The sequence below is a fragment of the Pseudomonas sp. R3-57 genome (genome assembly GCF_051132065.1).
Classification (GTDB): domain Bacteria; phylum Pseudomonadota; class Gammaproteobacteria; order Pseudomonadales; family Pseudomonadaceae; genus Aquipseudomonas.
Map to the genome: position 1 here is coordinate 2,059,275 of NZ_CP071655.1, position 56,966 is coordinate 2,116,240.

Here is a 56,966-nt window from a genome sequence, read left to right on the forward strand (position 1 = left end):
TGAACATGCTGCCGGAAAGCCCGTGGAGCATTGACGAGTTTCAGTTTGCCCACCAGATCATCCCGTCGTTGTACCTGTCGGGGGATTTTGTCGACTATTTTCGCGTCGACGAGCGCCGCGTGGCGTTTTATCTGGCGGACGTTTCCGGGCATGGCGCGTCTTCGGCGTTCGTCACCGTGCTGTTGAAGTTCATGACCACGCGCTTGTTGTTCGAATCCAAGCGCAACGGCACATTGCCAGAATTCAAGCCTTCGGAAGTGCTCGGTCATATCAACCGGGGGCTGATCAGTTGTAAGCTGGGTAAACACGTCACAATGGTCGGTGGAGTCATCGACGAGGAGACCGGTTTGTTGACCTATAGCATCGGCGGCCATCTGCCGTTGCCTGTGTTGTACACGCCTGACAGTGTTCGTTATCTCGAAGGCCGTGGTCTGCCGGTGGGGCTGTTCAATGAAGCCACCTACGAAGACCACGTACTTGAGCTGCCGCCGACGTTCAGCCTGACGCTGATGTCGGATGGCATTCTGGACCTTTTGCCAGAACCGACGCTCAAAGAAAAAGAAGCCGCTTTGCCTCAACGGGTGAAGTCGGCGGGCGGCAGCCTGGATGGTCTGCGGCAAGTGTTTGGATTGGCCACGCTAGGGGAGATGCCGGATGATATCGCCCTGTTGGTGTTGAGCAGGAATCTTTAATGAGTACCGGTAGAATCCAGTTCGCCGAGCAGGACGGCACCTTCGTCCTGAAATTCGTCGGTGAAGTTCGCCTGACCCTGTGTTCGGCGTTGGATGCGACTATTGAGAAAATCTTCACCGCGCTGAATTTCAACGCGATCGTGATCGATTTGACCGAAACCCGCAGCATCGACAGCACGACGCTTGGCCTGCTGGCCAAACTGTCGATCCTCTCGCGGCAAAAGGTTGGCCTGTTGCCGACTGTCGTCACCACCCACGAAGACATCACCCGGCTGCTGCAGTCGATGGGTTTCGAGCAGGTGTTCAACATCGTCAATCACCCGGTGCCATGCCCGGAGTGCCTGGACGACCTGCCGGATCAGGACCAGTCCGAAGAAGTGGTGCGGATCAAGGTGCTCGAAGCGCACAAGATCCTCATGGGCCTGAACGATTCCAATCGCGAAGCGTTCCATGACCTGGTGAATGCCCTCGAGCGGCATTGATAGCTTGAGATGAGGGTAGGGCCTGATGGCCCTATCGCGAGCAGGCTCACTCCTACAGGTTCTTCACTCGACACATATTCTGCGATAAGGCCACAGATCCCCTGTAGGAGTGAGCCTGCTCGCGATAGCTCTCTCCAGAACACTGAAATTTCCCGACAGACAAAAAAAGGGCGAACCCTCACAGGTTCGCCCTTTTTGCGTTACGCCAACTCAGTTCACAGCTTGGCCTGCAACAGCGCCTCGAGCTTTTCCTGGTCACGGGCAAACTGACGAATGCCCTCAGCCAGTTTCTCGGTGGCCATCGCGTCTTCGTTGGACAACCAGCGGAACTGCGCCTCGTTGAGGCTCAGACGGGCTTCGCCGGCATTGCCCGGCGCCAGTTTGCGCTCCAGCTTGCCGGTATCGGCGGCCAGCTTGTCGATCAGGTCCGGGCTGATAGTCAGGCGGTCGCAACCGGCCAATTGTTCGATCTGGCTGAGGTTGCGGAAGCTCGCGCCCATGACCACGGTCTTGTAGTCATTGGCCTTGTAGTAGTTGTAGATGCGGGTGACCGACTGCACGCCCGGATCATCGGCGCCAGTGTAGTCGTTGCCGTTGGCTTTCTTGTACCAGTCGTAGATGCGGCCCACGAACGGCGAAATCAGGAATACCCCAGCGTCGGCGCAGGCGGCGGCCTGGGCGAAGGAGAACAGCAGGGTCAGGTTGGTCTGAATGCCTTCTTTTTCCAGCACTTCAGCAGCGCGGATGCCTTCCCAGGTCGAAGCGATCTTGATCAGTACACGGTCGCGGCCAATGCCGGCCTTGTCGTACAGCTCGATCAGGCGATGGGCGCGTTTGAGCACGGCATCCTTGTCGAACGACAAGCGCGCATCCACTTCGGTGGAGATACGGCCCGGAATGACCTTGAGGATTTCCTGGCCGACCGCAACGCCGAAGCGGTCGCTGGCCAGGCCGACATCGCCCTTGCAGTCGCTGACGCAGGCGTTGAGCAGCTCGGCGTAGGCCGGAATGGCCGCCGCCTTGAGCAGCAGGGAAGGGTTGGTGGTGGCGTCGACCGGTTTGACCCGGGCGATCGCTTCGAAGTCGCCGGTGTCGGCAACAACGGTGGTGAATTGTTTGAGTTGTTCCAGCTTGGAAGTCATGGGCGTGCTCTGTCCTGTGGGTCTGGTGACATTACCCGAGCGCTGACAGCCACTCAAGGGCGGTTGCGTGTCTCGATGGCCCCTGCGGCAACAACCTGAAAACGATTGTTTGAATGGCGGGGCGTGGTACCGATGAATACGATGCCAAAACCGCGCACAGGTTCAAAGCAACCGACCTGCGAACAGAGCGGTCGCCCAAGACTCACTCGGCATTCAACAGTGCTTCGACCGACAGTCGCGCCGGTTTCGGCTGGCCGTCAGAGGTCAGCAAGCCAAAGTTCTGCTCGCGTTCGTTGCTGCCTGACGCGCTGTTGCGCCATTCGTAGATCGAGGTCAGCGGGATGTTCAGCCGTTTAACGTCGGCGATGAATGCGTTGATCTTGCTGGCCTGCCCCTCGACACCGCCGTTCGAGGCGAGCGCCGACACTCCCCACTCACTGATCACACCCGGCAGATTGAAATTCTGTTGAATGAACGTTTGCGCATTGCTGATCTGCGTCGCCGTCATGCCGTAAGGGTGATAGGACACCGCGTCGAGGCACTGCGGGTAATCGCTGACGATGCGGCTCAGCGCCGCGGTCGACGCCGAGCCGGCGCTCGGTGGCCGGGCGAAGCCGAAACCGACCACCGGGGTCAGTTGCGGCTGTGCCTGCAGGGTTTTGCACACGCCGCTCATGAACGGCACAAAGGTCGTGGAGAAATTGCGCGTCGGCCAATAGGTTTCCAGGTCCGGCTCGTTCCACAGTTCGATTGCTACCAACTGGGTGCTGTACGACTGTTGCAGGCCGTTGACGGCTTTGGCGAAGGTCTCACCGGCGCTCGTCAGCTCGGCGGGCGTGGTGGCCGGCAGCGCCTTGATCGCGCGCACGGTCAGCAGCACCGGCAGCCCGGCTGATTTGGCGGCGGCGAAGGCGTTGCTGACTTGTTGCTGATAAGTCCTGGCGCTGAGGCTGTCGCTCCACACGCCGAAGCGCACGAAGCTGAAACCGGCGGCTTTGATCTGCTCCGCGTCGTCGGCGGTGAAGCTCTGGATTTTTACCTGAACACCAATGGTCCTCGTGGGCAGGTTGGGAAACAGTTCGCTGGCCTGGGCCTGAGTGGTCGCGCCCAGCAGCATCAGGGTCAAGGCGCCGGCGCGTTGCAAATGGGTCGGTTTCATGTCTGCTCTCCCGAAGAGAAATGACAACTGCGAATTAATCATCGTGTAACTGAATTTTCGAACGGGGTACTGGCACTTAGTGCACGAATGTTATTTTTTGTCGGAAAACAAACGCTCGAAAATCACAGTTATTTTTAGTCCGCTAATTGTGGTTGGGGCGCTTTTAAACGCTGTGGTACTTAATACTTCGGGACTAACAGGGCGAATCTATTTCCGAGTGCAGAAAGATCTTGAGGGTTCAATCGAATGCTCTCGGGATATTGGCCGTTTGACATTACACAGGAAAGTAAAACCTTGTTCAAAAAGATCCTTGTTGTCTGCGTGGGCAATATTTGCCGGAGTCCGACGGCAGAACTGTTGTTGCGCAATGCGCTGGGTTCCTCGGCCATCAGTGTGGCCTCCGCCGGCCTCTCGGCACGGGTTGGCGAGGGCGTCGAGGCGTCTGCGCGGCAGGTTCTCGAAGAACACGGGCACAGCGCCGAGAGTTTCAAGGCGCGGCAACTGACTGCGGATATCGTCAATGACTCGGACCTGATCCTGGTCATGGAAAAACAGCACGTCAATCAAGTACTGAAGATTGCCTCGCACGCCCGAGGCAAAGTGTTTTTGCTTGGCAAGTGGCAGAGCGAGCGCGAAATACAGGATCCGTATCGTCAAGGCAAGGCCGCTTTTATTCATGCCCACGCATTGATTGAAGACGCAGTTAGTTCATGGGCAAAGCGCCTCGGGCAATGACCCATATTCTTCAGAACAGTCAATGGTAAGAACAGACTTATGCAGTTACCGTCAGTAATCGGCACCCGTGACAATGATCAAGACAGTATTGATCTGCTCGGCATATTCGGCAGCCTGATCGATCAGAAGTGGTTGATCGGCGCATTGACCGGCGCCTTTATGGTCGCCGGCGTGGCTTATGCAGTGTTGGCCACGCCTGTGTACCTGGCGAATGCGCTGGTGCAGGTCGAGCCGAAAAAGAACGACATGCTCGGTTTCTCCGACCTCAACAGCATGCTCGGCGGGCAATCGCCGTCGGTGACCGAAATCGGCATCATCAAATCCCGCGCGGTGATCGGCAAAACCGTCGACGACCTGCGTCTGGACATCGACGTCACGCCGAAAACCTTCCCGATGATTGGCGGTTTTCTCGCCCGCCGTTATCGCGGCGAAACCGAGTCCAGCGTCGCCGCGCCGCGCTTCGGCCTGAACAGTTACGCCTGGGGCGGCGAGCGCCTGGAATTCGCCCGGCTCAATCTGCCCAAGGAATTGCTCGGCAAGAAACTCACGTTGATTGCCGGCGAGCAACAACGCTTTCAGCTGTTCGATGACAACGACAACCTGTTGGTCGAAGGTCGCGCCGGTGAAGCGTTCGCCCAGGATGACGTCGAAGGCCTGATCACGCAGCTGTCGGCCAACCCCGGTACGAACTTCGAAGTGGTGCGCAATCCGCGGATCGTGACCATTCAGGGTTATCAGGACGCGCTGGATATTTCCGAGCAGGGCAAGGAGTCGGGGATCATCCGTCTGGCGCTGGCCAGTTCCGATGCGGCTGAGGCGGTGAAGATCCTCAACAAGATCGCCGCGCTCTACGTCGAGCAGAACGTGCGTCGTACTTCGGCGGAAGCGGCGCAGAGCCTGGCGTTTCTGCAGAGTCAGTTGCCGCAGGTCAAGCGTGATCTGGCCAAGGCCAGCGATGCGCTGAACGCCTATCAGACCCACGGCAAGACCGTGAACATCTCGCTGGAAACCCAGTCGGTGCTGGGCCAGTCGGTGGCGCTGGAAACGCGCATCTCCGAGCTGAAGATGCAGCAGGCGGAGCTGGACCGCAAGTTCACCAAACAGCATCCGGCCTATCGCGCCTTGATGAGCCAGATCGGTGAGTTGACCCAGCAACAGAAGTCGCTGGAAGGCAAAGTCCAGGACTTGCCGGCGACCCAGCAGGAACTGCTCAACCTGACCCGCGACGTCGAAGTCGCCTCGCAGATCTACACGCAGTTGCTCAATAAATCCCAGGAACTGGACATCGTCCGCGCCGGTGCGGTGGGCAACGTGCGCCTGGTCGACACCGCCGACGTCGACCTGACCAGCCCGGTCAAGCCGAAGAAGCCGCTGATCGTGCTGATCGCCACGTTCCTTGGCGCCTTTGTTGGCGTGGCGCTGGTGCTGCTGCGCAAATCGCTCAGCCGCGGGCTGGAAGGTCCGGAGGCGATCGAGCAACTGGGTTTGCCGGTGTACGCGTCGATTCCTTATAGCGCGCTGCAAGAGGAAGAAGACGGCCGAAAAGGGCGCGCCCGCGACGGCGTCGACAAACCGGCGTACTTGCTGGCCCTGCGCAACCCTACTGACCTGTCGATCGAGTCGATTCGCAGCCTGCGCACCTGCCTGCACTTCGCCGGGCTCGATTCGACCAACAACCGCATCATGATTTCCGGGCCGAGCCCGCAGGTCGGCAAGACCTTCGTCTCGTCCAACCTCGCGGCGGTCATGGCCTTGAGCGGCCAGCGCGTGGTGCTGATCGACGCCGACATGCGCAAAGGTCACCTGCACAAAACCCTCAACACGCCGATCAGCAACGGCTTGTCCGACCTGCTGGTCAAGCGTTGCAGCATTGATGAGGCGATCCACACCGTCGAAGTCGACAACCTGCATTTCATCAGTCGCGGCCAAGTGCCGCCGAATCCTTCCGAGCTGCTGATGCACGCGAATTTCCGCGACCTGCTGGCCGAGCTGAGCGAGCGCTACGACCTGGTGATCATCGATACGCCGCCGCTGCTGGCGGTCACCGACGCGGCGATTGTCGGCCGTGAAGCCGGGATCAGCCTGATCGTCACGCGCTTTGGGGTGAACCCGGCGAAGGAAATCGAACTGACCATCCGCCGTTTCGCGCAGAACGGCATCGAGCTCAAAGGGGCGGTGTTCAACGGCGTCGAGAAGCGTGCCGCCAGCTACTACGGCAACGGTGGCTACGGCTATTACAACTACGAATACGCGTCCGACAAATCCTGAAATCTGGCGATTGTCCTTTCCTGTTTGAAGTGGGTGAGTTGTGAAGAAAATACTGCACGTGGCAGAGACGATCAAAGGTGGCGTCGCGACGGTGATCCGCACGATTTCGGCTTCCCCCGAAGGCGACGCGGCAAACTACGAGCTGGTGTATCTGGTCCCCGAGGATCAGGAAAAAGAACTGCACGGCATCGCGCCGCCGCAGATTCGCACCTTCGCCCGCACCGGCCGCAACGTGCCGTCGTTGTTGCGTTTCGCCTGGCGGCTGAGCCAGGTGCTGATCAAGGAAAAACCCGATGTGGTGCATTTGCACAGCACCTTTTCCGGAGTGATCGGGCGCTGTGTCTGCGTGCTGTTGCGACCGTGGCGCAAGCCGCAGATCGTCTATTGCCCCCACGCGTTTTCGTTCCTGATGGAAAGCTCGCCGACCAAGCAGAAGGTCTATGCGTGGATCGAGCGGGTGCTGCAAAAAGTCACCGATGTGATCATCTGCGTCAGCCAGTACGAGCTCGACAAAGCCGCGCGGTTCGGCATCGAGCGCAAGCGCATGAAACTGATCTACAACGGCATCCACCACAAGGATGACGCGCCGAAAGCTGCGGGAACCGAGCCGATTCATCTGTTGTTCGTCGGCCGTCTCGATTATCAAAAAGGCTTCGACGTGTTGCTCAAGGCCTTCGCCAAAGTCCAGCGCAAGGACCTCAAACTGACGGTGGTCGGCAGTGCGGTGAACGAGGATTCGGTGGATTGCCCGCCGATGGACTCGGTCGAATACCTGCCGTGGGTAACGCCCAGTGAAGTGCAGGCGCTGTATCAGAAAGCCGATGCGCTGATCGTGCCCAGTCGCTGGGAAGGTTTCGCCATGGTGCCGCTGGAAGGCATGGCCATGGGCTTGCCGGTGATTGCCAGCAACTGCACCTCGCTGCCGGAACTGGTCACCAACGAAGTGTCCGGCTACGTCTTCCCCAGCGGCGACCACCAGGCACTCGCCGATGTGCTGACGATCATCCAGAAACCGCGCCTGCTCGACCTCGGCAACGAAGGCCGGAGCATCGTCCGCGAGCGGTTCAGCGCCGCGTTGATGATTCGCCAGACCTACGACCTGTATCGCGCTCCCACTTATTAAGTAGAACTCACGCTATGAACGTAACGATTTTGCACGGCTACAGCGCCTCCAATTCCGGTGACGGTTTGCTCGTCGACCTGGCGATTGCCCTGGTGCAGCGCAACTTTGGTGAAGACACTGCGATCAGCGTCGTCGCCTCCGATCCGGACTCCTTCAACTACCTGCCGCACCCGCGCTTCGACGCGCCGGTGATGGCCGCCAAAGGCCTGGGCCGGGTCAAGCAGGCGGTGTTCCTCAACCAGTCCTACGCCGGGCTCGCGGATCTGTTGAAAAAGACCGACCTGATCGTTGGCGTCGGCGGCGGTTACATGCGCTCGAAAAGCGCCTTCGAACACATCAAGTTGAAAATCGGCCACGCCAAACAACTGGAGACCGCGATTCTCAGCAAGGTGCCGTCGGTGTACCTGCCGCAGAGCATCGGCCCGTTCCACGGCGAGAGCAGCAAGATCGTCGAGCACTACGCCAGCGCTGACGCGGTGTTCGTCCGCGACAACCGCTCCTCGGCGATTTTCGACGCTTGCGAAAACGTCTACCGTGCGCCGGATCTGGCGGTGCAGTCGCTGGCCAGCAAGATTCTTCAGCAGCCCAAGTTCACCCGTTGCGCCGCATCGCCGGCCACGGTGTGCGTGGTGCTGCGCAAGCCGCCGGAGTGGAGCAAAGAGAAGAAGGTCGCTTACGTCGCCAACCTGAAATTGCTCCTGCAACGCCTGAAGAACAAAAGCAAAGTGGTCTGTGCCGTGCAAAGCGCGGTGCGAGGCAATGACGACGGCGCGTTTTATCGCGAACTGGGCATCACTGAAGACCTGCTGTCGCTGAAAGCCACGATTGCCAAATATCAACCGGACCTGGTGATTTCCGTACGTCTGCACGGTGCCATCGAATCGCTGCTGTCCGGCGTGCCGGCCTACCACATCAGCTACGAGCGCAAAGGTTTTGGCGCCTATCAGGACATGGGTGTCGAAGACTGGGTGATCAACGGCGGTGACATTGACGTCGACACCATCATCAACACCGTTTACGCGCCGAATGCCTTGGCGGATTTCGGCAAGCGCCTGACCGACACCTGCCGCGAGATCGAGGCAAAAACCGTGGCCATGGACGAGATCATCAAGGGTGTCGTTCGATGATATTTCGCCTGTTGCTTCGCGGCGGGGCATTGGGCGCGAAGTTTTTGCTGGTGCTCGCGATCACCCATTACCTGGGCTATGAGGCGCTGGGTTTCTACGGCGTTGTTGTGGCGGCATCGCTGATTGCGTCGAAGTTCTACAGTGTCGGGTTCAGTTCCGAGATCAATCGCTTGATCAGTGTTGGCGGCAGTTCGCGCCGGGTGGTCGACAAAGTCCTGCTGCTGTATCTGGCAGTAGGGCTGCTGTTGTCGGTGGTCACGGTGCTGATCTATTCGTTGTTCCAGCAGGTCGAAGCGACCGCTGCGCTGGTGCTGTGCGTGACGTTGGTACTGCTCACCGAACACCTGTCGTTCGAGATCAACTCCTTCGTCTTTTCTGCACAGAAAGCCACCGCCGGGGCCTTGCTGTTTTTCATCAAGACCGGTCTGTGGGCGGTGTTGGCGGTGGCCGGGATGATGCTCGGCTGGGTCGCGGGCATCGCCAGCGTGTTGTGGCTGTGGGTCGCCGCCAACGTGCTGGTGATTATCGCCGGTTATCTGATCGTGGCGCGGGTACACAAGGGCCGGGAAGCAGCGTTGCTGGACACCGCCACCGTGTGGAAGGCCGGGCTGCCGTTCTACCTCGGCACCGGATTGATCGCGCTGAGTCAGTACGCCGAGCGCTTTCTGATTATCGATCTGGAGCCCTACGCCAGCCTTGGCAAATATGTGTACGCGTGGTCGGCGGCGAACACCTTGCAAGCGTTGTCGTATGCGGTGGTGGCGGTGGTCGGGATTCCAGTGTTGGCCAAGCGTTTTCAGGCCGATCAACAGGCGTTCACGGTCAAGCAACTGTTCGTGAACAAGTGGGTGATGCGCTCACTGCTGGTCTCCGCTGTTGTCGCCGTGGCGATCTATGTGTTTTTCAACCTTGTGCTCGATTACGTCGCCACCAGCGTGCCGCGTCCGGATAACGCCATCCTCGGCGTGCTGATTTTTTCCTTCGCGCTGCGGGCCATCGGCGACATCGTCTGGGGCGGTTTGATCGCTTCGAAAAACAGCCGGGTGTCGCTGGCCAGCGCGGCGATCTGCCTGCTGATTTCGGTACCGGTCAGCTACGTGCTGATCAAGCATTACTCGATTTACGGCGCGGCGTGGGGCAACGTTTTCGCCGTCGTTGTGCAACTCGCAGTGATTGCGCTGTTGACCCGCGTCACTGCGGCGAAGAAGGCTGCGTTGTCATGGGCCTGAAGTTGCCGTGCATCGAGTTTCGCGGCAAGCGACTCGATTCTTCGATTTCGTTTCTGATCCTGTTTACCGGGCTGTTTCTCTCGGTGGCGATGCCGCTGTTGGTCCCGCGTGATCCGGGCCCGGATGCGATGACCTTGTGGTCATCCTATGCGCGCGCCGACAACTGCAATTTCTGGAACCCGTTCTCGCCCGATCGCTCGTCCTACGAGTGCTCGGCGTTCCTGCTGCGGCCCACCGGGATCAACCTGACCAACGCCTGGGCCTACGGCATATTCTGCAATTTTTTCCTCACGGCGATTCCGGTCGTGGTGTTCCGGCGCATGCCGCTGACGATCTTCGGCACCTTGTGTCTGTGGGGCATCGTCCGTTCATTTTTCCTCGAAAACCTGACCAAGGAAATCATCGTCTCGGTGGCGGTGTTGAGCATTCTGCTCAGCTCGTTGACACGCAAATATCGCGGCGGTTTTTTCTTGTCGGCGGTGATCTACGGCGTGCTGATCCGACCGTACTGGATTCTGTTTTCGCTGTCGTGGGTCGGCGTCTGCGTGATGAAGAAGTACGTGTCGCGCACGACGTTCTTCCTGATGTTGTTCCTGTTTTACCTCGCGGTGGCCATGTCGATTCAGATCGCCCTGGGTTTTCCGGTGTCGTCGATTCGCGCCAGCAACAACGAACTGCGCACGGCGGGGGAGGAGGGCTCGAAGTCGTTGATCGTGTCGTGGCTCAGCGGCAGCGATTTCGTCTCGCAGGCGCTGGACTCAATGATCATTTTCTTCCGCCTGTCGTTCCCGGTGGAGCTGATCCTGCTGTCCGGGCCCGGTCAGGTGATCTTCGTTGCGCTGATGATCATGACCGCGCTGCTGCTGTTCAAAGTCATCACCTCGACCGATTACAAGGGCGCGCCGATCCAGACCAAACCCAAGGAACTGATCGCGATCCCGTTGGCGTTCCTGCTGGTGCAAGGCTTGTTCGAACCGGACTTCGGTTCCTTTGCCCGGCATTTTTCGATGGTGGTGCCGGTGTTGTTCGTCGGCCTCGGCTTGATGCTGCGAGCGAACAAACCGGTGCAGGTTGAATCCAGAATTCTGAATTGAGGCAGGTGCTGTATGTCGAGCAAGAAAAAGTCCCTGGAGATCGAAACCCTGCGTGGCCTGGCATGCCTGCTGCTGGTGCTGTACCACGTCATCGGGCCGCTGGGCGGCGGGTTGAAGATCGATATCGGCTCGCCGTTACGGGTCATCGCCGACTCGATGGTGTACGTGCGCATGCCGCTGTTCACGTTCATTTCCGGGTACATCTATTCGATCTACAAGATCCGTGGCAATGACTTCAGTGCGTTCTGCAGCGGCAAGGTGCGCCGTTTGATCGTGCCGCTGTTTTGCGTCGGCGTGCCGTTCTCGGTGCTGCAAGCGGTGGGGCCGGGGGTGAACAAGGATGTCGGGGTGATCGACGCGTTGCTGTCGTTCTGGGTGCCGATCAACCACTTCTGGTTTTTGCAGGCGGTGTTCATCATTTTCATCTTCGTCGGCCTGCTGGAGTGGCGCGGTCTGCTGCGTTCGGCGACGCGCCTGTATGGGCTGTTTGCCTTTGCTGCGCTGTTGTTTCTGCTGCCGCCGCTGCCGCTCGATGCGTTCGGCATCAACGGCGCGATTTATCTCCTGCCGTTTTTTGTCGCAGGGATGATCGGCCAGGAAAATGTCGAGGTGTTGAAACAGCGGTTCAAGGTGTTTGGGCCGCTACTGTTTGTGCTGATCTCGTTGACGTTGCTGTATGTCGCGGCAATTGATCGCGAGTTGATCGTCGACCGTCGCAGCCTGATCGGCCTGGCGGTGGGGTGTGTATCGTGCATTGCGTTGTTGTCCAGTGACATGCGCTCGAAAGCGCTGACCTGGCTAGGCGGATATTCCTATGCGATTTTTCTGTTTCATGTGCTGTTCGCGGCGACGTCACGGTTTGTGCTGGGGCGCCTCGGCGTGAAGGATGAGAGCCTGCTGGTACTGGGTGGCTTGAGTGTCGGCTTGCTCGGGCCGGTGGTGTTGGCGATGATTTTCAGCCGGTTCAATTTCACCTCGGTGTTGTTCCTTGGTGAAAAGGCGAGCAGGAAGAAACCAGCGGCGGTCATCACCCCCGTGGTGCAAACCCAGAGCAGCTAAAAGCTTCGCGAGCAGGCTCGCTCCCACAATGGATTTGTGCACGACGCAGAACCCCTGTGGGAGCTGGCTTGCCAGCGATAGCGACCTGTCAGACATAGATTTACTAACTGACCCACCGCCATCGCTGGCAAGCCAGCTCCCACAGGTTTCGTGACATGAATACATGTTGTGGATGACTGAGAACCCTGTGGGAGCGAGCTTGCTCGCGAAGGGGCCATTTCAGACTGGAGGAAATTTTTGCATGGTGGCAGTCGATGACGCCCAACCCGTGTCTCCCACGATGGATTTGTGCACGACACAGAGCCCCTGTGGGAGCTGGCTTGCCAGCGATAGCGACCTGTCAGACAAAGATTTACTAACTGACCCACCGCCATCGCTGGCAAGCCAGCTCCCACAGGTTTCGTGACATGAATACATGTTGTGGATGACTCAGAACCCTGTGGGAGCGAGCCTGCTCGCGAAGGGGCCATTCCGGACTGGAGGAAGTTTTTGCATGGTGGCAGTCGATGACGCCCAACCCGTGTCTCCCACGATGGATTTGTGCACGACACAGAGCCCCTGTGGGAGCTGGCTTGCCAGCGATAGCGACCTGTCAGACAAAGATTTACTAACTGACCCACCGCCATTGCTGGCAAGCCAGCTCCCACAGGTTTCGTGACATGAATACATGTTGTGGATGACTCAGAACCCTGTGGGAGCGAGCCTGCTCGCGAAGGGGCCATTCCGGACTGGAGGAAGTTTTTGCATGGTGGCAGTCGATGACGCCCAACCCGTGTGTCCCACAATAGATTTGTGCACGACACAGAGCCCCTGTGGGAGCTGGCTTGCCAGCGATAGCGACGTGTCAGACAAAGATTTACTAACTGACCCACCGCCATCGCTGGCAAGCCAGCTCCCACAGGTTTCGTGACATGAATACATGTTGTGGATGACTGAGAACCCTGTGGGAGCGAGCTTGCTCGCGAAGGGGCCATTTCAGACTGGAGGAAATTTTTGCATGGTGGCAGTCGATGACGCCCAACCCGTGTCTCCCACGATGGATTTGTGCACGACACAGAGCCCCTGTGGGAGCTGGCTTGCCAGCGATAGCGACCTGTCAGACAAAGATTTACTAACTGACCCACCGCCATCGCTGGCAAGCCAGCTCCCACAGGTTTCGTGACATGAATACATGTTGTGGATGACTCAGAACCCTGTGGGAGCGAGCCTGCTCGCGAAGGGGCCATTCCGGACTGGAGGAAGTTTTTGCATGGTGGCAGTTGATGACGCCCAACACGTGTCCGCATCGGTGATCCAAGTGGGCGATGCCCGCGAGCGCTTCGCGCAGTGGCGCGAGGGCAAGGCCGGCAAGGTGTTGGCGGTCTCGGTGATCGGCGACAGCTACACCGCCGGGCAGGATTTCTATTTGAACAAACTGGTGCAACGGGTGGCCGGTGAAACCGGTTTTGCCGGGCCGGGTTATGTTGGGTTCAACCACGGCGCGGCGCTCGGCGGTACGCACTTCAAATACACCCGCAGCAGTGAAAAGTACTTTGGAGGCGGCTGGAAAGTCTCCGAGCTGGGCCAGGCCAGCCCCGACAGCCGCACCGTCACCGGCCGCGCCGGCGCGTGGCTGCAGGTGGATGCCAACCCCACGCCGCGCATCGATACGGCAGTGACTCAGGCGAAGCTGTTGTATCTGGGCAATGGCGAAGCCAGTGAACTGCGTTATCGCTGGTCGCCGGCGCAAGACTGGCAACCGTTGAAACTTGCAGGTTCAGGCGTGCAGGAAGTGCCGCTTGCCGGCCTGTCGACGGCGAAAGACTGGTCGTTCAGGCTCGAAGTGCAGAAAGGCGCGCCGACCTTGTTCGGCCTGTGGATGCGCAACGAACAGCCCGGTGTCCGCGTATCGAAACTTGCAGCCTCTGGCGCGGCTTCGGCGGATTTTTACCACGCCGATCGACAATGGCAGGCGCAGTGGAAAGCCGCCGTAGCGAAAATCCCCGCCGACGTTTATCTGATCATGCTGGGCGGCAACGACCAGGGTTTCGGCGTGAAGCCCGAGCAGTATCTGCATAACGTGCAAGGTCTGGTCGGCATGCTGCGTGAGATTCAACCGGCGGCGAGCATCAACCTGATCATGCGCCAGGACACCACACGTTCCAGCGCTTATCCGATGGCCGCGTATGCGCAAGTGCTCGAGCCGTGGGCGCGTGAACAGCGTCTGGGATTCGCCAACCTGCAATGCGCGTTCGGCCCCGACGTCAAACGCTACGCCGCGGCGATGATCGGCCCGGACAAGATTCACCCGTTGCCGGCCACGGGCGGCAAGGTGATTGCTGATTATTTCTACGGCTGGATCATGGGGGGCAAGACTGACTGCAACGCTGCCTCACGATGATCGTTCCCACGCTCTGCGTGGGAATGCATCCTGTGACGCTCTGCGTCACCCGGCGAAGGGACGCGGAGCGTCCCGGGCGGCTTTCCCACGCAGAGCGTGGGAACGATCAGTTCTGTGTGTGGGCGTCGACTTGACCGAGCAATTCGGTGAGCTTCTGCGGCATCAACCGCGCATCACAACGGGTTTCCACGTTGATGATGATCGCCGGATCGTTGCAGCAGATCCGCACGCGAAAGCGCCAGTCACTGAAGATCACTTTCAGGCCGTCGCGGTCATCCATTTCCAGCGCCTGTTCGCCATACAGCGTTTTCAAATGCGCGAGCAGGGGATAGGGATCGCGCATGGGCCGGCGAATATCGCCGGACGCCGGAAACACGCCGATCCGCTCCACCAGCAGAATCGTGCCCAGCCAGGTTTCGTTGGCGCTGGGCAACGGCTGATGGCGCGACAGCCAGCTCATCATTCCAAGGTTGTCCACCTCACGTTCAATCTCTGCTGAATAGTGTGCAATGTTCATGGTTGCCTGCCTGAAATAATGAGTGAATCCGCAATGCTCGAGCCGTCTCAGCGGCCCTTGAGGTAAACGTTTTCGTAGCAGAAGTTGGTCGCTTGCAGATAACCCTCGGCGTCACCACAGTCGAAGCGCAAACCCTTGAACTTGTAGGCCAGCACACACCCGTTCTGCGCCTGTTTCATCAAAGCGTCGGTGATTTGGATTTCGCCGCCCTTGCCCGGTTGGGTGTCGGCGATCAGGTCGAAAATGTCCGGCGTGAGGATGTAGCGACCGATGATCGCCAGGTTCGACGGCGCGTCTTGCGGTGCCGGTTTTTCCACCATGTTATTCACCCGGTAGATACCCTCGGAAATCAGCTCGCCGGCAATCACCCCGTACTTGTGAGTCTGGTCAGCCGGGACTTCCTGGATGGCGACGATCGAGCAACGGAATTTCTTGTACAGCTGGATCATCTGCGACAGCACGCCGTCGCCTTCCAGGTTCAGGCACAGGTCATCGGCCAGCACCACGGCAAACGGCTCGTCGCCGATCAATGGGCGACCGCTGAGGATCGCGTGGCCGAGGCCCTTCATTTCCACCTGACGGGTGTAGGAGAAGGTGCAGGTGTCGATCAGTTCGCGGGTGCCGGCGAGGAATTTCTCTTTTTCAGTGCCGCGAATCTGGTGCTCGAGTTCGTAGCTGATATCGAAATGGTCTTCCAGCGCACGCTTGCCGCGACCGGTGACGATGGCCATGTGTTGCAACCCGGCGTCCCGCGCTTCCTCAACGGCGTATTCGATCAACGGCTTGTTGACGATCGGCAGCATTTCTTTCGGCATGGCTTTGGTGGCCGGCAGAAAACGCGTGCCATAACCGGCAGCGGGGAACAAACATTTACGAATCATAAAAGTATCCTGGACAGTCATGGAACACAGGCGACGGTTGCGCGCCTGAGCAGGCGGCAAGTTTCAATAAGGATTGAAGGCTTACTTTAATACCTGAGTCAGGTTATTCATTGCAATTGATCAGGCAGCTAAAAGCCGACAATGTTAGAGGATGTCGGTAAGTGCCTCGTTAGTTATTTTTAGTCGGTATCTGTTGATAGTGATGAGTGCGCCGGGAGTGCTAATAAGTAACGGCAATACAGTGTGACCTGCAAAAATATTTATTGCCAGTCATTGAACTGAATTTGTTTTCGGTTGTTGTCGCCTTGTTTGTGTCGACTGTGACACAGGTTGGATACACAAGGCTTGACACGTTACTTGTCACTTATCCAAAAGACGGACCGCGCTATGAAGATTCTGGTAACGGGTGGCGCCGGCTATATCGGCTCGCATACCACACTTGCATTGCTTGAAGCAGGTTATGAAGTTGTGGTTCTGGATAATCTTTGCAACAGCAGCGATGCGGCACTTCACGCCGTGGAAGCGATTTGCGGCAAGAGTGCCTGGATGATTCGCGGCGATGTCTGCGATCGCGCGTTGCTCGACCGGATATTTCGTGAGTATCAGATCGAAGCGGTGCTGCATTTCGCCGGGCTGAAAGCAGTGGGCGAAAGCGTACGCAAGCCGCTGGAGTACTACGAAACCAACGTCGGCGGCAGCGTCACGCTGTGTCAGGCGATGGCGGCGGCGGGGGTGTTCCGGCTGGTGTTCAGCTCCTCGGCCACGGTATACGGCGAGCCTGAACAGATGCCGATCAGCGAAGACTTCCCGACCGGCACGCCGACCAATCCCTACGGCCAGTCGAAGCTGATCGTGGAAAACGTGTTGCGCGATCTGAGCCGTGCCGAGCCGCGCTGGAGCATCGCCTTGCTGCGCTATTTCAACCCGATCGGCGCACACCAGAGCGGCCACATGGGCGAAGACCCCAACGGTATTCCCAACAATCTGGTGCCGTACATCAGCCAGGTCGCGGTCGGCAGCCTGCAAGAACTGTCGATCTTCGGCAACGACTACCCCACGGTCGACGGCACCGGGGTGCGCGATTACATCCACGTGGTCGATCTCGCGGATGGGCATCTGAAGGCGTTGCAGTCGATCGGCGAGCGCACAGGCATTCACACCTGGAACCTCGGCACCGGCGATGGCTACAGCGTGCTGCAAGTGTTGCAGGCGTTCGAACAGGCCTGTGGACGGCCGGTGCCGTATCGGATGATGCCGCGTCGCGCCGGTGACATTGCCGAGAGTTTTGCCGATGCTTCGAAAGCAGCGAAAGAACTTGGCTGGAAAGCCACACGCAACTTGCAGGACATGGTCGCCGACACCTGGCGCTGGCAATCCAATCATCCGAATGGATACTCGCGATGATGGCCAATTAGTCCAATGTTATTTTCAGTCAGGTTGTTAGATAACGTCGGGAAATTACACTGGCAATGCCTTTTGCAAGTCCGTAGATATAAGCCTGCCGTTCGACTTTTATCAGTTGCGTCTGACTGTGAAAGAACAACGGATCTTGTTCGCGCTTTTTGCGGACTTGAACTCTACCACCGCTAACACAGGCCGGTTTTTTAACAGGTCGAATGTTAGAAAGGAGTTGATATGAAAAAAGTGATGGCAGTTGCCCTGTTGACGATGTTGAGCAACTGGGCTGCCGCCGCTGAAGCGCCGTTGACAGCGGTAACCAATGTAGGTGGCAGTGTGGCGGCTTCTCAAGCGCCCGCAGCCAGTACTGCAATGGTTGCCAGTGCTGTAGCGGCGTCCAACAGCGGTGGCAGTGCCAACGGCGGTACCACCGGTACGACGGGTACCACCGGTACAACCGGCACGCATAACTAACAGGAAGTTCTGTTAGTGCAGTACAGGGTCGCCCGACGCAAGTCGGGTGACTTTGTTTTTGGATTCGCCCTTGAATAGCGTAGTGCCATTATGACTCGTAGTGTTTATCTTTTAATGTTGGCAAGTCTCGCTCTGCAAGGTTGCATGTTTTCCCCCGGTCAATACCTCAGCACCAGCGACATCACCCGCCAGGGCGCGAGTGAAAGCAGCCGGGTCGAGCTGATTCCGATCACGCCGAAGCTGATCGCCATGAACCGCGCGACGCAAAAGCACGAGTCGCTGCCGGCAGAGCTGTTGGCGACGCCGGCCGAATACCGCATCGGCAACAACGACGTGTTGTACATCACCGTGTGGGATCACCCGGAGCTGACGGCCCCGTCCGGCGCGCAGCAACAGATCGATGCCAACGGCCGTCTGGTGCGCTCCGATGGCACGCTGTATTACCCGTTCATCAAGGAAGTGCAGGCCGCCGGCCGCACCATCCAGCAACTGCGCGCGGACATCGAGCAGCGCTTGTCGGCGTTCATTGCCGAGCCGCAGGTTGACGTCGCGGTGCTGCGTTTTGCCAGCCAGAAAGTCGTGGTTACCGGCGCGGTCACCAAGGCTGGCCCGCAAGCGATTTCCACCAACCCGCTGAGCGTGGTCGAAGCCCTCGGCTCGGCCGGTATCGACACCAACAACGCCGATCTGTCCGGGCTGTTGCTGACGCGCGACGGGCGTACTTATCCGCTCAATCTCGACTCGCTCAATCAGCAGGATTCCGAGTTGCAGAACGTCTTCCTCAAGGGTGGCGACCAGTTGTATCTGCCGTACAACGACAACAAGCGCATCTACGTGATGGGCGAGGTCAACCAGCCGCGCGCGTTGAGCTTCAAGACAGCGACGATGAACCTCTCCGATGTGCTCGGTTCGGTCGGTGGCCTCAGCCAGACCAGCTCCAACGGTAACGCGGTGTACGTCATTCGTGGCGTGGAAAACCTCGATGTCGAGCCGGCGAAGATCTATCAGCTGGAAGCCGAATCACCGACCGCCATGGCGCTGGCCTCGCATTTCCAGGTGCGCCCGCAGGACGTGGTCTACGTCGGCCCGGCCAATGTCACGCGCTGGAACCGCTTCATCAGCCAGTTGGTGCCGTCGGCATCGATTGTCGGCACCGGGGCTTCCGCGGCGAAGAACTGGAGCGAATACAGTAACAACAGCAAATAAGGTCGCCGACTGTGAATACGTTGAAAGTTGGCGTCTGCCTATGCGCGGCGGTGTTGCTCAGTGGCTGTAATCCGCTGATGAGCGCGTCGCTGAACAACCTCAAAGCCGCAGTGGTCGGCCCGGACGAAGTGGACGTGACGGCCGCTGAAGTGGCCGCGGTCAATTACCCGCAACTGAAGCTGACTACGCCGTCCGGCTCCGGCGTGCTGGCGCTGATGCGCGAGCGTGAAGACCTGCAGTTCTGGGTCGCTTCCGGCAAGCAAGTCCTGCTGCTGCGAGATGGCCTTGCCGTGCGCAGCATTGGTCTGGGCCTGGAAGGCGATCTGGATGGCACACGCCTGGCCGATGACTCGCCGTTCAAGCGAGGCCTGCATCACGTCGCCGATGGTTTCACCACACGCCGCTGGATCGATCTGTACAAGGGTCAGGAAGTCGGGGTGATCGTCAACAGTCGCTTCAGCCGGCGCTCGGATACAACCCTGAATATTCTCGACAAGGAATACGCCGTGCTGCGGGTCGATGAGCAGATTGACGCGCCGGCCATCGGCTTGCGCGCGACCAATCATTACTGGGTCGACCCGCGTGACGGTTTTATCCTGCAGAGCGAGCAGCAACTGACGACGCAGTTGCGCGTCAAGGTCGTGCAACTGACGCCTGCTCGCAGGCACCTGCCGTGAAGCGCCTGAGATTGTGGTCTGCGGGTCTGATCCTGATGACCGGGGTCAGTCAGGCTGCCGTCACCGTTTCGGGCGATGTCGCCAATCCCGGGCCGATCCCGTTGCCACCGGGCGGGCGCTTGCTCGATGTGATCAGCGAGGCCGTGCCGAACGCCGAAGGCTACTGGCTCGCCGGCGGCTTGCTGCGCCAGTCGCTGATCGAGCAGCAAACGCGGCTCAAGGTCGGTGTGCTGTTCGATCTTGAGGTGCTGCAGCGCATGGCCGTGCTGTTCGACAAACCGAGCCGTGTGGCGCTGGCGCAGCGTATCGCTGAAGATGTGCGGCAGATGCCGGTGACCGGCCGGCAGATCGCCGATCTCGACCCGGTCGCGGTGGAAACCGGCTTCGCGCGCAACATTCGACTCGAGGATGGCGATCGTCTGGTCTATCCCAAACGGGTCGATGAAGTGCAAGTCCTGGGCGCCGTCGCCGCGCCGTGCCACTTGCCATATCAGCCGTTGCAGGAGGCGCGTGAGTATCTGCAAGGCTGCTCGATTCTCGACGATGCCGAAGCCGATTATCTGTGGCTGATCCAGCCCAACGGCGTGTCGCGACGCGTCGGCATTGCCCACTGGAATCGCGAGTCCGGGCAATTTCCGGTGGCCGGCAGCAAGATTCTGGTGCCGCTGAAAAATGATGATCTGGATCCGCCTCTTCCTGAACTGAATCAGCAGTTGGCCGAATTCATTGCCACGCAGCTGGCCGAGGTGGTTCGTTGAAGTTACGTTTTGCAGCTGTGTTGTTATTACCCTGTGGTCTGGCGCACGCCGAGCCGCGCATTACCCAGAATGACTTCGGTGGCACCGGCCTGTGGCAGACGCCGACCGCGCGCATGGCCCCGGCGGGTGAGTTGAGCGTCAACGCCAACCGCACCGATCCGTACAGCCGCTACAGCGTGTCGTTGCAACCGCTGGACTGGCTCGAAGGCTCGTTTCGCTACACCGCGATCACCAACCGGCCGTACGGCTCGGAGGCCCTGAGCGGCAGCCAAAGCTATAAGGACAAGGCGGTCGACGCCAAAGTCCGGCTGTGGCAGGAGAGCCATTGGGCGCCGGAAGTGGCGCTGGGCTTCCGCGATATCGGTGGTACCGGTTTGTTCTCCAGTGAATATTTCGTCGCCAACAAACGCTACGACAACTTCGATTTCAGCGCCGGCATCGCCTGGGGCTATATCGGCAATCGCGGCGACTTTGACAACCCGCTGGGTTATGTCAGCAGTCGCTTCGATACCCGGCCGTCGCTCGAGGGCACCGGTGACGTCAACTCCGGTTCGTATTTCCGTGGCCGGCCTTCGTTGTTTGGTGGCGTGAGCTATCAGACACCGTGGGATCGCCTCAGTCTGAAACTCGAGTTCGAAGGCAACGATTACAAGAACGAACCGAAGGACAACGAGATCAAGCAGGACTCGCCGATCAACCTCGGCGCAGTGTTCAAGGTCACCGATTCGATCGACGTCAGCGCGGCGTGGGAACGTGGCAACACAGCGATGTTCGGCGTGACCTTTCACACCAATTTCGTCAGCCGCAAGGCCCCGGCGAAAACCTTCGACCCGACCCCGGAACCGCTGCCGGCGAAAGCCCCGACCGCGACGATGGAACAGGTCAATTGGGCCGATGTATCGAGGCGTTTGCAGCAGAACGCCGGCTATAAAGTCGAGCGCATCGCCCAGCGTGATTCCGAGCTGATCGTCTACGGCGAGCAGCAGCGCTATTTCCACTCGTCCAAGGCGGTAGGGCGGGCGAGCCGGATTCTCGATAACAGCGTCAACGACGACATCGACTGGTTCACCGTGGTCAACAAGCGCTACGACCTGCCGCTGGAAGAAACCAGTCTTCCGCGCCAGACCTTCCGCGAAGTGATCAACAACGAGGAGCCGCTGGAGTCGCTGCACCGCACCACCGAAATCAACCCGGCGATGCCGCACAACGAGACGACCCTCTACAGCGAGGCGCCGCAGCATTTCAGCTATGGCGTGGGCCTGGGTTTCAAACAGAACGTCGGTGGTCCGGATGGCTTGCTCTATCAATTCAGCGCCGATGCCGACGCCGAATATCGTTTCAACCGCAACACCTGGTGGAGCGGTTTGCTCAGCGCCAACCTGGCGAACAACTTCGACAAATTCAGCTACGACGCGCCCAGCGGATTGCCGCGTGTGCGAACCGATCTGCGCCAGTACCTGACTACCTCCAATACGACCATGCCGCTGTTCCAGGTCAGCCATGCCGAGCAACTGGATAAAGACCTGTATGGCATGGTTTACGGTGGTTATCTGGAATCGATGTTTGCTGGCGTCGGCGCCGAGGTGCTGTTCCGCCCGACCGGCGAGCGCTGGTCACTGGGCGCGGACTTGAACTGGGTGCGTCAGCGCGATTTTGATCAGGGTTTTGCCTTGCGTGATTACTCGGTGGTGACCGGGCACATTACCGGCTACACCGACCTGCCGTTCGACACGCTGGCGGCGGTGAGCGTCGGTCGCTATCTGGCTGGCGACTGGGGCGCGACGGTGGATATCTCGAGGGAGTTTTTCAACGGTGTGCGGGTGGGCGCCTGGGCGACGATCACCACCGCCAGCAGCGCCGAATATGGCGAAGGTAGCTTCGACAAGGGCCTGTACCTGTCGATCCCGTTCGACGAAATGATGAGCATGTCGACCATGCGCCGCGCCAACCTGGTCTGGGCCCCCCTGACCCGAGACGGCGGCGCGCGGCTCAACCGCAGCTACCAACTGCACTCGATGACCGATAGCCGGGAAGGCGATATGTTCTATCGCAATTTCGAGAAGATAACCGAGTAAGACGCGGATCTTCGAAACAACGCTGATCCCTGTGGGAGCGAGCTTGCTCGCGAAGGCGTCGTATCAGTCAACATCTCCATTGCCTGACACACCGCTATCGCGAGCAAGCTCGCTCCCACATGGGTTATTGGTCGGGCCACACATCCCGCCCCATTCCCAAATCCCTGTAGGAGTGAGCCTGCTCGCGATGGCGTCAGTCCAGTGGCATTCATGTTGCCTGACACACCGCCATCGCGAGCAGGCTCGCTCCCACATGGGTTATTGGTCAGGCCACACATCCCGCCCCATTCCCAAATCCCTGTAGGAGTGAGCCTGCTCGCGATGGCGTCAGTCCAGTCGCATTCATGTTGCCTGACACACAGCTATCGCGAGCAGGCTCACTCCTACATGGGCTATCCGCCAAGCCTCAAATCCCGACCTGTCCTCAAATCCCGCCCACAAAAAAGGGGACTTTCGTCCCCTTGCATGTACAACCCTGAACCTCAGTAAATATCCTTCGACAGCAACGTAAACGGTGTCTTCACCAGAATCTTCAGATCCAGCCACAACGACCAGCTGTTGATGTACTGCAGGTCGATCTCCACACGTTTCTGCATCTTGTCGATCGTGTCGGTCTCACCACGGCAACCGCTGATCTGGGCGAGGCCGGTGATGCCCGGTTTGATTCGGTGGCGTGCCATGTACGCGAGGATTTTCCCCGAGTAGTAGTTGTTGTGCGCGACCGCATGCGGGCGTGGGCCGACCAGCGCCATATGCCCTTGCAAGACGTTGAACAGCTGCGGCAACTCATCCAGCGAGGTGCGACGGATAAAGCGGCCGACAGCGGTAATGCGCGAGTCATTGCGGCTGGCCTGCTTCACATCACGATCATCGTGAACACGCATCGAGCGGAATTTCCAGACCTTGATCACCTTGCCGTTCCAGCCATGGCGATCCTGCTTGAAAAACACTGGACCTGGGGAGTTGAGCTTCACCGCCAGTGCAATGATCAGCAAGATCGGGCTCAGCGCGATGATCGCCAGAAACGCCACAGCCTTTTCCACCAGGCTCTTGCTCAGTGCGGCGGTCGGGCGGCTGGTCAGCGGGCTTTCGTTCAGGTAGATCGCCGGCAGACCGTCCACGACTTTCACCGAGTGATTGAGCAGCGTCAGGCTGTTCAGATCCGGCACCCACACCACATCGACGTTGGCACCCAGCAGATCGACATACATCGCTTCGATCTTCGCCGCTTCGCACAGCGGCAGAGTGATGTATAGACGGCGGATGTCATGGGCCGCGATCAGGTCCAGCAGCTGTTCCTGCGCGCCGACGACTCGCGGCGCATCGGAACCCAGCGTGGTCACATCACCGTTGCTGACCAGCCCCACCAGCGGCAGGTTCTCCAGCTGGCTAAGCTTCTTCGCCAGACCCAGCGCCAGTTCACCAGTACCGACGATCAGCGTCTTGTGTTCACTTTTACGCGAGCGTTGGTAGTACTTGGAAAACGCATGCAACGGTGCGTAAAGAAACGCCTGACCGAGGAAGCCATACACCGCCCAGCTCAGAATCACCTGACGCGAAAACAGCTCATCGGCCTGGCAGACGAACGCAATGCACGCCAGCGCCGCCATGGTCATCGACCAACCCATGAACAGCCGGCCCAGGCCGGTCAGGTAGTTGTCGCGTTTGCGGTAGACACCGGTGAGCGTGTAGGCCGGAACCGAGGCCAGTACCGCCAGCGTTGCGCACATTCGGTAATAGAACGCGACCGTACCGGTGTGCTGCTCGGCCAGGATAAACAGCAGCGTTACCACGAACGCCTGAGCGAGTGCCCATTGGCCCCAAAAGGTCAGTCCCTTGAGGCCCGTGTTTCGATTGATACTGAGAGAAAGATCCATACGAATATCCCCAAAAGACGTCCATTCAGGTTTCAACAGTTGAAATCCGAGTTGTTATGCAGACTTATTGTTTTTGTTGTAGCGAGTGTCCTGAGGTAACAACATCGATATGCCGAACTGTCGTCAGTCAATAGACTAAGTTATTGCCGGGAATGGTGTCTGACGAGTTCTAACAAGATGGCACAGTGCCAACTTTTTTAATATTTAAATAGTAGTGTGTTAGAAAAGGTCGCAGAGCAGGGGGTGATTATGTGGTGTGGGTTTTGTTACTGTTGGAGGCAGGAAAGTACAACTCAAGGAGGGATAAAGCCAAACAGAGTGCTCTTGTTGTTTTTGTAATCGCACTTGTTCTGTTTGTTTTATTGGCAGAGGTCGGCGTTATTTACGCGACGATGTCCTGGATAAGGCAATAACCGCGATTTCTTACCGCGCGAAACAGACGCTCACCGTTGCTGGCGCTTTTGAATTTGTCTTGCAGACGACTCAGGCACATTTCCAGGCCGCGGTATTGTTCCGGTTCGCGACCGATGCTGATGATCAAGTCATCACGGCTGACAACTCGCTCTTCATGGCTGAGCATTTTGCGCACCAGTGCTGTTTCCAGACCCGTCAGACTGATCTCGACCCCTTCTCTGACCAGTGCGCCTTGTTCCGGGTCAAGATGCCAGGCTGCGCTGTATAGCATATCGCTTTGAACGGCAGGGGGCATGTTGCTGATATCGCCGGTAATGACTGAATTGTGCTGGAACGCAGTTGCCGATTGCGCGGCCAGCCATTCCGACTCAAGTGTGGCCAGAATTCGCTGAGTATCATGCTCGATACTGCGCGCGACATTTTTTCGACTGATGTGCGGATATGTGAACTCCATCACCATTGGCGCGGAGGAGGGCGAAGCAACACCTTCAACAAACATTTGTGCCTGCGACGTGCCAAACGAGTTGAAACGTTCGCTGGACAGGATGCTCTCCAGTTCACGTTGCGACGTTGTACTGTGAGTCACGACAACAAAATATTTCCTTGGGAGGGTTGTACTGGTTTCCATGTCTCTCTCCTGAATACATACCAAAATTGGCTAAAAGAAAATCGGCAGGCGAGCAATAGCTTCCTCGGAAGTAATCGATAGGCAGGGTCTGGGCCCAAGATTGGCCCTCGATAAATTCCACTCGAACTGCTGCTATGTTATGGAGTTTTATTGTTATGGGTCGTGTTGACGCGCTCATTCAATTGCTTGATTTCAAACAGAAGCGGAGCAGAAAAGGAGCTGTATGGCTGCATTGGACGATCCTTCGTACGTTGCAAAAGGGATTGGCTGCCCGAGACTCAGGCAGTCGATATCAGACCCCGCAGCAGGCGATAGCCATAGCCGCGAATGCTCTGAATCGCGTTTGTACCATACATGTCCTTGATTTTTCCACGCAAGCGACTGATTGATTTTTCCAGTGCGCGGGGGTCGTAGAAATTGGTATTGAGGCCCATGATGCCGGCGATTTCATCGTGGCTCAGGATGTGATTGCCGGTTTGCGCAAAAGCTTCGAGGATCTTCATTTCGGCAAACGAGATGTCGAGTTTCTTGCTCTTGTCCACCAGGCAAATGCGCGTCGGATCAAGCGTCAGATTGATATCCCGCTGCCATTCTTCACTGCTGAAGAACTCCGCCAGCAACTCTGTACCGTCGTCGGAAAGGGTGTTGAGTTTGATACAAATATCGGCACCCGCCAGGTAGTACTTGATCTTGTTGAAGGCGCCGCGACCGGTGATAACCGCGCAAATAATCGGCTTTAAATTGTCGCTGCGCAGATTCTCCACCAGCGCAAGATTGTCCTCGAGCGCCTGTGGACTATCGATAATCAGAAATATTGCCCGGTACGATCCCACGTGTTCATTAAAGTTATATGAACTAGCGTAGGCACTGGCTTCAAGCGCCATATCGCTACGGACATGCTGGGCGATTAGCGTTCTAAAATGTTCGGCCACGCCACGGGTACGACCCAGAGTAAGAACACCGGGTTCGTCATTTGTCGGGCGCGGGCTTCTAGTCGCCAAGTTCGCTGAGAGCATCGTGCATTGACTCGAATTAGGTGCTGACATCGGGATGTTAAAGCACCGGTTCTCATCTGTGACTGACAATTGGTAACATTTGCGCGAATTTTAGACGTGCCTCGCGAGATTTCTAACAATAAGTAAGCTTTTCAGGCTTTTAGTTGATTTTCTCGAGAGAGTGAACTACGGCTTAGATGATGGCGATATGCAATGGTGCCACTATTTTGAGCCTAATGCGACAGCTTTGTTTATGTCGATCTGCCACTGTATTGCCACCCGGTGGTATTGTGCGCTGGATCACACTTTATTGCGCGCGCTAATTTTTTTCCACTCCAGCACTAAATATTTCTCGAGTAGTTCGTCGGCCGACGATTATTAACATGACTTGAGTGTGGCTTTTGATAAGACATATTCTGCCGGCGCCGCGTCAGGCAATGGGTAATGGCGTGCCAATCTTATTTCCGATACTCAATTCCTGAGTGCAGTTAACCGGTCGCTCTCAAAGAGCGCTCTGATGGAGGATTAATGGATTTCTGGACTTTTTTCCAGGTGTTGCTATTAGGCGCGGTAGAAGGCCTGACCGAGTTCCTGCCGATTTCAAGCACCGGGCACCAGATCATCGTCGCCGACTTGCTGGAGTTTGGCGGCGAGCGCGCAATGGCGTTCAACATCATTATTCAACTGGGCGCCATTCTTGCCGTGGTCTGGGAGTTTCGCCCGAAGATCTTCGACATCGTCAAAGGCCTGCCCACCGAGCGCAATGCACAACGTTTCACTATCAACTTGCTGATCGCCTTTTTGCCGGCCGTTGTCCTGGGCGTGCTGTTCGCCGACGCCATCCATGCGTACCTGTTCAACCCGATCACCGTTGCCGTGGCACTGGTCGTCGGCGGCATCGTCATGCTTTGGGCCGAACAACGCAGCCATGTGATCAGCGTCGAGCACGTCGACGACATGCGCTGGTCCGACGCACTGAAGATAGGTTTCGTACAATGCCTGGCGATGATTCCCGGAACCTCACGCTCCGGCTCAACGATCATCGGCGGCCTGCTGTTCGGCCTGTCGCGCAAAGCCGCCACCGAATTCTCGTTCTTCCTCGCCATGCCCACCATGGTCGGCGCCGCCGTGTACTCCGGCTACAAATACCGCGACCTGTTCCAGCCCAACGACCTGCCCGTCTTCGCCCTCGGCTTCGTCACCGCATTCATCTTCGCGATGATCGCCGTGCGTGGTTTGCTCAAGTTTATTGCCAACCACAGCTACGCCGCGTTCGCGTGGTATCGGATTGGTTTTGGGTTGTTGATTCTGGCGACGTGGGGGTTTGGGTGGGTGAACTGGACCGCTGCTGCGGCAGCCTGATCACTGAGCGCTGATCAACGCCGCGACGGCGAGATCGTTTAACGTCGAATCCGACGACTCTTGGCGATAGCGCTGCAAAGCCGACGTGAAATACGCGGCCTGCAGCATGCCGTCGCTGGCGAGGAAGTATCGCGCTGCTTCGATTTCTTCAGCCGAGTAAACACGCTTTTTGAGGCCGGATACGTCCGAGGTTCCATCGACCGACACCCTCGTTGCGGTGAACACCAGAAAGCCGAACATTTGCGTCGACTCAAAAGGGCTACCGCTCCCTTCACCACATCCTCGCGCAAAATTGCAGTCGGCGAAGACGCTGGTAGAAACCGTCGAGCACAAAACGAGGAGGGTGAAGCGATTGAATAGAGCACGTTTAAACGTGGGCATAACCGAAAGACATCCTGTCCGTACAACAAAACACCGGGGCAACGCTCATGCATTGCCCGCACACCCAAAACTTCAATCAACGACCTTCAAGCAACTCAGCCGCCTGATCCAGTAGCGCCAACGGATCGTTGGCCTTGTGAATATCCACCGACAACAGCTGACGGAATTTCCGCGCCCCTGGGAATCCTGTGCCCAGGCCCAGCACATGCCGGGTGATGTGATGCATCGAACCACCGGACAGCAAATGCTCGGCTATATAAGGACGCAACTGCGCCAACGCCTCGGCCCGACTGATCACCGGCGCCGCACTGCCAAACAACTGCTGATCCACCTGCGCCAGCAAATACGGATTGTGATAAGCCTCACGCCCCAACATCACACCGTCAAACGTCTGCAAATGCTCATGGCAGGCCTCCAGCGTCTTGATCCCGCCGTTCAGCACAATCTCCAGCTCCGGAAAATCCGCCTTCAACTGCGCCGCCACGTCATAGCGCAACGGCGGAATGTCGCGATTCTCCTTCGGCGACAACCCCTCCAGAATCGCAATCCGCGCATGCACGGTGAAACTGGTACACCCGGCATCCCGGACGGTGCCGACGAAATCGCACAGCTCCGCGTAACTGTCCCGACCGTTGATGCCGATGCGATGCTTCACAGTCACCGGAATCGACGCCGCATCACGCATCGCCTTCACACAGTCCGCCACCAGTTGCGGGTGGCCCATCAGGCACGCGCCGATCATGTTGTTTTGCACGCGATCGCTTGGGCAGCCGACGTTGAGGTTTACTTCGTCGTAACCGTGTTCTTGGGCCATGCGGGCGCAGGCAGCCAGGTCCAACGGAACGCTACCGCCCAATTGCAGCGCTAAAGGATGCTCGGCTTCGTTGTGACGCAGGAAGCGTTCGTGATCGCCATTGAGGAGAGCGCCGGTGGTGACCATTTCGGTGTAGAGCAGGGCGTTCTTCGACAGGAGGCGTAGGAAGAAGCGGCAATGGCGGTCAGTCCAATCCATCATTGGGGCGACGGAGAAACGGCGGGAGAGTGGGGCGGGTTGTAGAGGCATTGGGGGAATCTGGATCAGAGGGGCGAAGGTGAGGGAGTTTATCAGGAATAGGGTGGGGCAGAGTCCCAAGCGTCGTGACCACGTGTTCCAGTTCGCTATGAATCTGGAGCTGATCTTCTGAGTATCGTGGTCTGGCCCCTAATTCCTGCCTAATTCCATTCGCGAAGCTGCGAGGCTGTTCCGAGAAGCGGCAATTGAATACTCGAATTGCGCCAAGCTTGATCGCGCACTGAAAAAAATGCGACGTTGGGAATGGTTGGCACGTAGCCCCAAGATTCCAGTCGAAAAAAAACCGCCTTTGCGGGGCGGTTTTTTCAAGTCTCGGGTTGCGACCGAGACTTGTGCATCACTGGCTACATTGACGTGCGGTCATGGTATGAATCTTTGCGCACACATGCAACGTCATTTTGCCTGCGGCTAGCCGTTTGGAGCATTGTTTTTTCTTGGCGATACTGGCAGAAATAGCGATTTACAAATATGACCGATCAGCCTCTATGACAAACCAAATGAGTGGTCTTCGGGCTGTAGTTTCTGAGTTAACATGCCAGGGCTCACATGTTAGTGCTGCGGTGAGGTTTGGCTGGTGACTTAACAGTTTCACGCCCCCTGACACGGTTTTGCATCCGTGCCGGATTGATTTCTCGGAGGGACTTCAACCGGCCGCCTCACTGGCTACATTGACGTGTAAGCCGAAGGAGCGCGTGATCCGGTAAGCGTTCTCGAGGTTTGGCCCCCAACCTGGAGGCCAAAAGTATGAAGCTTTTGCTGCGTACGCTGAGCCTCGTATGGAGATTGTTGAAAGCGTTTCGCTTTTACGAGTTCCTGCGAGACCACTTTGACGACCTGAAGTAACGGTCGCTCGTTGAGGGGAAGAACCCGCTTCAGTTTCGGCTGAGGCGGGTTTTTTTTGGATTATAAAGCTGTCGAAAATGCTTTTGCAGTCTCAGTCATTTCATTTAGTCACGTAGGTCATTTCGTCTGCGACTGTAGGCTTCGCCCTAAGACTCATAATGTACTGCTTATGCTTTGCTATCGATCCGGTTCCGTATCGCATCCGATCAATGCTGAACACGCGCTGTCCATCAGCACAGTTTCATCTTGCCGCGTTCTGCGCAGGCTTAGGATGTAGCACAGGTTTTTAATTTATGCCGATGGGAACCGTGCCATGCGCCTTAATGTCGTCAAAGTGCTTTTAATTGCTACAGCAATATCGGTGTTGAGCGCCTGCTCCGGCACCGGCGGCCTGACCACCACCAGCTGTTTCTCCAGCGACTGTCAGTCGCCACAAGAGCACAGCGCCAACACCCTGAAATTCGGAAGCAACAGCATCGGCAGCAGCCTTAACCAATACAGCTCCGGCATGCTGCACGACGACTAAGCCTTATTGCGCATCAGGCACCGCAATCCACTCGCTCAAGGTCTTCTGATACTTGCCAGTGACTTTGCTCAAGTGCAGCCACTGATCGACATATATCTTCCAGCTGATGTCATCGCGCGGCAGCAAATAGGCTTTCTCACCATATTGCATGTACTGATGCGGGTTGACCGCGCACAGTCCCGGTTTGAGTTTTTGCTGATACAGCGCTTCGGAGGCGTCGGTGATCATCACGTCGGCCTTGTTGTCGAGCAGTTGCTGGAAGATCGTTACGTTGTCGTGCAGGGCCAGTTGCGCTTTGGGCAGGAAGGCGTGGACGAAGGCTTCGTTGGTGCCGCCGGCGGGTTCGACCAAGCGCACGTTGGGCTGGTTGATCTGCTCGACGGTCTGGTATTTGCTGACGTCGTCGCAGCGCACCAGCGGAATTTTGCCGTCGGTGTCGAGGGTGTTGCTGAAGTAGGCTTTTTTCTGCCGCTCGAGGGTGACCGAGATGCCGCCCATGCCGATGTCGCATTTGCCGGCCTGCATGTCTGGCATCAGGGTTTTCCAGGTGGTTTGCACCCACTGCACCTTGACGCCGAGGCTTTCTGCCAGCGAGCGGGCCATGCTGATGTCGATGCCTTCGAAGTCGCCGTCGGTGCGTTTGAAGGTGTAGGGCTTGTAGTCGCCGGTGGTGCAGACGCGCAGCGCGCCTTGTTGCTGGATGCTGTCGAGGTGGGTGATCGGTTCGGCTGCCTGAGCGGTGAAGGGCAACGCGAGCAGAGCGCCGAGCAGTATTTTGGTTTTTGTCGTTTGCATCTGTCGGATTTTTCTCTGGATGGGCGGAGAGGACGTGTTCGAAGTTAAACACGTTCTCAGCGTTGATCCACTCCGATGTTGAACTCGGCGCAAATGACGGAACGCGCTAGAGCCCCAACCCTTCCTGCACCACCTGCAACAGATTGTTCTCCGTCAGTGCAATCGCATCCAGTTCCTGGCCGGTTTCGACCGACTGCAACCACCAATGACTTTCGTGATGTTCATCAACCGTGCGCAGTAACGAATGATCGCGCCCCGGCACATTGATTTGCACCCGTCCGCAGCCGTCTTCGGTAAACCGCGCAATCGGATCGAATGTCAGGCTGTGGTGATTGGCCTCGATGATCAGTTGGTCGATGGCGTAACCGTGGGCTTCACCGTCCGGTGACGTTTCGCAAACATGCGTAGAATTTCGTCGAATCTTCAGTCCGACCTCAGTGACGGGCTGTAACCAGGCTTCGATGCGGTGGTACAAGTCGTACACCTGAGCGGGCCAGCAATCGATTTCCAGTTCGGCGCAAGTAATGTCGTCAGCATGGACGTGCTTGAGTTTGGCGGCGAGTTCGTCTGCTTTACTCATGTCGGATCCCTTGGTTGGATGTCTGCCTGTTAATCGTAGACCCTGCGAAGGCGTCAGGCTTTGCCTTGCGTCATGCGCTTGCAACACAAGCGTGGCGAAATCAGCGCTGGCCCGGTCGGGTCCGGAGCTAAACCATGGACGCAGGCGTCCCAAGGAGTGGGTAGATGAAAAAGCTGTTTACAATTTTCGCACTGATTGCACTGACGGCCGGTAGCATCGGCCTGAGTTCGGCGCGGCAATCGCAATCAAGCAAGGCTCAGACGGCGTCGGTGGCGGGGGTGTTCGACTACTACCTGCTGGCGCTGTCGTGGTCGCCGACCTTTTGCCTGACCCATAAAGAAGATGTGCAGTGTTCCGGCAAAGGTTATGGCTTCGTGCTGCACGGGCTTTGGCCGCAATATGCCGCAGGTGGCTGGCCGCAATCCTGCCCACCGCTGACGAGGTTGTCGGCGGCGGAAACCAGCAAAGGCCTGACCCTGTTTCCAACGAAAAAACTGCTCGATCACGAATGGGCCAAACACGGCACCTGCAGCGGCCTCGGCGCGATGGGTTATCTGGATGAGGCGGACAAGGCCGTGGCGGCGTTGAAAATCCCGGAAGAACTGCAACCGTTCAGCACTTCGTATTATTTCGAGGCGCAGGAGATTGCCCGGTTGTTCCGCCAGGCCAACCCGGGGATTCCGGCCGATGGTGTCGCAGTGATCTGCAGCGGCCCGGAACTCTCGGAAGTGCGCGTGTGCATGGGCAAGGATCTACAGTTCGCGGCGTGCGGCAAAGGCGTGAAAACCCAGTGCCGGGCGGGCGATATTCGAGTCCCGCCGTCGCGGTGACCCAAGCGGTATCAGCGATGAAGAACAGGCGCCCGACAAGGCGCCTGTTTTTTTGCCTGAAGGTTTGAAGCACCTGCGCATTTCCCGCATGCTTGCGCCCCCAAAAGGACGACACGCTAGATTGCAAGGAGCTGTTCATGAGCGGAAAGCCCGCTGCCCGCGTCACCGATCCAACCGCCTGCCCGCTGCCGGGACATGGCACCAACCCGATCGTTAGCGGTTCGCCAAACGTCAATTTCGATGGCCTGGCGGCTGCACGCATGACCGACAAATCTGCCTGCGGCAGCCCGATCACCGGCGCGGTGTCTTCGACGGTGTTCATCAATGGCTTGAATGCCGCGACGCTGGACAGCACCGGTGGCCATGGCAACGTGGTCATTGGCGGTTCCGGCACGGTCATCATCGGTGACACGGTGGTCACAGCGCCCTTCAGTGGTTTGTTGCCTATGCCGGTGCACTTCACCGACAAGTTGCAACTGGTCAACGATGTGACCGGTGAGCCGATGCCCAATCATCCCTACATGATCCAGCGCGCGGACGGGCGCATGGAACATGGCGTGTCTGACGCCGCCGGGTTTACCCACGAAGTCAGCTCGCATCTGCCTGAAACCATCAAGTTGTTTCTTGAGGAATAGGCATGGCGGCTGAAACGGTAACGTGCCCGAAAGGCAACAATTACAAGCTGCACAAGGAACATGCGCTGACGGATAAGAAAGATGTCAGTGTGAAGGCTGTGCCGGTGGAAAGTACCAAGGCGATTGTTCTGTTCATTGGCGGGGCAGGGGATAAAGAGAGTTATTATTTTTCGGGTCCGTACCGGAACATACGGCTGGCGTGGTTGAATTTTAATGAACGAACTGAAGCGCTAATGACACAGGGCCGATATACGTCAAAGTGGTTGGGCTACAACGAGGTCAGAGGAAAGCAAGATATTCAACGGAATGTTCTAGGGTTGATACCGTATAAAAGCTGTCCGGTATACATCGTCGGACATAGCCTCGGCGGATGGAACGGCGCGCACCTGACAAAAATCATGACGGACTGGGGTTACCGTATCCAAATGCTGATTACGCTGGATCCCGTCGGAGAAGGTTCTCTCGTTTGGCTTGGCTCGGATATTTATCGCGAGCGTCCAGAACCGGTGGCTGCGGATTGGATAAATATCAAAGCGACTCCGACTCAAAGAGATCCGTCAGATGGGGTTGCTGACTTTGGCGAAAAGTGGATCATCGCTTGCGGCCCTTCATTGAACGCCAACGTCGACACCAATCATGCAGATGCACCGGGGCTATTTACAGCAGCAATCGCGGGTAATAAATCAGCGAGTGATTTTTTGTACGAGTCAATCATGAAGGAGTTTTACTGATGCAAAAGTTGCTCCTTTGCGTACTGATGGTTTTCTGCTCCGGCTGTGCAAAAGACCACACGAAACCACCTGCGAATCTTGATTTTGTTTCTGTTAACCGCGGAACCGCGCTTTTGTACGACGTTAGATTTGATTCGGACGTTGATGTGCTTGATCTTTTTGATCGAGGGGAAGGAAAAGGGATGGCTTCCGCTACGCTGGAGTGTGCCTTGGCAGAGGACGAAGATTTTTCGGTCGATAAATTCATCAGGTTTTCTGCAACTGGTTCGATTGAGCCCGAAGGAAATGATGGAGGCCATGCAAAATATTCCTATCTCAGCAGCGCATTCATGAGTGAAGTCTCCAATGGTGGTGGTTCCCGTAGAGATCTTTCGGCAACAGAACTCAACCACCTCATGTCCAACAAACAACAAATCCCCTGCAAAGTCGTGGTCACCGCCTACGGCTACAAACCCTACTACTCCAACACCCTGTATATCCCCGTCGCCGATCTGCTCCGGGAAATCAACAAACCCCGCTGACAAAACCGGGTAGTTCCAAGCGCGAATTCCCCACGATCTTTCCCGTCGTGAAGCGGCAAAATCCACCCGATCACGCCACAAAAATAAATCGACGAAACGCGATCATCCAATTTCGGCGTACGCCGATATAAAGGGCAGGAGCGCTGCGTTTGCCGGGTACATCCCGGTGGGCTACGCTCCGAGAATATAAGGGTTTTGCGCTGGCGCCCTTGTCGTATCTGCCCAGGAATTGCTTTTGCCTATCCTCATTCACGATCCGCAACAGGCCCCCGGCGCGCTTAAGCGCCTGCCGTTACGTAAAGCCGCCGTGCTGTTTATCGTCGCGGTGAGCCTGTGCCTGTCCGGTTTGCTGTACCTGCAACTGGAGCAGTCGCAGCGTCAGGATCTGGCGGTGGCGCAGGCGGCTTCGAGCAATTTGACCCGGGCGATGGCGCAGCAGGCCGAGGACACGTTTCTGGCCGCCGATCTGGTGATGACCAGCCTGGTCGACTGGATCGAGGATGACGGTTACGGCACTGCGCAAAAGCCGCGTTTGCAGCGCATCTTCGCCCGGCGTGCGCAGCAACTGACGCAGTTGCATGGCATCTTTCTGTTCGATCGCGAAGGGCAATGGGTGATCACCTCGTTTGCCGAGCTGCCGCGCGGCAACGGTGTTGCCGATCGTGAGTATTTCAAATTTCACCAGCAGAACGCGTCGACGCTGGCGCACATCGGGCCGGCAATTCGCAGCCGGGAAAATGGCGAATGGATCATTCCGATCTCCAAGCGCGTCAATGACCGCGCCGGCAATTTCGAGGGTGTGTTGCTGGCCGGGATCAAGATGTCGTACTTCGATCAGTTCTTCAAAAGCTTCAGTCTCGACGACAACGGCATCATGTTTCTGGCGCTGACTGACGGCACCTTGCTGGCGCGGCGACCGTTCGATGAATCGCTGATCGGCACCTCGGTGGCGCGCGGCCAGATTTTCCAGGCGCTGCTGCCCAATGCCCCGGCCGGGACGGCGATGCTCAATTCCTACGTCGACGGCACCGAGCGTCTTTATGGTTACCGGCAATTGGCCTCGTATCCGCTGCTGGTGTCGGCGGCGACCTCGCGCGATACGATTCTCAAGGGCTGGTCCGAGCGCGCGTTTCAGTCGAGCGTCATTGTCGCGCTGGTGATCCTCGGCGTCGGCCTGTTTGGCTGGGTGTTCATTCATCAGGTGCGCAATGGCGAACGGATCGAGAAGAACCTGCGCAAGGCGCAACGGGCGCTGGAGCAGATCGCCACGCACGACAGCCTGACCGGGCTGGCCAATCGGCGCCTGTTCGAGCGCTCGCTGGAAATCGAGTTTGCTCGCGGCGCACGACAGGTCAGTCCGGTCAGCCTGATCATGCTCGATATCGATTTTTTCAAACGCTACAACGATGCCTACGGCCACGTCGCTGGTGACCAATGCCTGACGCAAGTTGCCCAGGTGCTGAGGACGTGTTGCCAGCGCAAGTCCGATCTGGCCGTGCGTTACGGAGGCGAAGAGTTTGCCGTGTTGCTGCCGGATACCGATATCAACGGTGCGCTGGCGATTGCCGGGCAGATTCGTCGCAGCGTGATCGACAAGCACATCGTTCACAGCGGCTCGCCGACCGGGTATCTGACGGTGAGTCTGGGTTGTTATGCGTTCATACCGAGCGGCAATGACAGCCCGGAAGCGTTTATCCAGCGTGCGGACGCGGCGCTGTATCAGGCGAAAAATGCCGGTCGCAATCGCGCGGCGGTGCTGTCGCTGGACAGCGGACTTGCCGAATTGATGCGCTCGGATCGCTGACTGCAACACGATCCCTGTAGGAGTGAGCCTGCTCGCGATAGCGGTGGGTCAGTGGCGCAAAGGTCTACTGATACACCGCTATCGCGAGCAGGCTCACTCCTACAAGGGAACATTACCTACCTGGGATGGCTCTTGTTCGTTCAGCTGCCCGAGCCACCGCCCGCACCGCCAGTGCCGCCGCCGGCCGAACCGGTGCCACCGCCCGCGCCGGAACCCGAGCCGCTGGCGCCACCGTTGGTGCCGGTACCCGTACCAACGCCGGTGCCCATGGAACCCGTACCCGAATTGGTCCCCGAACCGCCAGTGGAACCACCGCCGGAACCGCTGCCACCAGAAGGCGCGCCGGGGGTGTTGTCCGGTGGCATGGTCGAGCTGCTGGCGCCGCCGGATTTGGTCCCGGTGGCGTCGGTGCTGTCATTCGCTGCGAAGCTGGCGGCCGATGCGCTGGCCAGCAGGCCGGCCAGCAAGAGCGAAGTGAGTTTGCGCGTCATCATGGTGCATCTCCTGAAAAGGGCATGTACCTGATATTGGTCCGACGCGCAGAACCCCGGGTGCCCGCTGGCTGACGAGTGGTCAGAAATCGACAGTGGCGGCGACCTTCAGTGTGCGCGGCGTACCCTGCGTCAGGTACCCGCCGTTGGCCGATGCCCAATAGGCCTCGTTGGCGACGTTTTCCAGATTGGCGCGCAGGGTGATCTGCCGGTCATCCAGTTTGAAGGCGTAGCGCGTGCCGAGGTCGAAACGGTTCCACGCCGGGATGCTCTGAGTGTTGGCCGCGTTGAGGTATTGCCCGCCGGTGCGCAACATCCGCGCGCTCACCGCTGCACCTTCGAGGCCGGGGATATCCCAATCGGCGCCGAGGTTGATCTGGAAGCGCGGCACGCCGACGGCGCGGTTGCCATCGTTGACGCCATTGCTGCTGCCTTGCAGTTCGGTCTTCATCACCGTCGCGCCGCTGAGCAGGCGCAGCCCGTCCAGCGGCTCGCCATACACGTTCAACTCGACGCCCTTGTTGGTCTGCTCGCCATCGACGCGGAAGATGCCGTCCTGGGTGTAGCTGGACGGTTGCTCGATGCGGTACACACCGAGGTTGGCGCCGTAGCTGCCCATGTCCACGCGCATGCCGGCCTCGATCTGCTTGCTGCGCACCGGGGCAAACGTTTCGTCGCGGTTGATCGCCGTGGTCGGCGGCGTCGGGCCTTTGGCCAGGCCTTCGATGCGGTTGGCGTAAAACGACACGTGCTCCCACGGCTTGATCACCAGCCCGTAAACCGGCGTGGTGATCGACTCTTCGTAACTGGAAGTGCGCGCGCCCGTGGTGGTGTTCCAGCCATCGACCTTGAGTTCCTGACGACGCACGCCGAGGGTCAGCAGGATGCGGTCATCAACGAAACCGAGGGTGTCGGAAATCGCTTCGCTGCGCAGGGTGTTCTTGCCGACGATGCGCGGATCGTTGATGTCGCTGGCGAACGACGTGGCCGCTGGTCGTGGCTTGTCCGTGACGTTGTACAGATTGGTGGTGTAACGGCTGGCCGCGCCGATGGTCTCGAACGCGGAACGCTGCTCACCCCAGATTCCGGCCCAGCCGAGGTTGAGCTGGTGGCTGATGGGTCCGGTGCTGAAACGCCCGTTGAGGCCAGCCATGGCACTCTGGTTGTCTTCGTCGTGGGGCGAATACAGCATGCCGCCACGCGCCGTGCCGTTGAGGTCGGTGACCGTCAGCGACGAGTACACACCGTTCTCGCGGGTGTGTTTCGCTCCGCCGGAAACGTAGGCCGTCCAGTTATCGTCGAGGTCGTATTCGGCGCGAGCCATGCCAAAGGTGTCTTCCAGTTGCGAGTAGCTCCAGCGCTGCGCGTAGCTGTCGGTGGCATCCGGTACCTTGGGCGCTTTTTTCAGGCTCGAATCGACGTAGATCACCGAGCGGCCCTGATTGATCACCTGTTTCTGGTAACCGAGATCGGTGGAGATGCGCAGACGCTCACCGCGATAATCGAGGCCGAGGCTGAACAGCGAGGAGCGCTGGTCTTCGTCATCGACAGCGGTCGCGCCTTCGCGCTGCATCAGGTTGACCCGGGCGCCGAAGCGGTTGTCCTCGCCGAAGCGCTGACCCAGATCCAGATGCCCGCCGACACGGCCGTCGTCGCTGTAGTCGAGCGTGACGCTACGGGTCGGCGTGTCCATTGCGCGCTTCGGTTGCAGGTTGACCCCGCCGCCGATGCCGCTGCCGCTCGGGGTCACGCCGTTGACGAAGGCGTTCGGGCCTTTGAACAATTCGACCCGTTCCAGCGCTTCGGTGGCGATGATCTGCCGGGGCAATATGCCGTAGAGGCCGTTATAGGAAATGTCATCGGAGAGCAGCGGCAAGCCACGAATCATGAACACCTGGGAGAAGTTGCCGAAACCTGACGACTGGCGAACGGAGGCGTCGTTGAGCAACACATCGCCGACGGTTTGCGCCTGTTGATCGGCCATGGTCTTGGCGGTGTAGCTGGTGACGCTGAAGGGCAAATCATTGACCGCCTGATTGCCGAGCATGCCGATCTGTGCGGAGCGCGCGACTTGCTCGCCGCCATAGGTATCGCCGCTGTCGCGCACGGCGCTGACGTTGGTGGCGCCGAGTTCGAGTGCGCCGTCAGCCGCCACTTGCGGCGCTACCGTGTAACCGTTGCCAGCGGTGTCGATCAGCTGGAAACCACTGCCTTCCAGCAGTCTGGCGAAACCGCCTTGTGCGCTGTATTCGCCTTGCAGACCGGGGCTTTGGCGATTACCCAGTTGCGCCGGATCGAACGACAGCGGTACGCCGACACTGACGGCGAACTGCGCCAGCACATGGCTGAGCAGGCCGGGGCCGATATTGACGCTGTGGCTGGCGCTGACGGGGTGGGCGGCGTACGCCAGTACCGGCGTCAGGGTGGCGAAGGCCAAGGCCAGGCTCAGGTTCAACGCCTTGAGCGGGAAGGTGGCGGGGCGGGGCGTGGGCAATGCAGTCATTCGGCGTTCCTGTCGGGCGCATGGAATCAAAGAGGTCTGCTCCACTCACCGGACGAGACGCAAAAAGGTATCAGGCAGCGCTGAAAATAATGACTTCGAATTCAAACCCGAGGTTCTACCGACAACCAGTAACGGGTCAGGCTGCTGATCTTCAATGGCAGGGTGTCGCTGAGCAAGCGCAGGCTCGCATCGGTGTCACGCAGGGAAAACGCCCCGGACACACGCAGCGCCGCAACGTCCGGATGGCAGCGCAGCACACCGCGCCGATAACGACTCAGTTCATTGAGCAAATCGTCCAGGCGCAGGTTGTTCGCCAGCAGCATGCCCTTGTCCCAGGCCAGGCTGTTGCGGTCGAACGTTTCGGCCGTGTCGAACGCGTTGAGCTTGAAGCCCTGACGTTCGCCGGCCTTCAGCGTGTTGCTCTGCTGCAGCAACTGCGGGGTGATCTGCACGCGGCCGTCGAGCACTGAGACCTGACTGCGCGAACCGTCGATGCGCACGCAAAACCGGCTGTCGAGAGAGACGGCGCTGCCTTGCGGGGTTTCGACGATAAACGGGCGGGCGCTCGAATCATCCGCCGCGTTGATCAACAGTTCGCCGTTGAGCAGCATCACCCGGCGCTCGCTCGGACTGAAAGTGATGTCCACGGCGCTGTCGGTGTTCAGCAACAATTGCGTGCCGTCGGCCAGTTGCACATTCTTCTGCTCGCCGACCGCGGTGCGCTGGTCGGCGCTCCATTGCTGCCACGGCGCATGTTGCGAAGCGATGCCTACCGGGCCGGCGAGCAGCAACAGGCCGAGGCGGGTGAGGGTCTGTCGACGGCTGAGACCTTCGCGGCGAGCGGCCCGTTTCAGCGTCTGGATGGCGACATTCGCTGGCACGCTGCGCAGATCCCCAAGCAGCGCTTCGGCGCGCTGCCAGGCCTGGGCATGCTCGGCGCTGCGCAGGCGCCATTGGGCGATCGCCTGGTGATCGGCCGGCGTGGCATTGCCGGAATGCAGCTGCACCAGCCAGTCGGCGGCTTCGCCGAGAATCTGCGGATTGATCATCGGTGAGGTCATCACGCCACACTCAGGCAGGCGATGAACGCTGCGCGCATATGGCGTTTGACAGTGATCAGCGACACGTGCAGGCGCGTGGCAATCTGCGCGTAAGTCAGGCCTTCGATCTGCGACAGCAGGAAGGTGTCGCGGGTCTGCGCCGGCAATTCGCGCAGCAGCGCTTCGATGCGCCACAGCGTCTCGACAATCATTAGACGGGTTTCCGGCGACGGCACCTCGGCCGGTGGCAGTTGCGCGATGGTCTCCAGATAGGCGCGTTCAATGTCCTGACGTCGCCAGCGATCGATCATCAGGCCCTTGGCGATGTGCGTCAGCAGCGCCCGCGGCTCGCTGCCCAGCGGTTTGGCGACCTGACGCGCGAGCAGGCGCAAAAAAGTGTCATGGGCCAGATCGGCCGCATCGCAGCGGTTGCCGAGCCTGCGCTGCAGCCAGCCCTGCAACCAACCGTGATGCTCGCTGTAGAGGCGGTGAATCTGTTGGTTCAAGGGCGAGTCGATGGACGACATGAGGTGCAAATACTCGGTTCGGGCAGCCGTGGCATGAGTGCAATTAAGAATTGATCGCATTCTAGTGGCTCTGCTTCAACGCTGGCAATTGCCCGAGAGCAATTTTCTGCACCAGTGGCCTACTGATCTTCGCCAATATTGGCTATTTGTCGCAGCCGTCAGCGGGACTAACGTGGTCGCACATTCCCTTGCGACCCGGAGTCACCATGCAACCTCGTACCGATTTCTACACCGCTTCCCCTGATGCCCTGAAAGCGATGATGGCGCTGGAAACGGCGGTATCCAGACTGCCGCTGGAAAAGACCCTGATCGAACTGGTCAAACTGCGCGCCTCGCAAATCAACGGCTGCGCGTTCTGCATCGACATGCACACCGCTGACGCGATCAAGGGCGGCGAAACCCCGCGCCGGCTGTTCGCCGTCACTGCCTGGCGAGAAGCGCCGTTCTTCAGCGACCGCGAACGCGCCGCGCTGCTCTGGACCGAGTCTCTGACGCAACTGAGCCTGACTCACGCCCCGGACGCAGACTACGAAGTGGTCGCCGCGCAATTTACGCCCAAGGAAATGGTCGATCTGACCGTGGCGATCAGCACCATCAACAGCTGGAATCGTTTGGCGGTGGGGTTTCGGAAAATGCCGCAGGCTTGAGACGCATAGCTCAATCCTGTAAACAGGCCCTGTACGCTATACGTGCAGGGCTTCGTCGTTTATGTCGCTGACCGGCTCACTTCATTTCGAGCACCTCGGCCGGTTTGAGCGGTGTCGCCTGATAGACCAGTAGTTGCCATTGTTCGTCGGTCTTTTGCCACGCGGTAAGCGTACGGTTGTGCAAATGTTTTCGCACTCCTGCGGAGGTGACGGTGGTGGTCATTTCACCCAATGCTATGGCCAGGTCGCCGAGCCGGATGACTTTGTCGATTTGGTGGTCGAGGGTGTGATAGATGAACTCGCGGGAGCGGCATTTTTCCAGGTAGCTTTTGAGATTGTCGACAATGCCGCTGGAGTGAATGTAGGTCAGGTCCGGATGGAACAGATAGCTGAAGATATCCAGGTGGCCGCCCAGCATGGCGGCGCTGCGTTGCGCCTCACAGGTGCGAATGACCAGATCGAATTGATCGTTATGCGTCATCAGCCGCTCCTCGCGCTGCTGTGACGATGATTTCGATCAGCAGCCGGCCGCCGAGGTCGACGCCGTAGCAGGCCCGCTGTGGCCAGTGCTGCGGGTTGCCGCCGATCCACTCTGCCCAGATTTCATCGACAATGGGTTTGCTGCGCATGTCCGCCAACAGCACTTGCGCCGACAGCATGCGTGAGGCATGCGAACCCAGGCTTTCAAGGCTGCTGCTCAGTGCCTCGAGGGCTTGGTGCGTCTGGCCGGCAATCTCCAGCGAGGTGTCCGCGCTGGTGGCAACGGTGTAAACAATATCGGCGTAGGCACAGGAGCGACTGCGTCCCGCATAGCCGCTTGGGACGCGTTGAATTGTTTGCATAGGGAGACTTCATCCAATTTGAAGTTAGGCGGAAGCCGGCATCGACCAGCTAGTCATCCATGATTAAACCGGCTGAGTGGCTTCTTCCGCAGCCATCGCCGCCTGCACGCTTGGACGCGCTTCGATGCGCTCCATGAACGAGGCCAGTTCCGGCCAGTTCTTGATATCGATATTGAAGAATGGCAGCCATTTCAGGACGGTGAACAGGTACGCGTCGGCCAGGCCGAACGTGTTCAGCAAGTAATCTTTGTGCACCAGGTTCTTGTTCAGGTAGTCCAGACGCTTGAACAATTTCTGGCGGAAAATTTCCTTTACCGGCTCCGGGAGGTCGGCATTGAACAGCGGTGCGCTACCACCATGGATTTCCGAAGTGATGAAGTTGAGCAATTCCTGCAGACGCGTACGCTCCCAGGTGCCGTTGGCCGGCGCCAGTGAATTACCCGGTACCTGATCGGCCAGATACTGCACGATGGCCGGTCCTTCGGTCAGTACCTCTCCATTGTCCAGCGCGAGTGCCGCGACATAACCTTTGGGGTTGATGTCGCGAAAGTCGCGGCCGTCTGCCGTTGCTTTGGTCTTGTTGTTGACCCTGATCAGCTCGAAAGGCAGGCCCAGCTCTCGCAATACAATGTGCGGCGACAGGGAGCAGGTCATGGGCGCAAAGTAAAGTTTCATGTGTATCTCCTTCCAGGTGGGCATCGTGTACCCGAGCGTAATACCGCTTCATCTGCGAAACGGCTGTGAACCTTGTTCCAGACATATTGGTGTCATGATGCCGAGGGGTAAAATTACGATTTTATGCGCCCATCATTAGGAGCTCTTATGTCGGCTCAGGCGACTTTCGCTTCAGTACTGCGAACCGTCATCGGGATGTCACTGCTTAAGGTCGATTTGCGGATCTCGTTGAGAAATGCCTGAGCGGAGGGCGTGCGCTCGCCTGCCGGTGAGCACACCAGCCCGAACTCCCGGTAAATGGGCTTGCTCAATTCAAAGACCCGCATGCCACGGCGGTCCACGGGCAGTGTGGAGGCGGGCACGATGGAAATGCCCATGCCTTCACTGATCAGCGCAAATGCAGTGGTCCAGTCGCGTACGGTGATCTTGATATCTTCGAGCCTGAGCCCCTCACGCTCGACCAGCGACTGACCGTTCAGGTGGCAGCCACCGGTTGCCAGGATGAACGGTTCTCGCACCAGCTCTTCGAGCGCCACAGTGCTGGCTGATGATCTACGTGCCAGATCATGGCTAGCAGGCACCGCCGCCACCCACGAGTCCCGTCCCAGCAACAGCGCACCGCGGGACGGGCAGGGGTTCATCACGACGCCGAGATCGATGCTGCTGTTGGCCAGCCATTGTTCTACTTCCTCATCAGTGCCTTCGAGCGAAACGATTTCGATGCCTGGGTGCAATCGACTGAAGCTTTGCAGCAGCGGCGGCAACAGGTTGGCGAACACCGAAGGAAAACTGGCGAGCTTGATGCGCCCCAAATGGCAACCGCGCGATGCGTCCACCAGGTTCTGGATCGATTCGAACTCGCTGAGCATGCGGCGGGCGCGGTCAATGATTTGTTGCCCGATGGCCGTTGCGGTGGTCTGACGGCGATCCCGCACGAATACTTTAACTCCCAGCGCTTCCTCCATTTGTGTCAGGGCCTGGCTGGCGCCGGACTGGGTAATGCCATAGCGCTCGGCGGCGCGGGAAACGTTTTCGGCGTCGGCCACAGCGACCAGGAGTCGCCAATGCATCAGATTCATCATCTCAGTAGTTCCTCTTATGTTCAGGTAGTCGACATTTAATTTTACGTAGCGTGCGCATCGCCTCAGGATCGCTCCTGAATACACAGTGAGGTGTTGGAAGTGAGCAAAACCCTGTCAATGGAAGCCGTGGCAAAGCCCGCTTGGGCGGCGCCCGTTTTGCTCAGCGTGGCGTTGAGTTCGTTCATGGTCGCGCTGGATGTCACTGCGCTGAATGTCGCGCTGCCCAGCATCGGTCGCGATCTGGCGACGACAATGGATCGCCTGCAGTGGATCGCCGGTGCCTATACGCTGGTGTTTGCCAGCCTGCTGTTGTCGGCCGGCGCGCTGAGCGATCGTCTGGGCGCGAGGAAAGTGTTCTTGTTTGCCCTGCTAGTATTCACAGGCGCATCGGTCGCCTGCGGATCGGCCCAAGGCGTCGTTGGGCTGATTGCCGCGCGAGCGGTACAAGGTATCGGTGCGGCGCTGATGCTACCCAGTTCCATGGCGCTACTGGTCAAGGCCTATCCCGACACCAGAGCGCGAGCAAGAGCGGTCGCTTTATGGGGCGGGATCTCGGCCCTCGCGCTGGTGAGCGGTCCGTTGCTGGGCGGCGTGTTGGTGGAGTGGGTCGATTGGCGCTCGATTTTTTATCTCAACGTGCCGTTCTGTCTGATTGCGCTTGTGTGCTGTGTATCACGCGGCAGTGACATTGCCGATCGAGCTCGTTCGATCGACTGGGCCGGGCAGGCGCTGTCGACCGTGGCGCTGGTGTCGCTGATTTTCGCCTTGATTGAAGGCCCGATGTGGGGCTGGGGGCACGTATGGGTCATCGCGACGTTGCTGCTGGCGCTGACGGGGGCGATGGCATTTGTCTATTCGCAACGGGCGCAGCGCGAGCCGATGTTGCCGCTGAGTCTGTTTGAATCCAGAACCTTCTCTGCGGCGATTGGCGCCGGGTTTCTGCAAACACTGGCGTACTAAGGCAGCCTGTTCGTGCTGCCGTTTGCGTTGCAGGGACAGGGCCGCACACCGGTCGAAATCGGCGTAGCGATGATACCGATGACGGTTGCGACTGGCGTGATGGCCAGTCTTTCGGGGCGCTTGGCAAATGTATGCGGGGCCCGCTCGGTCGGTGCCGCTGGCATGTTGTGTGGCGCGCTCGGCGCGGCATTGCTGGCCTTGTTCGGCACGAATCCTGTCAGCCTGGTGGCCGGTGGCTTGTTGATCGGCCTCGGCGGGGCGACGTTGCCGGTGATCGTCGGCGCTTGTCTGGCAAGCGTGCCCACTGGCAAGGTCGGTGTGGGGTCCGGCGTACTCAATGCTGCACGCCAGTGTGGCGGGGTGACCGGCATCGCCGTACTCGGCGCCACGCTGCAAGCATCGGGGAGCGCGACCGGCGCCTTGTCGATCATCGCGCTGGCATTCCTGGCAGCGGCCCTGTTGACTGTGATGCGGCTCTACACCGACGAGGTCGATGTAATCAGTGAATGCTGACCGGCGCGCTGTAGCTCGCCGGCAAGCGAATCGATGAAACACGTTTGCCCGCTGCCCTGTGACGAGCGGCGGGCAAACGCTTCGATAGAGCCTCGTTCCTGATTGTTAAAGAGCGATTCGGCAAACGCGCTGGCGCGATTGCCGAAGATGCAGCAAGCGCGAAGTTCAACCCCAGCGCCGGACCGTCCCGGTGTCCAGGCCCAGCAGATCGAGCATGCGCCCCACGGTATGGTCGACCATGTCCTGAATGGATTGCGGTCGCGCGTAAAAGGCCGGGACCGGCGGCATGACGATGCCGCCCATTTCACAGACCTGAGTCATGCTGCGCAGATGGCCCAGATGCAGCGGCGTTTCCCGCACCATCAAGATCAATGGCCGGCGCTCCTTGAGTGTCACATCGGCAGCACGGCTAAGCAGGCTGCCGGTGATGCCGCTGGAGATTTCCGAAAGGCTTTTGATCGAGCACGGCGTAACGACCATACCCAGCGTCTTGAACGAACCACTGGAAATCGATGCGCCAATGTCGGCGGGATCGTGCACGACGCTGGCGAGCGCTTTGACATCAGCCACCTTCATATCGAGTTCGTGGGCGAGGGTGATCTGTGCCGACCGGGACATGACCAAATGGGTGGCAATCCCCAGTTCGCGCAGCAGCATCAGCGTACGCACCCCGTAGATCACGCCGCTGGCACCGCTGATGCCAACGACGATGCGTTGCTCAGGACCGCTCATGGCAGTCCACCGCATGGTCGAATGCGCTGATCAGAGGGGCTTCGCCCGGCAGGCCCAGCTCCGCCCAGCGTGCGCGAACCTGTGAATACACTGCGGGGCGCAATAGCGTGCGTGTCGGGAAATTTCGAATGTTGCGGTAATCCTTGCAGGCGTTGATCAGCGCCTTGGAGCCGAAGAAACGTTTTTCAGGCGGATTTTGTGCCGGGTCCAGTGGCGAGCCGCGAGTGTTGTGCAAAATATCGATGTCATCGCTGGGGGTCGCGCGCGTGGCCATCGCCCATAGCACCTGATTCATGTCGGTTGGGTCGACGTCCTCATCTACCGCGACGATCCACTTGCTGATGTAGGCGCCGCCGGGCACCTGGCTGGCGAGCGCCAGGGCCTGTGCTGCGTGCCCGGCATATCTTTGCTCGAGACTGATGACGATCATGCCGAACGCACCGGCGGCGGCCGGTGGGCAATACACCCCGTGGATGCCCTGGATACCGAGCTTGTCCAGGTCGCTCCAGATCTTGGCCGAGCGGATGGTCGAGAAAAACGCGCTTTGCTCGTTCGAGGGGAAATCGGCCATCAACGCGTTAGTGAGAATGGGCCTGGTGCGGTAGTGCAGGGCGGTGACTTCGATCAGCGGGCAATCAATGTCCTTATAGCCGTAGTAGCCGGTGAATTCGCCAAAGGGGCCCTCTTCACGAGTCGAGCCCGGGCGAATAAGACCTTCGATGACAATTTCCGCGGCGGCAGGGATCAACAGATCCGAATGCCTGGCCCGCACCACTTCGATCGGCTTGCCCCTGATGCCTCCGGCAAAATCGTATTCGCTGATGCCCGGTGGCAAGGACTGCGAGCCCACCACCATCATCAACGGATCGACACCCCAGGCAGCGGCTACGGGCAGCGCTTCACCCTTGGCCCATGCCTGGTGAATGTGCCGCAGCGCATCCTTGCCCGGCGCCAGCGACAAGCCGACCTCCCGGGGACCCTGGATCATCATTCGATAGGTACCGACATTCAGGTATCCCGATGCCGGGTCCCGGGTGAACACGGCGTCAGCCGTACCCGCGTAGGCGCCGCCATCTCTGGGCCAATGTTTGGGGATGGGCAGACGAGTGAGATCAATGTCATTGCCGATCAGCGTGTTCTGGTAGATCGGTGCGGCTTCAGCGCTGATCTCCTGCGGGGCAATGCTGTGTCTGAGCTTGTCTTTGGTGCGACGGATCAACTCCATGGTAGGGGTATCTGGCGCCTCTTCGAGCGTGATCGCGGTACGCGCCACGCTTGGACCGAAGATGTTCCACAGATGGCGCAAGCCCAGGGGCGAGTCTGGCTGATCGAAAAGCACCGCGGGCGAGTTGCCCTGGCGGGCCAACAGGTAAGTGATGGCGCTCATTTCTTCAATCGGGTTGACCGCGGGCGAGACGGTCTGCAATTCGCCGATTTTTTCGGCACGTGCCAGCCAGTCGCGCAAGTCGGCAACCGGTTCAATCAATGTGTTCATCCAGGGACTCCTCAGGTGACAGAAAGGGAAAAACGACGGGCGTATGGCTGCGCCCGTCGTGGACAGATCAACGTTTGTCGATCGAGTACTTTCCGGGCCCCAGCAGGCAGAGGAAGAGAAACCCGCCGGCGATGCTCACGTTCTTGAAAAAGTGCACGAACAGGGTGTGGTGATCGGCTGGGTTGGTGCTGTTCCAGAAGGCGTGGCCGATGGTTCCCGTTCCGATGGTGTACACCACGAAGATCGCTGCAATCGGCCGGGTCCAGAAGCCGAACAGCAGCGCCAGACCACCAAATAATTCGATGATTGTGGCAACAATGGCCGTGCACTCGGGTATCGGCGCATCCACCGATTTGAGGTAGCTGACGAAGCTGCCGTGGTCCGTGACGTAGGTGAAGCCGAAGTAGCCGTAGAGGATCAGAATCATGATCCGTGCAATCAGGATCATGGCGTCGCGTTGGTCGTCGAATAGCTGATAGCGTAGGTACATTCCGTTGCTCTCGAATCAGATTGGGTAAGGGATCGTGCTGGCTGACTCGGCGTCAGGCAGGTGAAACGCGCGCTCGAACACGTGCGGGTTGATGGCGTTTTCCGGATTGGGCTCAGCGGCAAAAACGTCGAGCACGTTGCCGGCAGCCAGCGTCGCCATGCGGCTGACCGCTTCGCGGGACACCCCGGCCAGATGCGGCGAACAGATCACATTGGCGAGACTCGGCAAACCGCTGCCATACACCGGCGGCTCGGGCAGGAATACGTCCAGCGCGGCACCGGCCAGACGGTTTTCCAGCAATGCCTGATACAGCGCCTGTTCGTCGACGATGCCGCCTCGGGCAGTGTTGATGACGAATGCCTGAGGTTTCATCAAGGCCAGGCGTTCGGCAGACAGCAAGCCAAGCGTTTCGGTGGTCTTTGGACAGTGCAGGCTGACGTAGTCGGCGCTCACCAGAGCGTTATCCAGTACGGCAACCGTTTGCACGCCGGGCGGCAATTGCCCTGGGGCAAGGTACGGGTCGTATACCTTGACGCGCATCCCCATGGCTACCAGCAGCGTGGCGACACGTGCGCCGATGCGTCCGCAACCGATCAGCAGCGCTTCGCGACCTTCCAGTTCGCCGGGCAGGTGCTCATAGCGCTGATGCCAGTTGCCACTGCGCACCAGTTGGCTAAGCGCCTCGGTACGTTTGGCCAGTGCCAGCATGAACCCCAGGGTATGTTCGGCCACCGCACGGTGGTTGGCGTTGGCGCAAACCATCACTGGAACTGCCGCTTCCGACATTACCGGGATGTCCACCGCGTCGAAGCCGACGCCGATCCGCGATACGACCTGCAACCCCTTGGCGCGTCGCAATTCCTCGACGCCGAAGCGGGTCAGCCCGAGGATCACGCCATGCACGGCATCAAAGCTCTCGAGCAAGGCCTGGAACTGACCCTGCGCGATCGTATTGGCGAACTCCACCACTTCGATATCGTCACGGTCGCGCAGCATCTGTTTGCCTTCGTCGCCAAGAATATGGGCGACCAATACGCGTTTACGGCTCATGCAACGTGCTCCCGTAAAACGACCCGGGCAAAGAACTCGCCGTCATTGACGCCAATGCGATACATCACCCGCTGGGCATCGCGCGGCAGTTCGGTCGCACAATGCCACACCGAGCGGTTATCCCAGATCAGCAAATCGTGCGGTTCCCATTGGTAGTTGAAGACCCGTTGCGCATTCAGCGCGAACGCGAACAATTCATCGAGCAAGGCGCGACTCTGTTCTTGCGAATAGCCGCTGATGCTCGTCGTATAGCCCGGGTTGACGTACAGGCTTTCGCGGCGGGTGCGCGGGTGCACGGCAACCGTCGGATGAGTGCTGGCGGGAAAGGTCTGTTCCAGGCGTGTGAAAACTTCCTGAATCGATTCCCCGACATCATCTTCCTTGACTTTGTAGGTCCAGCGCACGTCATGCACGGCCTGGCGATGGATGATTTGCTCGTAAAGAGCCTTGGGCAAATCGTCATACACAGATTGCATGTCCACGAACAGCGTGTCGCCGCCTGTCTCCGGCAGTTGTTGTGCGTGCAGCATGGTCAGCGGCAGCGGTTCGGCCAGATAGCTGGAGTCGCTGTGCCACATGTTGCCCAGCTTGCGCGCGCCTACTGCACCGCCGCCGTTGCGGTTATTGACCACGAGAATGTTCGGGTATGCAGGGTCGTGGTAGTTTTTGAGTTTGAATTGCTCCAGTTCGCCAAAGCACGCAGCGAACTGCTGATAGCCCTCTCGGCTCAAGCGCTGGTTTTTCAGCGCCACTACCTTGCGTTCATAGACGAGTTCCTGAATGGCACGAATCTCACTCAAGGACGCTGTATTGATATCGAAATCCGTCACAGCGGTGACGAAGGTGTCCGCCAGATCCGTTCGCTTCACGTTTAAAGTCTCCTGCCCAATCTCAGTCAAACGGCCAGCGCCGGCTGGAATTCGTCAGCGTCGGGGCTCACATGCGCGGCATCGCTGCTTTTAAGCATCAGACTCAAGTCGAGGATGTCGGCCGGGTTGTGTGCCGAGGTGATCGACATGCGCAGGGCGGCCTGGCCGCGCGGTACGGTGGGGAAGAACACGACAGAGGTGTAGTGGCCCTGCTGCAACAGGTACTCGCCCTTGGCGATGGCCTGTTCCTCGTTACCGATGCGTACGATGCGGATCGGCAATTCGCTGCCGCTGGTTTCGGTCGGGATCAGGTTGTCGAACAGCTGCATGTTGTTGCGCAGCGCGCGTTGCAGTTTATGCAGTTCCGGCGTGGCATGAATTTGCGCCGACGCCAGTGCAGCACCCACAGCCGCCATGTTGGGCGCGCAGGAGAAACCGTAAGTCGGTGCATAGCGACGGATCGAGTTCTCGATATGTTGCGTACCGAGCATCAACAGACCACCTGCTGCACCGTAACCCTTGCCCAGCGACGCCGCCACGATGGTGTTTTCGTCCAGACCGTCGAGTTGCGAACGGACGAAACCTTCGCCCTGCTGACCCACCACGGAAATCCCGTGGGCGTCGTCCAGATAAACAAACAGACCGTACTTGTCTTGCAGGGCGCGCAGTTCCCGAACCGGCGCGGCGCCGCCCATCGAGTAGGCACCGTCGCCGACGTAAGCCACCTTGCGCCCGCTTTTGCACAACCGCTCCAGATGTTCGAGGTCGTTGTGCTCGATGACGATCACCTCGGTCTCTTCGCGCAGGACCGGGATGTGGTACTGCAACGTCACGTGGGCAAAACGATCGAAAGCGATCAGCGGTTTTTCGCCAGCGGTGAACAGCCCGGCCGCCAGCAGGGGCAGGGCACCCATGTTGGCGGCAGCCACGGTCGGAAAGACCACCACACCATTGACGTCAAACAGTTTGGCGAGGGTTTTTTCCAGACGCACCAACGGCTCAGCGGTCAGCCGTGTACGCGCAACCGAAAAGTGCGTAGACGGGACGTCATCCATCGAGGCCCGGGCCGCTGCGAGAACTTTTGGATGGGCGTCCAGGTTGAGGTAACCGCAACGGGTGTAATCGATCACTTCCTTGCCGCTGGTGGCGATTTCGATGCGGCGGTTGTCCAGCACGCGGCAGGAAACGCCCATCAGACCTTTTTCGTAAGCGGCATCGAAATGCGGGCGGCTGATTTCAGCCATTCTCGAGGCATTGCGCGCTTTGAGCTGTGGCGTTTTTCCGACTGGGTCGTTACGGGTTTCGACGGTTTTATTCATGGCGATCTCATCCTTTGAGGGGGTGTCCGCAGGCCCGTGTGGCTTGGAGAACGACGCTAGAATTGACGACCACTGAAACATTTTGCAAAGGACTTCTTGGGTGCTACCTTATGACAAAATCTCATGAGCATTACGAAGCCTTATGGTCGCCAGGATTCCTTCTCTCAACGGATTGAAAGCGTTTGAATCGGCTGCGCGCCATATGAGTTTTACCAAGGCTGCCGAAGAGCTGAACGTCACACAAACGGCCATCAGCCATCAGATTCGTCGTCTCGAAGACGAGCTCGGGGTTCGACTGTTTCTGCGGCTCAAGGACGGTCTGGCGCTGACCACTGAAGGCCACGCGTACTTGCCCGGCATCCGCTCGGCTTTTCATGAGTTGCGCTATTCCACGGAGATGTTGCGCGAGTCGACCAACAACAGTGCGCTGACCATCAGCACACTGGTTTCTCTCGCCTCGAAATGGTTGCTGCCGCGCCTGGCTTCGTTTCAGGACGCGTTCCCCAATATCGATGTGCGCGTAACGGCCTCGACCGACCTGGTCGACTTCCGCAAAGGTGGAATAGACGCTGCGATCCGCTACGGTTTCGGCGATTGGAAAGGGCTGCGGGCCGACTGGCTGATGTCGGACGAAATCTTTCCAGTGTGCAGCCCGAAGTTGATCACCGGGCCAAAAGCTCTGAAAAGTCCGATCGATCTGGCCAACCACACCTTGTTGCAGGTCAGCGGCATGACCAGTAACGACTGGAACATGTGGCTGAGCGCCGCCGGACAACCGAAGAAGCTGGCCGAGGGAACACGGCTCACATTTGACCTCGCGATGATGGCGGTTCAGGCAGCCATCGATGGTTTAGGCGTATGCATCGGCCGCTCGACCTATGTCGATGACGATCTGAAAGCCGGCAAGCTGGTGGCGCCGTTCAATCTCAAGCTCAAGTCTGATCTGGGTTTTTATCTGGTGTCGCCTGTGGAAATTGCCAGCTCGAAAAAGGTCGAGGCCTTTCGCACCTGGCTGATCGATCTGGTGCAGAGCGACGAAGCCGGTTTGGTGACAGAAACCGGAGTGGGTGCGGCCTGACAGGGCAGAGCGCTAGCGCGCTTGCGTCAGTGTTGTGTTCGGTCAGATAACCCCGATCGAGGAATTCATTGCTTCGCCTTAATACGAAGCATTACTATTCACGCCCTTTCCTCAGTGCGCCGTTCCCTACCTCATGCGTCCCCGCAGACCCGGCTTTTTCGAGCATTACGAAGAGTTGATCGGCACCTGGACCCGGCGTCTGCGCAATCGCGCGCAGGCCGAGGATCTGGCGCACGACACCTTTGTGCGCGTGCTTGAGGCCGATTCGGCGGCGGTGCAGCAGCCGCGGGCGTATTTGCATCAGACCGCGCGCAATATTGCGGTTGACGGTTATCGGCGCGAGGACCGGCGTGGCGCCCTGGAATCGCAGGCGATCGAGCACAGTGCGTCGGCGTCCGGCGACCCGGAGCATTACATGCATGCGATCCAGTTGGCCGATTCCATCGAGCGGGCGCTGACCGAGCTGCCGGTCAATTGCCGGAAGATTTTCGTCTGGCAGAAGATCGAAGGCCTGACCCAGGCGGAAATCGCCGAACGCCTGGGACTGTCCAAGAACATGGTCGAAAAGTATATGATCCGCACCCTGCGGCATCTGCGCGATCGCCTTGATGGCTTGCAATCATGAGCGGTGGCGATTCTTCCTCCCCAGCCCAACAGGACCTTCCATGACGGATACCCGTGATTGCGCGTGCGGGCCGAGCACGGTGCGCGATGACGCTGCGCGCTGGTTCGTGCGTTTGCAGGAGCCGGACGTCAGCGCCGAAGAGCAGCAGCGCTTCGACGCCTGGCTGAACGAGCATGCGCAGCATCGCGACGAATTTCAGTTGCTGCAGGGCTTGTGGACGGCGGCCGATCTGCTCCCGGCGCCACGCCTCAAAGCCTTGGCTGAAACGCCGCCAAGCCGTCGCGCACGCCGGCCCTTGTTGCGTTACGCGGTGGCAGCCAGTGTGCTGGCGGTGGCGCTCGGCCTCGGTCTGTTCAGCGGGTTGCATCATCCGGGCGGCTACAGCGCCGAATTCGTCACGGCGCTGGGCGAGCGCAAACACGTGGCCTTGCCGGACGGTTCGCTGATCGATCTGAACAGCCGCAGCCGCTTGCAGGTGCGCTATGAACAGGATCGTCGCTTGATTGAGCTGCGCGAAGGCGAAGCGATGTTCAGCGTCGAGCACGACGCGTCGCGGCCGTTCGTGGTGCAAACCGACAGCGGCAAGGTCACGGTGACCGGCACGCGTTTCGATGTGCGCCGCGACTCTGCGCAAACCCGTGTGGCGGTGGAGCAGGGCACGGTCAAGGTGCAAGGGCGGGATGCGCCGAGCGACCAATTCATCAGTCTGACGGCAGGTCTCGGCACGCACGTCGATGCCCACGGCAAAGTCGCGCCAGCCTACGCAGTCAACCCGGCGCAACTGACCGCGTGGCGCAACGGCAAACTGGTGTTCGACAACGCTAGCCTCAGCGACGTCGCGGCCGAAGTATCGCGTTATCGGCAGCATCCGTTGACGGTCTCCGACCCGGCCGTGGCCAGCCTGCGCCTGACCAGTGTGTTCAACGCCGACAACACCGACGCCTTGCTCAAAGCCTTGCCGAGCATTCTGCCGGTGGCCGTGCGCAGCCTTGCCGATGGTCGCCAGGAAATAATCGCAAAATAAAATTCAGGTTTTTTCCGAGTTCAGCGTCTTCCTGTTCAACTGCAACTGGTTTGCATTAACAGCCGCACACTCTTGCGATCCACAGGACTCTGTACGACGTGAAAAACACCACAGCCCATAACAAAAAATTCCCTTGGTTACCGCTGGCCCTGGCGCTGGCGGTCAGCGCTGCCATGTCGCAGGCATTCGCCGCTGAAGCCATCCATATTCGGGCGCAGCCGCTGGGCCAGGCCTTGAGCGAACTGGGCCAGCAGACTTCGCTGCAAGTGTTTTTCAGCCCGGATCTGGTGGCCGGCAAACAGGCGCCGGCGGTCGACGGTGATATTTCCCCCGAGCAGGCGCTGCGTCAGTTGCTGCAGGGCAGCGGTCTGGATTATCAGATCAACGAAGGCTCGGTGACGCTGTCGTCGGCCGCCACTTCCGCAGCGAGCAATGGCCCATTGGAACTCGGTGTGACCGATATCAAGGTGGTCGGCGACTGGCTCGGCGACGCCAACGCCGCCGTGGTGCAGAACCACCCCGGCGCGCGCACGGTGATCCGTCGTGAAGCCATGGTCGAGCAGGGCGCAATGACCGTGGGCGATGTGCTCAAGCGCGTACCGGGCGTACAGGTGCAGGACGCCAACGGCACCGGCGGCAGCGATATTTCCCTCAACGTCGGCGTGCGTGGTCTCACGTCGCGCCTGTCGCCGCGCTCCACCGTGCTGATCGATGGTGTCCCGGCGGCGTTTGCGCCGTACGGTCAGCCGCAACTGTCGATGGCACCGATTTCTTCGGGCAACCTCGACAGCATCGATGTGGTGCGCGGCGCCGGTTCGGTGCGTTACGGGCCGCAGAACGTCGGCGGGGTGATCAACTTCGTCACCCGCGCGATCCCGGAGAAAACCACCGGTGAAATCGGCACCACTCTGGAAACCTCGCAGCACGGCGGCTGGAAACACATCGACACGGCGTTCCTTGGCGGCACCGCCGACAACGGCATCGGCATCGCCTTGCTGTACTCCGGGGTCAACGGCCACGGCTACCGCGAGCGCAACAACGGCAACGACATTGATGACGTGATCCTCAAGACCCACTGGGCGCCGACCGAGCAAGACGATTTCAGCCTCAACTTTCACTATTACGACGCCAGCGCCGACATGCCCGGCGGTCTGACCCAGAAGCAGTACGACGATCAGCCGTTCCAGTCCGACCGCGATTACGACAGCTTCAGCGGCCGGCGCAAGGACGTGTCGTTCAAGTGGATCCGCCAGATCGACGAGCGCACCCAGGCCGAAGTGCTGACCTACTATTCCGACAGCTTTCGTGGCAGCACTATCGCCGCGCGCGATCAGAAGACACTCAGCTCTTACCCGCGCACTTACTACACCTTCGGCATTGAGCCGCGGGTTTCGCATGTGTTCGATGTCGGCCCGACCACCCAGGAAGTCAGCGTCGGTTATCGCTACCTCAAAGAAGGCATGCATGAAGAAGCCAGTCGTCTGGCGCTGGTGAACAATCAACCGGTGGTCACCCGTACCTCTGACGGTCACGTCTATCAGGACCGTACGGGCGGCACCGAGGCCAATGCGTTTTACGTCGACAACAAGATCGATGTCGGCAACTGGACGATCACGCCGGGCATCCGTTTCGAACACATCAGCACCGAATGGCACGACCGCCCGGTGCTCGACACCTCTAACCGGCCAGTGCAGGAAAAACGCCGCAGCATCGACAGCAACGAACCGCTGCCGGCACTGAGCGTGATGTATCACCTGTCCGATGCGTGGAAGCTGTTCGCCAACTACGAAACCTCGTTCGGTGCCCTGCAGTATTTCCAGCTCGGCCAGGGCGGCACGGGTGACCAGACCGCCAGCGGTTTGAATCCTGAAAAAGCCAAGACCTACGAGATCGGCACGCGTTACAGCGACGACGTGTGGGGCGGCGAGGTGACGCTGTTCTACATCGACTTCGACGACGAGCTGCAATACATCAGTAACGACGTCGGCTGGACCAACCTCGGTGCGACCAAGCACCAGGGCGTCGAAGCCTCGGTGCATTACGACATGGCCGCTCTGGACCCGCGCCTCGACGGCCTGACCGCCAATGCCGGCGTGACTTACACCCGCGCGGTGTACGAGGGCGAGATTCCCGGCTTCAAGGGCCGTGACCTGCCGTTCTACTCACGCCAGGTAGCGACGGTCGGTTTGCGTTATGACATTGATCGCTGGACCTACAATCTCGACGGCTTCGCCCAATCGCAGCAACGCTCGCCGGGCACCGGGGTCAACGCTGACGGCAGTTTCAACGGCAACTACATCACCGAGGGCACCGCCGACGGGCAGTACGGCGACATTCCCGGCTACGTCACCTGGAACGTGCGCGGCGGCTATGACTTCGGCGCGCAGCTGTCGAACCTCAAGCTCGGTGCCGGGGTGAAGAACATTTTCGACAAGCAATACTTCACCCGCTCCAGCGACAACAATGCGGGGATGTATGTGGGCGCACCGAGGACGTTCTTTGTGCAGGCCAGCGTGGGGTTCTGACAGACCGCG

At 59.0% G+C, this 56,966-nt stretch carries 55 protein-coding genes (1 of these 55 only partly in view); 30 read left to right on the top strand and 25 right to left on the bottom strand.

Annotated features, from left to right (window positions below; genetic code table 11):
* Positions 1–692, top strand: partial view of a two-component system response regulator RssB gene (gene rssB, locus J3P93_RS09385; RefSeq protein ID WP_434596804.1) — the 3' portion only. The gene continues 490 nt to the left of window position 1, outside the view; 692 of the gene's 1,182 nt are visible here — the last part of the coding sequence; its start codon lies beyond the left edge, outside the window; it ends in the stop codon at positions 690–692.
* On the top strand, positions 692–1,174 hold the full coding sequence (gene rssC / locus J3P93_RS09390) for an anti-sigma factor antagonist RssC (RefSeq protein ID WP_003226553.1): 483 nt from the start codon (positions 692–694) through the stop codon (positions 1,172–1,174). The genes rssB and rssC overlap by 1 nt, the downstream gene beginning before the upstream one ends.
* Before the next feature lie 215 nt (positions 1,175–1,389).
* On the opposite strand, the gene tal is transcribed toward rssC, so the two are convergent.
* Both tal and J3P93_RS09400 read right to left on the bottom strand, forming a co-directional pair.
* Positions 1,390–2,316: a transaldolase gene (gene tal / locus J3P93_RS09395; protein WP_093099902.1), complete on the bottom strand. Its 927-nt coding sequence runs from the start codon at positions 2,314–2,316 to the stop codon at positions 1,390–1,392.
* A gap of 202 nt (positions 2,317–2,518) precedes the next feature.
* Positions 2,519–3,475: a cellulase family glycosylhydrolase gene (locus tag J3P93_RS09400; RefSeq protein ID WP_434596809.1), complete on the bottom strand. Its 957-nt coding sequence runs from the start codon at positions 3,473–3,475 to the stop codon at positions 2,519–2,521.
* Between the two features lie 294 nt (positions 3,476–3,769).
* Here J3P93_RS09400 and J3P93_RS09405 point away from each other — a divergent pair, with 294 nt between their 5' ends.
* From J3P93_RS09405 to J3P93_RS09440, 8 genes are all read left to right on the top strand, one after another.
* A complete protein-coding gene (locus J3P93_RS09405; RefSeq protein ID WP_208940419.1) occupies positions 3,770–4,210 on the top strand; it encodes a low molecular weight protein-tyrosine-phosphatase in 441 nt (146 codons plus the stop codon).
* A gap of 39 nt (positions 4,211–4,249) precedes the next feature.
* Complete coding sequence (locus J3P93_RS09410; protein WP_434596811.1) at positions 4,250–6,478, top strand: polysaccharide biosynthesis tyrosine autokinase; 2,229 nt, start codon at positions 4,250–4,252, stop codon at positions 6,476–6,478.
* A gap of 40 nt (positions 6,479–6,518) precedes the next feature.
* Positions 6,519–7,601 (top strand): glycosyltransferase, encoded by a 1,083-nt coding sequence (locus J3P93_RS09415; RefSeq protein WP_090284689.1) that lies wholly within the window; start codon positions 6,519–6,521, stop codon positions 7,599–7,601.
* 14 nt (positions 7,602–7,615) lie between these two features.
* Positions 7,616–8,728: a polysaccharide pyruvyl transferase family protein gene (locus J3P93_RS09420; RefSeq protein WP_093099912.1), complete on the top strand. Its 1,113-nt coding sequence runs from the start codon at positions 7,616–7,618 to the stop codon at positions 8,726–8,728.
* Positions 8,725–9,957 (top strand): phosphoribosylaminoimidazole carboxylase, encoded by a 1,233-nt coding sequence (locus tag J3P93_RS09425; RefSeq protein WP_434596813.1) that lies wholly within the window; start codon positions 8,725–8,727, stop codon positions 9,955–9,957. Before J3P93_RS09420 ends, J3P93_RS09425 begins: the two co-directional genes overlap by 4 nt.
* Positions 9,948–11,051, top strand: a complete 1,104-nt coding sequence (locus J3P93_RS09430; RefSeq protein WP_434596815.1) for a hypothetical protein — start codon at positions 9,948–9,950, stop codon at positions 11,049–11,051. Before J3P93_RS09425 ends, J3P93_RS09430 begins: the two co-directional genes overlap by 10 nt.
* 12 nt (positions 11,052–11,063) lie before the next feature.
* Positions 11,064–12,110, top strand: coding sequence for an acyltransferase family protein (locus tag J3P93_RS09435; protein WP_434596817.1), 1,047 nt, complete (start codon positions 11,064–11,066; stop codon positions 12,108–12,110).
* Positions 12,111–13,359: 1,249 nt separating this feature from the next.
* Positions 13,360–14,490, top strand: coding sequence for an SGNH/GDSL hydrolase family protein (locus J3P93_RS09440; protein WP_434596819.1), 1,131 nt, complete (start codon positions 13,360–13,362; stop codon positions 14,488–14,490).
* 106 nt (positions 14,491–14,596) lie between these two features.
* Here the strand turns inward: J3P93_RS09440 and J3P93_RS09445 are convergent, their stop codons facing one another.
* On the bottom strand, positions 14,597–15,007 hold the full coding sequence (locus J3P93_RS09445; RefSeq protein ID WP_434596821.1) for a mannose-1-phosphate guanylyltransferase: 411 nt from the start codon (positions 15,005–15,007) through the stop codon (positions 14,597–14,599).
* A gap of 47 nt (positions 15,008–15,054) precedes the next feature.
* Positions 15,055–15,888, bottom strand: a complete 834-nt coding sequence (galU, locus tag J3P93_RS09450; protein ID WP_090284675.1) for a UTP--glucose-1-phosphate uridylyltransferase GalU — start codon at positions 15,886–15,888, stop codon at positions 15,055–15,057.
* A gap of 387 nt (positions 15,889–16,275) precedes the next feature.
* Between galU and galE the strand changes: the two genes are divergently transcribed.
* From galE to J3P93_RS09480, 6 genes are all read left to right on the top strand, one after another.
* Entirely contained in the window at positions 16,276–17,292 is a 1,017-nt protein-coding gene (gene galE, locus J3P93_RS09455) for a UDP-glucose 4-epimerase GalE (protein ID WP_434596823.1), read from the top strand.
* A 231-nt stretch (positions 17,293–17,523) separates the two neighbouring features.
* Positions 17,524–17,760 (top strand): hypothetical protein, encoded by a 237-nt coding sequence (locus tag J3P93_RS09460; RefSeq protein ID WP_016775457.1) that lies wholly within the window; start codon positions 17,524–17,526, stop codon positions 17,758–17,760.
* A gap of 144 nt (positions 17,761–17,904) precedes the next feature.
* On the top strand, positions 17,905–18,966 hold the full coding sequence (locus J3P93_RS09465; protein WP_090284671.1) for a polysaccharide biosynthesis/export family protein: 1,062 nt from the start codon (positions 17,905–17,907) through the stop codon (positions 18,964–18,966).
* Between the two features lie 11 nt (positions 18,967–18,977).
* Positions 18,978–19,643, top strand: coding sequence for a YjbF family lipoprotein (locus tag J3P93_RS09470; RefSeq protein WP_090284669.1), 666 nt, complete (start codon positions 18,978–18,980; stop codon positions 19,641–19,643).
* Positions 19,640–20,401 carry a capsule biosynthesis GfcC family protein gene (locus tag J3P93_RS09475; RefSeq protein ID WP_434596826.1) on the top strand — a complete coding sequence of 254 codons (762 nt, stop codon included), beginning with the start codon at positions 19,640–19,642 and terminating at the stop codon, positions 20,399–20,401. The genes J3P93_RS09470 and J3P93_RS09475 overlap by 4 nt, the downstream gene beginning before the upstream one ends.
* Entirely contained in the window at positions 20,398–22,476 is a 2,079-nt protein-coding gene (locus J3P93_RS09480) for a YjbH domain-containing protein (RefSeq protein WP_434596828.1), read from the top strand. Before J3P93_RS09475 ends, J3P93_RS09480 begins: the two co-directional genes overlap by 4 nt.
* 482 nt (positions 22,477–22,958) lie before the next feature.
* On the opposite strand, the gene J3P93_RS09485 is transcribed toward J3P93_RS09480, so the two are convergent.
* From J3P93_RS09485 to J3P93_RS09495, 3 genes are all read right to left on the bottom strand, one after another.
* The gene (locus J3P93_RS09485) at positions 22,959–24,353 is read right to left on the bottom strand and encodes an undecaprenyl-phosphate glucose phosphotransferase (RefSeq protein WP_434596830.1); all 1,395 of its coding nucleotides are present in this window, start codon (positions 24,351–24,353) and stop codon (positions 22,959–22,961) included.
* 382 nt (positions 24,354–24,735) lie between these two features.
* Complete coding sequence (locus tag J3P93_RS09490) at positions 24,736–25,395, bottom strand: winged helix-turn-helix domain-containing protein (protein WP_434596832.1); 660 nt, start codon at positions 25,393–25,395, stop codon at positions 24,736–24,738.
* A 278-nt stretch (positions 25,396–25,673) separates the two neighbouring features.
* On the bottom strand, positions 25,674–26,411 hold the full coding sequence (locus J3P93_RS09495; protein ID WP_434596834.1) for a winged helix-turn-helix domain-containing protein: 738 nt from the start codon (positions 26,409–26,411) through the stop codon (positions 25,674–25,676).
* Between the two features lie 507 nt (positions 26,412–26,918).
* Here J3P93_RS09495 and J3P93_RS09500 point away from each other — a divergent pair.
* A complete protein-coding gene (locus J3P93_RS09500) occupies positions 26,919–27,752 on the top strand; it encodes an undecaprenyl-diphosphate phosphatase (RefSeq protein ID WP_434596836.1) in 834 nt (277 codons plus the stop codon).
* Here J3P93_RS09500 and J3P93_RS09505 read toward each other — a convergent pair whose 3' ends face one another.
* Both J3P93_RS09505 and dusA read right to left on the bottom strand, forming a co-directional pair.
* A complete protein-coding gene (locus J3P93_RS09505) occupies positions 27,753–28,133 on the bottom strand; it encodes a DUF2388 domain-containing protein (RefSeq protein ID WP_434596838.1) in 381 nt (126 codons plus the stop codon).
* A gap of 76 nt (positions 28,134–28,209) precedes the next feature.
* Positions 28,210–29,196, bottom strand: coding sequence for a tRNA dihydrouridine(20/20a) synthase DusA (dusA, locus tag J3P93_RS09510; RefSeq protein WP_434596840.1), 987 nt, complete (start codon positions 29,194–29,196; stop codon positions 28,210–28,212).
* A 1,165-nt stretch (positions 29,197–30,361) separates the two neighbouring features.
* Here dusA and J3P93_RS09515 point away from each other — a divergent pair.
* Positions 30,362–30,574, top strand: a complete 213-nt coding sequence (locus J3P93_RS09515) for a hypothetical protein (protein WP_434596842.1) — start codon at positions 30,362–30,364, stop codon at positions 30,572–30,574.
* A gap of 3 nt (positions 30,575–30,577) precedes the next feature.
* On the opposite strand, the gene J3P93_RS09520 is transcribed toward J3P93_RS09515, so the two are convergent.
* Together J3P93_RS09520 and J3P93_RS09525 are read right to left on the bottom strand one after the other, a co-directional pair.
* Complete coding sequence (locus J3P93_RS09520) at positions 30,578–31,369, bottom strand: transporter substrate-binding domain-containing protein (protein WP_434596844.1); 792 nt, start codon at positions 31,367–31,369, stop codon at positions 30,578–30,580.
* Between the two features lie 106 nt (positions 31,370–31,475).
* Entirely contained in the window at positions 31,476–31,949 is a 474-nt protein-coding gene (locus tag J3P93_RS09525) for a hypothetical protein (protein WP_434596846.1), read from the bottom strand.
* A 164-nt stretch (positions 31,950–32,113) separates the two neighbouring features.
* Between J3P93_RS09525 and J3P93_RS09530 the strand changes: the two genes are divergently transcribed.
* The 5 genes from J3P93_RS09530 (at position 32,114) to J3P93_RS09550 (ending at position 36,470) form a co-directional block, all read left to right on the top strand.
* Positions 32,114–32,779: a ribonuclease T2 gene (locus tag J3P93_RS09530; protein ID WP_434596848.1), complete on the top strand. Its 666-nt coding sequence runs from the start codon at positions 32,114–32,116 to the stop codon at positions 32,777–32,779.
* Positions 32,780–32,916: 137 nt separating this feature from the next.
* Positions 32,917–33,414, top strand: a complete 498-nt coding sequence (locus J3P93_RS09535) for a PAAR domain-containing protein (RefSeq protein ID WP_434596850.1) — start codon at positions 32,917–32,919, stop codon at positions 33,412–33,414.
* Between the two features lie 2 nt (positions 33,415–33,416).
* A complete protein-coding gene (locus J3P93_RS09540) occupies positions 33,417–34,145 on the top strand; it encodes an alpha/beta hydrolase (protein WP_434596852.1) in 729 nt (242 codons plus the stop codon).
* Positions 34,145–34,666: a hypothetical protein gene (locus tag J3P93_RS09545; protein ID WP_434596854.1), complete on the top strand. Its 522-nt coding sequence runs from the start codon at positions 34,145–34,147 to the stop codon at positions 34,664–34,666. The genes J3P93_RS09540 and J3P93_RS09545 overlap by 1 nt, the downstream gene beginning before the upstream one ends.
* Before the next feature lie 235 nt (positions 34,667–34,901).
* Positions 34,902–36,470 (top strand): sensor domain-containing diguanylate cyclase, encoded by a 1,569-nt coding sequence (locus J3P93_RS09550; protein ID WP_434596856.1) that lies wholly within the window; start codon positions 34,902–34,904, stop codon positions 36,468–36,470.
* 140 nt (positions 36,471–36,610) lie between these two features.
* On the opposite strand, the gene J3P93_RS09555 is transcribed toward J3P93_RS09550, so the two are convergent.
* The 4 genes from J3P93_RS09555 to J3P93_RS09570 all read right to left on the bottom strand — a co-directional run bounded on the left by J3P93_RS09555 (position 36,611) and on the right by J3P93_RS09570 (position 41,031).
* Positions 36,611–36,964, bottom strand: a complete 354-nt coding sequence (locus tag J3P93_RS09555; RefSeq protein WP_434596858.1) for a hypothetical protein — start codon at positions 36,962–36,964, stop codon at positions 36,611–36,613.
* 79 nt (positions 36,965–37,043) lie between these two features.
* Positions 37,044–39,464: a TonB-dependent siderophore receptor gene (locus tag J3P93_RS09560; protein WP_434596861.1), complete on the bottom strand. Its 2,421-nt coding sequence runs from the start codon at positions 39,462–39,464 to the stop codon at positions 37,044–37,046.
* 101 nt (positions 39,465–39,565) lie between these two features.
* The gene (locus J3P93_RS09565; RefSeq protein WP_434596863.1) at positions 39,566–40,525 is read right to left on the bottom strand and encodes a FecR domain-containing protein; all 960 of its coding nucleotides are present in this window, start codon (positions 40,523–40,525) and stop codon (positions 39,566–39,568) included.
* Complete coding sequence (locus J3P93_RS09570; RefSeq protein WP_434596865.1) at positions 40,525–41,031, bottom strand: sigma-70 family RNA polymerase sigma factor; 507 nt, start codon at positions 41,029–41,031, stop codon at positions 40,525–40,527. The genes J3P93_RS09565 and J3P93_RS09570 overlap by 1 nt, the downstream gene beginning before the upstream one ends.
* Positions 41,032–41,237: 206 nt before the next feature.
* On the opposite strand from J3P93_RS09570, the gene J3P93_RS09575 reads away from it, so the two are divergent.
* Complete coding sequence (locus J3P93_RS09575) at positions 41,238–41,678, top strand: carboxymuconolactone decarboxylase family protein (protein WP_090284624.1); 441 nt, start codon at positions 41,238–41,240, stop codon at positions 41,676–41,678.
* A 76-nt stretch (positions 41,679–41,754) separates the two neighbouring features.
* Here J3P93_RS09575 and J3P93_RS09580 read toward each other — a convergent pair whose 3' ends face one another.
* From J3P93_RS09580 to J3P93_RS09595, 4 genes are all read right to left on the bottom strand, one after another.
* Positions 41,755–42,159, bottom strand: coding sequence for a nuclear transport factor 2 family protein (locus J3P93_RS09580; RefSeq protein WP_434596867.1), 405 nt, complete (start codon positions 42,157–42,159; stop codon positions 41,755–41,757).
* Positions 42,149–42,520 carry a Rid family hydrolase gene (locus J3P93_RS09585; RefSeq protein WP_434596869.1) on the bottom strand — a complete coding sequence of 124 codons (372 nt, stop codon included), beginning with the start codon at positions 42,518–42,520 and terminating at the stop codon, positions 42,149–42,151. The genes J3P93_RS09580 and J3P93_RS09585 overlap by 11 nt, the downstream gene beginning before the upstream one ends.
* Positions 42,521–42,583: 63 nt before the next feature.
* A complete protein-coding gene (gene gstA, locus J3P93_RS09590; protein ID WP_434596871.1) occupies positions 42,584–43,195 on the bottom strand; it encodes a glutathione transferase GstA in 612 nt (203 codons plus the stop codon).
* A gap of 155 nt (positions 43,196–43,350) precedes the next feature.
* Positions 43,351–44,277 (bottom strand): LysR family transcriptional regulator, encoded by a 927-nt coding sequence (locus J3P93_RS09595; protein WP_434596873.1) that lies wholly within the window; start codon positions 44,275–44,277, stop codon positions 43,351–43,353.
* A gap of 99 nt (positions 44,278–44,376) precedes the next feature.
* On the opposite strand from J3P93_RS09595, the gene J3P93_RS09600 reads away from it, so the two are divergent.
* On the top strand, positions 44,377–45,237 hold the full coding sequence (locus J3P93_RS09600; protein ID WP_434596875.1) for an MFS transporter: 861 nt from the start codon (positions 44,377–44,379) through the stop codon (positions 45,235–45,237).
* Between the two features lie 69 nt (positions 45,238–45,306).
* Complete coding sequence (locus tag J3P93_RS09605; RefSeq protein WP_434596878.1) at positions 45,307–45,750, top strand: MFS transporter; 444 nt, start codon at positions 45,307–45,309, stop codon at positions 45,748–45,750.
* Positions 45,751–45,915: 165 nt separating this feature from the next.
* On the opposite strand, the gene J3P93_RS09610 is transcribed toward J3P93_RS09605, so the two are convergent.
* The 6 genes from J3P93_RS09610 to J3P93_RS09635 form a co-directional block, all read right to left on the bottom strand.
* On the bottom strand, positions 45,916–46,482 hold the full coding sequence (locus tag J3P93_RS09610) for a UbiX family flavin prenyltransferase (RefSeq protein WP_434596881.1): 567 nt from the start codon (positions 46,480–46,482) through the stop codon (positions 45,916–45,918).
* Positions 46,469–47,977, bottom strand: a complete 1,509-nt coding sequence (locus tag J3P93_RS09615) for a UbiD family decarboxylase (protein WP_434596883.1) — start codon at positions 47,975–47,977, stop codon at positions 46,469–46,471. Before J3P93_RS09615 ends, J3P93_RS09610 begins: the two co-directional genes overlap by 14 nt.
* A gap of 67 nt (positions 47,978–48,044) precedes the next feature.
* Positions 48,045–48,467 carry a DoxX family protein gene (locus tag J3P93_RS09620; RefSeq protein WP_434596886.1) on the bottom strand — a complete coding sequence of 141 codons (423 nt, stop codon included), beginning with the start codon at positions 48,465–48,467 and terminating at the stop codon, positions 48,045–48,047.
* A 15-nt stretch (positions 48,468–48,482) separates the two neighbouring features.
* Positions 48,483–49,517 (bottom strand): NAD(P)-dependent oxidoreductase, encoded by a 1,035-nt coding sequence (locus J3P93_RS09625; RefSeq protein ID WP_434596890.1) that lies wholly within the window; start codon positions 49,515–49,517, stop codon positions 48,483–48,485.
* Positions 49,514–50,386 carry a TauD/TfdA dioxygenase family protein gene (locus J3P93_RS09630; protein ID WP_434596892.1) on the bottom strand — a complete coding sequence of 291 codons (873 nt, stop codon included), beginning with the start codon at positions 50,384–50,386 and terminating at the stop codon, positions 49,514–49,516. The genes J3P93_RS09625 and J3P93_RS09630 overlap by 4 nt, the downstream gene beginning before the upstream one ends.
* Before the next feature lie 26 nt (positions 50,387–50,412).
* Entirely contained in the window at positions 50,413–51,705 is a 1,293-nt protein-coding gene (locus tag J3P93_RS09635; protein WP_434596894.1) for an aminotransferase class I/II-fold pyridoxal phosphate-dependent enzyme, read from the bottom strand.
* A gap of 142 nt (positions 51,706–51,847) precedes the next feature.
* On the opposite strand from J3P93_RS09635, the gene J3P93_RS09640 reads away from it, so the two are divergent.
* From J3P93_RS09640 to J3P93_RS09655, 4 genes are all read left to right on the top strand, one after another.
* On the top strand, positions 51,848–52,783 hold the full coding sequence (locus J3P93_RS09640; protein WP_434596896.1) for a transcriptional regulator GcvA: 936 nt from the start codon (positions 51,848–51,850) through the stop codon (positions 52,781–52,783).
* Between the two features lie 133 nt (positions 52,784–52,916).
* Entirely contained in the window at positions 52,917–53,408 is a 492-nt protein-coding gene (locus tag J3P93_RS09645; protein WP_203418743.1) for a sigma-70 family RNA polymerase sigma factor, read from the top strand.
* Between the two features lie 40 nt (positions 53,409–53,448).
* Positions 53,449–54,432, top strand: a complete 984-nt coding sequence (locus J3P93_RS09650; RefSeq protein ID WP_434596898.1) for a FecR family protein — start codon at positions 53,449–53,451, stop codon at positions 54,430–54,432.
* Between the two features lie 98 nt (positions 54,433–54,530).
* Complete coding sequence (locus J3P93_RS09655) at positions 54,531–56,957, top strand: TonB-dependent siderophore receptor (protein ID WP_434596900.1); 2,427 nt, start codon at positions 54,531–54,533, stop codon at positions 56,955–56,957.
* Positions 56,958–56,966 lie beyond the last annotated feature (9 nt).

Excerpts from the sequence above, each read along its gene's own strand:
- rssC (WP_003226553.1), top strand. The coding sequence starts at position 692 with ATGAGTACCGGTAGAATCCAGTTCGCCGAGCAGGACGGCACCTTCGTC.
- tal (WP_093099902.1), bottom strand. The coding sequence starts at position 2,316 with ATGACTTCCAAGCTGGAACAACTCAAACAATTCACCACCGTTGTTGCC.
- J3P93_RS09400 (WP_434596809.1), bottom strand. The coding sequence starts at position 3,475 with ATGAAACCGACCCATTTGCAACGCGCCGGCGCCTTGACCCTGATGCTG.
- J3P93_RS09410 (WP_434596811.1), top strand. The coding sequence starts at position 4,250 with ATGCAGTTACCGTCAGTAATCGGCACCCGTGACAATGATCAAGACAGT.
- J3P93_RS09420 (WP_093099912.1), top strand. The coding sequence starts at position 7,616 with ATGAACGTAACGATTTTGCACGGCTACAGCGCCTCCAATTCCGGTGAC.
- J3P93_RS09425 (WP_434596813.1), top strand. The coding sequence starts at position 8,725 with ATGATATTTCGCCTGTTGCTTCGCGGCGGGGCATTGGGCGCGAAGTTT.
- J3P93_RS09430 (WP_434596815.1), top strand. The coding sequence starts at position 9,948 with ATGGGCCTGAAGTTGCCGTGCATCGAGTTTCGCGGCAAGCGACTCGAT.
- J3P93_RS09435 (WP_434596817.1), top strand. The coding sequence starts at position 11,064 with ATGTCGAGCAAGAAAAAGTCCCTGGAGATCGAAACCCTGCGTGGCCTG.
- J3P93_RS09440 (WP_434596819.1), top strand. The coding sequence starts at position 13,360 with ATGGTGGCAGTTGATGACGCCCAACACGTGTCCGCATCGGTGATCCAA.
- J3P93_RS09445 (WP_434596821.1), bottom strand. The coding sequence starts at position 15,007 with ATGAACATTGCACACTATTCAGCAGAGATTGAACGTGAGGTGGACAAC.
- galU (WP_090284675.1), bottom strand. The coding sequence starts at position 15,888 with ATGATTCGTAAATGTTTGTTCCCCGCTGCCGGTTATGGCACGCGTTTT.
- galE (WP_434596823.1), top strand. The coding sequence starts at position 16,276 with ATGAAGATTCTGGTAACGGGTGGCGCCGGCTATATCGGCTCGCATACC.
- J3P93_RS09460 (WP_016775457.1), top strand. The coding sequence starts at position 17,524 with ATGAAAAAAGTGATGGCAGTTGCCCTGTTGACGATGTTGAGCAACTGG.
- J3P93_RS09465 (WP_090284671.1), top strand. The coding sequence starts at position 17,905 with ATGTTTTCCCCCGGTCAATACCTCAGCACCAGCGACATCACCCGCCAG.
- J3P93_RS09485 (WP_434596830.1), bottom strand. The coding sequence starts at position 24,353 with ATGGATCTTTCTCTCAGTATCAATCGAAACACGGGCCTCAAGGGACTG.
- J3P93_RS09490 (WP_434596832.1), bottom strand. The coding sequence starts at position 25,395 with ATGGAAACCAGTACAACCCTCCCAAGGAAATATTTTGTTGTCGTGACT.
- J3P93_RS09495 (WP_434596834.1), bottom strand. The coding sequence starts at position 26,411 with ATGCTCTCAGCGAACTTGGCGACTAGAAGCCCGCGCCCGACAAATGAC.
- J3P93_RS09500 (WP_434596836.1), top strand. The coding sequence starts at position 26,919 with ATGGATTTCTGGACTTTTTTCCAGGTGTTGCTATTAGGCGCGGTAGAA.
- J3P93_RS09505 (WP_434596838.1), bottom strand. The coding sequence starts at position 28,133 with ATGCCCACGTTTAAACGTGCTCTATTCAATCGCTTCACCCTCCTCGTT.
- dusA (WP_434596840.1), bottom strand. The coding sequence starts at position 29,196 with ATGCCTCTACAACCCGCCCCACTCTCCCGCCGTTTCTCCGTCGCCCCA.
- J3P93_RS09515 (WP_434596842.1), top strand. The coding sequence starts at position 30,362 with ATGCGCCTTAATGTCGTCAAAGTGCTTTTAATTGCTACAGCAATATCG.
- J3P93_RS09520 (WP_434596844.1), bottom strand. The coding sequence starts at position 31,369 with ATGCAAACGACAAAAACCAAAATACTGCTCGGCGCTCTGCTCGCGTTG.
- J3P93_RS09525 (WP_434596846.1), bottom strand. The coding sequence starts at position 31,949 with ATGAGTAAAGCAGACGAACTCGCCGCCAAACTCAAGCACGTCCATGCT.
- J3P93_RS09530 (WP_434596848.1), top strand. The coding sequence starts at position 32,114 with ATGAAAAAGCTGTTTACAATTTTCGCACTGATTGCACTGACGGCCGGT.
- J3P93_RS09535 (WP_434596850.1), top strand. The coding sequence starts at position 32,917 with ATGAGCGGAAAGCCCGCTGCCCGCGTCACCGATCCAACCGCCTGCCCG.
- J3P93_RS09540 (WP_434596852.1), top strand. The coding sequence starts at position 33,417 with ATGGCGGCTGAAACGGTAACGTGCCCGAAAGGCAACAATTACAAGCTG.
- J3P93_RS09545 (WP_434596854.1), top strand. The coding sequence starts at position 34,145 with ATGCAAAAGTTGCTCCTTTGCGTACTGATGGTTTTCTGCTCCGGCTGT.
- J3P93_RS09555 (WP_434596858.1), bottom strand. The coding sequence starts at position 36,964 with ATGATGACGCGCAAACTCACTTCGCTCTTGCTGGCCGGCCTGCTGGCC.
- J3P93_RS09560 (WP_434596861.1), bottom strand. The coding sequence starts at position 39,464 with ATGACTGCATTGCCCACGCCCCGCCCCGCCACCTTCCCGCTCAAGGCG.
- J3P93_RS09565 (WP_434596863.1), bottom strand. The coding sequence starts at position 40,525 with ATGACCTCACCGATGATCAATCCGCAGATTCTCGGCGAAGCCGCCGAC.
- J3P93_RS09570 (WP_434596865.1), bottom strand. The coding sequence starts at position 41,031 with ATGTCGTCCATCGACTCGCCCTTGAACCAACAGATTCACCGCCTCTAC.
- J3P93_RS09575 (WP_090284624.1), top strand. The coding sequence starts at position 41,238 with ATGCAACCTCGTACCGATTTCTACACCGCTTCCCCTGATGCCCTGAAA.
- J3P93_RS09580 (WP_434596867.1), bottom strand. The coding sequence starts at position 42,159 with ATGACGCATAACGATCAATTCGATCTGGTCATTCGCACCTGTGAGGCG.
- J3P93_RS09585 (WP_434596869.1), bottom strand. The coding sequence starts at position 42,520 with ATGCAAACAATTCAACGCGTCCCAAGCGGCTATGCGGGACGCAGTCGC.
- gstA (WP_434596871.1), bottom strand. The coding sequence starts at position 43,195 with ATGAAACTTTACTTTGCGCCCATGACCTGCTCCCTGTCGCCGCACATT.
- J3P93_RS09595 (WP_434596873.1), bottom strand. The coding sequence starts at position 44,277 with ATGATGAATCTGATGCATTGGCGACTCCTGGTCGCTGTGGCCGACGCC.
- J3P93_RS09605 (WP_434596878.1), top strand. The coding sequence starts at position 45,307 with ATGATACCGATGACGGTTGCGACTGGCGTGATGGCCAGTCTTTCGGGG.
- J3P93_RS09610 (WP_434596881.1), bottom strand. The coding sequence starts at position 46,482 with ATGAGCGGTCCTGAGCAACGCATCGTCGTTGGCATCAGCGGTGCCAGC.
- J3P93_RS09615 (WP_434596883.1), bottom strand. The coding sequence starts at position 47,977 with ATGAACACATTGATTGAACCGGTTGCCGACTTGCGCGACTGGCTGGCA.
- J3P93_RS09620 (WP_434596886.1), bottom strand. The coding sequence starts at position 48,467 with ATGTACCTACGCTATCAGCTATTCGACGACCAACGCGACGCCATGATC.
- J3P93_RS09625 (WP_434596890.1), bottom strand. The coding sequence starts at position 49,517 with ATGAGCCGTAAACGCGTATTGGTCGCCCATATTCTTGGCGACGAAGGC.
- J3P93_RS09635 (WP_434596894.1), bottom strand. The coding sequence starts at position 51,705 with ATGAATAAAACCGTCGAAACCCGTAACGACCCAGTCGGAAAAACGCCA.
- J3P93_RS09640 (WP_434596896.1), top strand. The coding sequence starts at position 51,848 with ATGGTCGCCAGGATTCCTTCTCTCAACGGATTGAAAGCGTTTGAATCG.
- J3P93_RS09645 (WP_203418743.1), top strand. The coding sequence starts at position 52,917 with ATGCGTCCCCGCAGACCCGGCTTTTTCGAGCATTACGAAGAGTTGATC.
- J3P93_RS09650 (WP_434596898.1), top strand. The coding sequence starts at position 53,449 with ATGACGGATACCCGTGATTGCGCGTGCGGGCCGAGCACGGTGCGCGAT.